54 protein-coding genes (1 of these 54 only partly in view) are annotated in these 56442 nt (G+C 63.9%); 24 read left to right on the top strand and 30 right to left on the bottom strand.

What is annotated here, in order from left to right; all coding sequences use genetic code 11:
- The 15 genes from leuD to F7R19_RS24035 all read right to left on the bottom strand — a co-directional run.
- Positions 1-381, bottom strand: partial view of a 3-isopropylmalate dehydratase small subunit gene (gene leuD / locus F7R19_RS24105; RefSeq protein WP_061959444.1) — the 5' portion only. It extends 270 nt beyond the left edge of the window; only the first 381 of its 651 coding nucleotides appear in the window; it begins with the start codon at positions 379-381; its stop codon lies off the left edge, out of view.
- A gap of 10 nt (positions 382-391) precedes the next feature.
- Positions 392-523, bottom strand: coding sequence for an entericidin A/B family lipoprotein (locus tag F7R19_RS24100; RefSeq protein WP_150982253.1), 132 nt, complete (start codon positions 521-523; stop codon positions 392-394).
- Positions 524-571: 48 nt separating this feature from the next.
- The gene (gene leuC, locus F7R19_RS24095) at positions 572-1981 is read right to left on the bottom strand and encodes a 3-isopropylmalate dehydratase large subunit (protein ID WP_061959446.1); all 1410 of its coding nucleotides are present in this window, start codon (positions 1979-1981) and stop codon (positions 572-574) included.
- A gap of 307 nt (positions 1982-2288) precedes the next feature.
- Entirely contained in the window at positions 2289-2990 is a 702-nt protein-coding gene (locus tag F7R19_RS24090; protein WP_061959447.1) for an ABC transporter ATP-binding protein, read from the bottom strand.
- Complete coding sequence (livG, locus tag F7R19_RS24085) at positions 2990-3757, bottom strand: high-affinity branched-chain amino acid ABC transporter ATP-binding protein LivG (RefSeq protein WP_150982252.1); 768 nt, start codon at positions 3755-3757, stop codon at positions 2990-2992. The genes F7R19_RS24090 and livG overlap by 1 nt, the downstream gene beginning before the upstream one ends.
- The gene (locus tag F7R19_RS24080; RefSeq protein WP_150982251.1) at positions 3754-5028 is read right to left on the bottom strand and encodes a high-affinity branched-chain amino acid ABC transporter permease LivM; all 1275 of its coding nucleotides are present in this window, start codon (positions 5026-5028) and stop codon (positions 3754-3756) included. The genes livG and F7R19_RS24080 overlap by 4 nt, the downstream gene beginning before the upstream one ends.
- 10 nt (positions 5029-5038) lie before the next feature.
- Positions 5039-5965: a high-affinity branched-chain amino acid ABC transporter permease LivH gene (gene livH, locus F7R19_RS24075; RefSeq protein ID WP_061959450.1), complete on the bottom strand. Its 927-nt coding sequence runs from the start codon at positions 5963-5965 to the stop codon at positions 5039-5041.
- Positions 5966-6104: 139 nt separating this feature from the next.
- Positions 6105-7232 carry a branched-chain amino acid ABC transporter substrate-binding protein gene (locus tag F7R19_RS24070; RefSeq protein ID WP_150982250.1) on the bottom strand — a complete coding sequence of 376 codons (1128 nt, stop codon included), beginning with the start codon at positions 7230-7232 and terminating at the stop codon, positions 6105-6107.
- 611 nt (positions 7233-7843) lie between these two features.
- A complete protein-coding gene (gene gltA, locus F7R19_RS24065; protein ID WP_061959452.1) occupies positions 7844-9145 on the bottom strand; it encodes a citrate synthase in 1302 nt (433 codons plus the stop codon).
- Between the two features lie 42 nt (positions 9146-9187).
- Positions 9188-9469 carry an FAD assembly factor SdhE gene (locus tag F7R19_RS24060; protein WP_084004222.1) on the bottom strand — a complete coding sequence of 94 codons (282 nt, stop codon included), beginning with the start codon at positions 9467-9469 and terminating at the stop codon, positions 9188-9190.
- 123 nt (positions 9470-9592) lie between these two features.
- Entirely contained in the window at positions 9593-10294 is a 702-nt protein-coding gene (locus F7R19_RS24055; protein ID WP_061959453.1) for a succinate dehydrogenase iron-sulfur subunit, read from the bottom strand.
- 33 nt (positions 10295-10327) lie between these two features.
- Positions 10328-12106, bottom strand: coding sequence for a succinate dehydrogenase flavoprotein subunit (gene sdhA, locus F7R19_RS24050; RefSeq protein ID WP_061959454.1), 1779 nt, complete (start codon positions 12104-12106; stop codon positions 10328-10330).
- A 3-nt stretch (positions 12107-12109) separates the two neighbouring features.
- A complete protein-coding gene (sdhD, locus tag F7R19_RS24045; RefSeq protein WP_061959455.1) occupies positions 12110-12475 on the bottom strand; it encodes a succinate dehydrogenase, hydrophobic membrane anchor protein in 366 nt (121 codons plus the stop codon).
- A gap of 11 nt (positions 12476-12486) precedes the next feature.
- Entirely contained in the window at positions 12487-12897 is a 411-nt protein-coding gene (gene sdhC / locus F7R19_RS24040) for a succinate dehydrogenase, cytochrome b556 subunit (RefSeq protein ID WP_061959456.1), read from the bottom strand.
- A 373-nt stretch (positions 12898-13270) separates the two neighbouring features.
- On the bottom strand, positions 13271-14116 hold the full coding sequence (locus tag F7R19_RS24035) for a GntR family transcriptional regulator (protein ID WP_061959457.1): 846 nt from the start codon (positions 14114-14116) through the stop codon (positions 13271-13273).
- A gap of 416 nt (positions 14117-14532) precedes the next feature.
- Between F7R19_RS24035 and F7R19_RS24030 the strand changes: the two genes are divergently transcribed.
- The 9 genes from F7R19_RS24030 (at position 14533) to F7R19_RS23995 (ending at position 25437) form a co-directional block, all read left to right on the top strand.
- Positions 14533-15516, top strand: coding sequence for a malate dehydrogenase (locus F7R19_RS24030; protein ID WP_061959458.1), 984 nt, complete (start codon positions 14533-14535; stop codon positions 15514-15516).
- A gap of 126 nt (positions 15517-15642) precedes the next feature.
- Complete coding sequence (locus F7R19_RS24025; RefSeq protein ID WP_150982249.1) at positions 15643-16623, top strand: HpcH/HpaI aldolase/citrate lyase family protein; 981 nt, start codon at positions 15643-15645, stop codon at positions 16621-16623.
- 241 nt (positions 16624-16864) lie between these two features.
- The gene (locus tag F7R19_RS24020; protein ID WP_150982248.1) at positions 16865-17419 is read left to right on the top strand and encodes a hypothetical protein; all 555 of its coding nucleotides are present in this window, start codon (positions 16865-16867) and stop codon (positions 17417-17419) included.
- Positions 17420-17607: 188 nt separating this feature from the next.
- Entirely contained in the window at positions 17608-20313 is a 2706-nt protein-coding gene (gene acnA, locus F7R19_RS24015; RefSeq protein WP_150982247.1) for an aconitate hydratase AcnA, read from the top strand.
- A 212-nt stretch (positions 20314-20525) separates the two neighbouring features.
- The gene (locus F7R19_RS30525) at positions 20526-20660 is read left to right on the top strand and encodes a hypothetical protein (protein WP_263289616.1); all 135 of its coding nucleotides are present in this window, start codon (positions 20526-20528) and stop codon (positions 20658-20660) included.
- A gap of 97 nt (positions 20661-20757) precedes the next feature.
- Positions 20758-21960 carry a DUF2863 family protein gene (locus tag F7R19_RS24010; RefSeq protein ID WP_061959462.1) on the top strand — a complete coding sequence of 401 codons (1203 nt, stop codon included), beginning with the start codon at positions 20758-20760 and terminating at the stop codon, positions 21958-21960.
- A 245-nt stretch (positions 21961-22205) separates the two neighbouring features.
- The gene (locus tag F7R19_RS24005; RefSeq protein ID WP_150982246.1) at positions 22206-23792 is read left to right on the top strand and encodes an ABC transporter substrate-binding protein; all 1587 of its coding nucleotides are present in this window, start codon (positions 22206-22208) and stop codon (positions 23790-23792) included.
- 145 nt (positions 23793-23937) lie between these two features.
- Positions 23938-24615 (top strand): DUF1120 domain-containing protein, encoded by a 678-nt coding sequence (locus F7R19_RS24000; protein WP_150982245.1) that lies wholly within the window; start codon positions 23938-23940, stop codon positions 24613-24615.
- Positions 24616-24759: 144 nt separating this feature from the next.
- A complete protein-coding gene (locus F7R19_RS23995; RefSeq protein WP_150982244.1) occupies positions 24760-25437 on the top strand; it encodes a DUF1120 domain-containing protein in 678 nt (225 codons plus the stop codon).
- A 31-nt stretch (positions 25438-25468) separates the two neighbouring features.
- Here F7R19_RS23995 and F7R19_RS23990 read toward each other — a convergent pair whose 3' ends face one another.
- Positions 25469-26350, bottom strand: a complete 882-nt coding sequence (locus tag F7R19_RS23990) for a class I SAM-dependent methyltransferase (protein WP_061960155.1) — start codon at positions 26348-26350, stop codon at positions 25469-25471.
- Positions 26351-26379: 29 nt separating this feature from the next.
- The gene (locus F7R19_RS23985; protein ID WP_150982243.1) at positions 26380-27141 is read right to left on the bottom strand and encodes a tetratricopeptide repeat protein; all 762 of its coding nucleotides are present in this window, start codon (positions 27139-27141) and stop codon (positions 26380-26382) included.
- Positions 27142-27314: 173 nt separating this feature from the next.
- Between F7R19_RS23985 and F7R19_RS23980 the strand changes: the two genes are divergently transcribed.
- The 3 genes from F7R19_RS23980 to F7R19_RS23970 all read left to right on the top strand — a co-directional run bounded on the left by F7R19_RS23980 (position 27315) and on the right by F7R19_RS23970 (position 29425).
- Complete coding sequence (locus F7R19_RS23980; RefSeq protein WP_150982242.1) at positions 27315-27830, top strand: hypothetical protein; 516 nt, start codon at positions 27315-27317, stop codon at positions 27828-27830.
- 147 nt (positions 27831-27977) lie between these two features.
- On the top strand, positions 27978-28343 hold the full coding sequence (locus tag F7R19_RS23975) for an ArsR/SmtB family transcription factor (protein ID WP_061960158.1): 366 nt from the start codon (positions 27978-27980) through the stop codon (positions 28341-28343).
- A complete protein-coding gene (locus F7R19_RS23970) occupies positions 28340-29425 on the top strand; it encodes an SRPBCC domain-containing protein (RefSeq protein WP_150982241.1) in 1086 nt (361 codons plus the stop codon). The genes F7R19_RS23975 and F7R19_RS23970 overlap by 4 nt, the downstream gene beginning before the upstream one ends.
- Before the next feature lie 27 nt (positions 29426-29452).
- On the opposite strand, the gene F7R19_RS23965 is transcribed toward F7R19_RS23970, so the two are convergent.
- From F7R19_RS23965 to F7R19_RS23955, 3 genes are all read right to left on the bottom strand, one after another.
- Positions 29453-29947: a DNA-deoxyinosine glycosylase gene (locus F7R19_RS23965; protein ID WP_061960160.1), complete on the bottom strand. Its 495-nt coding sequence runs from the start codon at positions 29945-29947 to the stop codon at positions 29453-29455.
- 59 nt (positions 29948-30006) lie between these two features.
- Positions 30007-31908 (bottom strand): molecular chaperone HtpG, encoded by a 1902-nt coding sequence (gene htpG, locus F7R19_RS23960; protein ID WP_150982240.1) that lies wholly within the window; start codon positions 31906-31908, stop codon positions 30007-30009.
- 105 nt (positions 31909-32013) lie between these two features.
- Positions 32014-33552, bottom strand: a complete 1539-nt coding sequence (locus F7R19_RS23955; RefSeq protein WP_061960162.1) for an aminotransferase-like domain-containing protein — start codon at positions 33550-33552, stop codon at positions 32014-32016.
- Positions 33553-33636: 84 nt separating this feature from the next.
- Here F7R19_RS23955 and F7R19_RS23950 point away from each other — a divergent pair, with 84 nt between their 5' ends.
- The 7 genes from F7R19_RS23950 (at position 33637) to F7R19_RS23920 (ending at position 39120) form a co-directional block, all read left to right on the top strand.
- Entirely contained in the window at positions 33637-34314 is a 678-nt protein-coding gene (locus F7R19_RS23950) for a VOC family protein (protein WP_150982239.1), read from the top strand.
- A gap of 47 nt (positions 34315-34361) precedes the next feature.
- On the top strand, positions 34362-35078 hold the full coding sequence (locus tag F7R19_RS23945) for an alanyl-tRNA editing protein (protein ID WP_150982238.1): 717 nt from the start codon (positions 34362-34364) through the stop codon (positions 35076-35078).
- Positions 35079-35083: 5 nt separating this feature from the next.
- Complete coding sequence (locus F7R19_RS23940; RefSeq protein WP_150982257.1) at positions 35084-35716, top strand: LysE family translocator; 633 nt, start codon at positions 35084-35086, stop codon at positions 35714-35716.
- Positions 35717-35720: 4 nt separating this feature from the next.
- Positions 35721-36692, top strand: a complete 972-nt coding sequence (locus tag F7R19_RS23935; RefSeq protein ID WP_223505790.1) for a DMT family transporter — start codon at positions 35721-35723, stop codon at positions 36690-36692.
- Positions 36693-36704: 12 nt separating this feature from the next.
- Positions 36705-37160 carry a RidA family protein gene (locus tag F7R19_RS23930; protein ID WP_061955921.1) on the top strand — a complete coding sequence of 152 codons (456 nt, stop codon included), beginning with the start codon at positions 36705-36707 and terminating at the stop codon, positions 37158-37160.
- A 69-nt stretch (positions 37161-37229) separates the two neighbouring features.
- The gene (locus tag F7R19_RS23925) at positions 37230-38417 is read left to right on the top strand and encodes an aminotransferase-like domain-containing protein (RefSeq protein ID WP_061955923.1); all 1188 of its coding nucleotides are present in this window, start codon (positions 37230-37232) and stop codon (positions 38415-38417) included.
- 58 nt (positions 38418-38475) lie between these two features.
- Positions 38476-39120: a glutathione S-transferase family protein gene (locus F7R19_RS23920; protein ID WP_150982255.1), complete on the top strand. Its 645-nt coding sequence runs from the start codon at positions 38476-38478 to the stop codon at positions 39118-39120.
- An 88-nt stretch (positions 39121-39208) separates the two neighbouring features.
- On the opposite strand, the gene F7R19_RS23915 is transcribed toward F7R19_RS23920, so the two are convergent.
- From F7R19_RS23915 to F7R19_RS23895, 5 genes are all read right to left on the bottom strand, one after another.
- Positions 39209-39739, bottom strand: a complete 531-nt coding sequence (locus F7R19_RS23915) for a chromate transporter (protein ID WP_061955925.1) — start codon at positions 39737-39739, stop codon at positions 39209-39211.
- Positions 39736-40320, bottom strand: coding sequence for a chromate transporter (locus tag F7R19_RS23910; RefSeq protein ID WP_150982237.1), 585 nt, complete (start codon positions 40318-40320; stop codon positions 39736-39738). Before F7R19_RS23910 ends, F7R19_RS23915 begins: the two co-directional genes overlap by 4 nt.
- Before the next feature lie 384 nt (positions 40321-40704).
- Positions 40705-43041: a DNA topoisomerase IV subunit A gene (parC, locus tag F7R19_RS23905; protein ID WP_150982236.1), complete on the bottom strand. Its 2337-nt coding sequence runs from the start codon at positions 43039-43041 to the stop codon at positions 40705-40707.
- 123 nt (positions 43042-43164) lie between these two features.
- Positions 43165-43965, bottom strand: a complete 801-nt coding sequence (locus F7R19_RS23900; RefSeq protein ID WP_150982235.1) for a lytic transglycosylase domain-containing protein — start codon at positions 43963-43965, stop codon at positions 43165-43167.
- A 29-nt stretch (positions 43966-43994) separates the two neighbouring features.
- Positions 43995-45989 (bottom strand): DNA topoisomerase IV subunit B, encoded by a 1995-nt coding sequence (locus F7R19_RS23895; RefSeq protein WP_150982234.1) that lies wholly within the window; start codon positions 45987-45989, stop codon positions 43995-43997.
- A 231-nt stretch (positions 45990-46220) separates the two neighbouring features.
- Between F7R19_RS23895 and F7R19_RS23890 the strand changes: the two genes are divergently transcribed.
- Positions 46221-47432, top strand: a complete 1212-nt coding sequence (locus tag F7R19_RS23890; RefSeq protein WP_150982233.1) for an MFS transporter — start codon at positions 46221-46223, stop codon at positions 47430-47432.
- A gap of 1 nt (position 47433) precedes the next feature.
- The gene (locus F7R19_RS30520) at positions 47434-47568 is read left to right on the top strand and encodes a hypothetical protein (protein WP_263289758.1); all 135 of its coding nucleotides are present in this window, start codon (positions 47434-47436) and stop codon (positions 47566-47568) included.
- Positions 47569-47713: 145 nt separating this feature from the next.
- On the opposite strand, the gene F7R19_RS23885 is transcribed toward F7R19_RS30520, so the two are convergent.
- Positions 47714-49639, bottom strand: coding sequence for an ATP-binding cassette domain-containing protein (locus F7R19_RS23885; protein ID WP_061955951.1), 1926 nt, complete (start codon positions 49637-49639; stop codon positions 47714-47716).
- Between the two features lie 508 nt (positions 49640-50147).
- On the opposite strand from F7R19_RS23885, the gene F7R19_RS23880 reads away from it, so the two are divergent.
- Both F7R19_RS23880 and F7R19_RS23875 read left to right on the top strand, forming a co-directional pair.
- Complete coding sequence (locus tag F7R19_RS23880; RefSeq protein WP_150982232.1) at positions 50148-51080, top strand: amino acid ABC transporter substrate-binding protein; 933 nt, start codon at positions 50148-50150, stop codon at positions 51078-51080.
- A 308-nt stretch (positions 51081-51388) separates the two neighbouring features.
- Complete coding sequence (locus F7R19_RS23875) at positions 51389-52579, top strand: benzoate/H(+) symporter BenE family transporter (RefSeq protein WP_150982231.1); 1191 nt, start codon at positions 51389-51391, stop codon at positions 52577-52579.
- A gap of 25 nt (positions 52580-52604) precedes the next feature.
- On the opposite strand, the gene F7R19_RS23870 is transcribed toward F7R19_RS23875, so the two are convergent.
- A complete protein-coding gene (locus tag F7R19_RS23870) occupies positions 52605-53084 on the bottom strand; it encodes a hypothetical protein (RefSeq protein WP_223505905.1) in 480 nt (159 codons plus the stop codon).
- 392 nt (positions 53085-53476) lie between these two features.
- Here F7R19_RS23870 and F7R19_RS23865 point away from each other — a divergent pair, with 392 nt between their 5' ends.
- A complete protein-coding gene (locus F7R19_RS23865) occupies positions 53477-53806 on the top strand; it encodes a DMT family transporter (RefSeq protein ID WP_061955940.1) in 330 nt (109 codons plus the stop codon).
- Positions 53807-53937: 131 nt separating this feature from the next.
- Here the strand turns inward: F7R19_RS23865 and F7R19_RS23860 are convergent, their stop codons facing one another.
- The 3 genes from F7R19_RS23860 to F7R19_RS29905 all read right to left on the bottom strand — a co-directional run.
- Positions 53938-54219, bottom strand: a complete 282-nt coding sequence (locus F7R19_RS23860) for a hypothetical protein (protein WP_150982229.1) — start codon at positions 54217-54219, stop codon at positions 53938-53940.
- Positions 54220-54484: 265 nt separating this feature from the next.
- The gene (locus tag F7R19_RS23855) at positions 54485-55366 is read right to left on the bottom strand and encodes a tetratricopeptide repeat protein (RefSeq protein ID WP_150982228.1); all 882 of its coding nucleotides are present in this window, start codon (positions 55364-55366) and stop codon (positions 54485-54487) included.
- 330 nt (positions 55367-55696) lie between these two features.
- A partial coding sequence (locus tag F7R19_RS29905) for a glycoside hydrolase family 19 protein (RefSeq protein WP_409364606.1) occupies positions 55697-56442 on the bottom strand: 746 nt, incomplete at its 5' end.

The following is a 56442-nucleotide window of genomic DNA, read 5'->3' as shown; positions in this document are numbered from 1 at the left end:
CGGCAGCAGACCGTTCTTGTAGCAGTTGTTGAAGAAGATATCGGCGAAACTCGGCGCGATCACGGCGCGGAAACCGTATTGCGTCAGCGCCCACGGGGCGTGCTCGCGCGAGCTGCCGCAGCCGAAATTGTTGCGCGCCAGCAGCACCGAAGCGCCCTGGTAGCGCGGCTGGTTCAGCACGAAATCGGGATTCAGCGGACGCTTGCTGTTGTCCTTGCCGGGCTCGCCCACATCCTTGTAACGCCACTCGTCGAACAGGTTCGGGCCGAACCCCGTGCGCTTGATCGACTTCAGAAACTGCTTCGGGATGATCGCGTCGGTATCGACGTTTTCGCGATCGAGCGGCGCCACAAGGCCGCTATGTACGGTGAATTTTTCCATGGTGGTGTCCTTACTTGCGGGCGGCGTTTTCCAGCGAACGCCCCGCAGCCTGCGTGTCCTTGCCCAATCCGGCCATCGTGTTGCAGCCAGCCAGGTGCAGCATGCCCAGGCATGCCAGCAGCGTGATCACGAACTTTTTCATGTTCTCTCTGTTCGAAAGTCGTGGTTGACCCGTTGCCCTGCCCGGCCCTCAGCCGAGCTTGCGGATATCGACGAAATGCCCCTCGATGGCCGCCGCCGCCGCCATGGCCGGGCTGACCAGGTGCGTACGGCCGCCGGCGCCCTGACGTCCCTCGAAATTGCGGTTCGAGGTGGACGCGCAGCGCTCGCCCGGCTCCAGTCGGTCGGCGTTCATGGCCAGACACATCGAGCAGCCCGGCTCACGCCATTCGAAACCGGCAGCCTTGAACACCTTGTCCAGGCCTTCGCGCTCGGCCTGCTCCTTGACCAGACCCGAACCCGGCACCACCATCGCCAGCTTCACGTTCGACGCAACCTTGCGGCCAAGTTTCTGCACCACCCACGCGGCGGCGCGCATGTCTTCGATGCGGCTGTTGGTGCATGAACCGATAAAAACCTTGTCGATGCTGATCGATTCCATCGGCACGTTGGGCTGCAGGTTCATGTACTCGAGCGCGCGCTCCATGGCGTTGCGCTTGTTCGGATCCTTTTCGCGCTCGGGATCGGGTACGCGATCCTCGATGCTGACCACCATCTCGGGCGAAGTGCCCCAGGTCACCTGCGGACGGATTTCCTCGGCGCGCAGCTGCACGACCTTGTCGAAATGGGCGCCGGCGTCGGAATGCAGCGTGCGCCAGTAGGCCACGGCCTGATCCCATTCCACGCCCTGCGGTGCAAACGGGCGATTCTTCACGTATTCGAGCGTCACGTCGTCCACGGCCACCAGACCGGCGCGCGCCCCGGCCTCGATCGCCATGTTGCACACGGTCATGCGGCCTTCCATGGTCAGATCGCGAATAGCCGAGCCGGCAAACTCCATGGTGTAGCCGGTGCCGCCCGCCGTGCCGATCTTGCCGATGATGGCCAGCACGATGTCCTTGGCGGTGCAGCCGCGCGGCAGCTTGCCTTCCACCGTGATCAGCATGTTCTTGGCCTTCTTGCCCAGCAGCGTCTGCGTGGCCAGCACGTGCTCCACTTCGGAGGTGCCGATGCCATGCGCCAGCGCGCCGAACGCGCCATGCGTGCTGGTGTGCGAGTCGCCGCAAACCACCGTCATGCCGGGCAGCGTCGCGCCCTGCTCCGGCCCGATCACATGCACGATGCCCTGGCGGTGATCGTTCATCTTGAACTGCGTGATGCCATAGGCGTCGCAGTTGGCGTCGAGCGTGTCCACCTGCAGCTTCGAGACCGGATCGGCAATGCCCTGCGTGCGGTCGGTGGTCGGCACGTTATGGTCGGACACGGCCAGGTTCGCGCTGATACGCCATACCGGACGCTCCGCCAGCTTCAGCCCCTCGAAGGCCTGCGGGCTGGTCACTTCATGCAGCAGATGACGGTCGATGTAGAGCAGCGTGGTGCCGTCTTCCTCGACGTGAACGGTGTGGTCATCCCAAAGTTTGTCGTAGAGCGTCTTGGCCATGATGCTGAGGCAGACCGTCCGCTCGCACGCCAGGGCGTCGAACGGCGCGAATCCGCGCGTTGGTTTGCAGGGGGTTGTTGTTCGGATAAAGCGCAGGAAAGCGGCTATTTTGCGCTTTTCCGGCCATGTCGGCGATTGCTTGACATGGCAAGCGATTATGCCATGTGCGCCAGCCGCCGACGGGGCGGGCAGACCACCCGGGCGGCGGTCATTGGCGAAAGGGGGATTTCGTGGATGGCGAAGGCGGCGGCGCGTCGCGCGCCGCCGCCCGTACCCGATGCCGTGAACCCGGCAGGCTGGACGGTCGTCAGCCGCCCAGGTAAGCCGAGCGGATGCGGTCGTTGGCCAGCAGGTTGGCGCCGGTATCGGCCAGTACCACACGGCCGGTTTCCAGCACATAGCCGCGGTCGGCCACCTGCAGCGCCTTGTTGGCGTTCTGCTCGACCAGAAACACCGTGACGCCTTCCTCGCGGATGGTACGGATGATGTCGAAGATCTGCGCGATGATCAACGGTGCCAGGCCGAGCGTCGGCTCGTCCAGCAGCAGCAGGCGCGGCTTGCTCATCAGCGCGCGGCCGATCGCGAGCATTTGCTGCTCGCCGCCGGACATCGTACCGGCGCGCTGGCTGGCACGCTGGTTCAGGCGCGGAAACAGCTTGAACACATGCTCGATGCCGTCCTCGATGTCATGACGGCTGGCGAAGAATGCGCCCATCTTGAGGTTTTCGAGCACGGTCAGGCTCGGAAACACGCGGCGGCCTTCCGGCGAAATCGCCATGCCCATGCGCATGATCTCGTGCGTGTTGCGCCGCGTGATGTCCTCGCCTTCAAACATCACGCGTCCGCTCGACGCACGCGGCGTGCCGCACACGGTCATCATCAGAGTCGTCTTGCCCGCGCCGTTGCTGCCGATCAGCGTGACGATCTCGCCCTTGTTGACTTCGATCGACACACCGGACAGCGCCTCCACGGCGCCGTAGTGGGTATGGACCTGTTCCAGCTTCAGCATCAGTCCTCTCCCAGGTAGGCCTTGATCACGCGCGGATCGTTGCGCACTTCGTCCGGCTTGCCGATCATGATCGGCTTGCCGTGTTCCATCACCAGGATGCGGTCGGACACTCCCATCACCAGGCTCATGTCGTGTTCGATCAGCAGTACCGAGATCTTGAATTCGCGGCGCAGCCGGTCGATCAACTGCTGAAGTTCGATCTTTTCCTGCGGATTGAGTCCGGCAGCCGGTTCATCGAGCATCAGCAGGCGCGGCCCGGTGATCATGCAGCGGGCGATTTCCAGGCGGCGCTGATGACCATACGACAGCGTGCCGGCCTCGCGGTTGGCCACCGCGCTAAGCCCCATGCGTTCGAGCCATTCGGCCGCGCGGCCCAGTGCCTCGCGCTCGGCGCGGCGATACGCTGGCGTGGCCAGCAGCCCGCGCAGCAGTCCGGCCTTGACCTGACGGTGCTGGGCGACGAGCAGGTTTTCCACCACCGTCAATTGCTTGAACAGGCGGATGTTCTGGAACGTCCGGACCAGCCCGTGGCGCGCTACCACGTGGCTGGGCTTGCGCGCGATCGAATGGCCGTCGAGCATTACCTCGCCGGCGGTGGGCTTGTAGAAGCCGCCCACGCAATTGAACACAGTGGTCTTGCCCGCGCCATTCGGCCCGATGATGGCGAAGACTTCGTCACGACGCACATCGAACTCGATGCCGTCCACGGCCAGCAGACCGCCAAAGCGCATCTGCAGGCCGGATACTTTCAGCATTTCAGCACTCATCGCGGCAACTCCACGTGCGGACGGCTTGCGGGCAGCAGGCCCTGCGGACGCCACATCATCATCAGCACCATCACCAGACCGAAGATCAGCATCCGGTACTCGGCAAAATCCCGCGCCACCTCGGGCAGGATCGTGAGCAGGATCGCAGCCAGGATCACGCCCAGTTGCGAACCCATGCCGCCCAGCACCACCACGGCCAAAATCAGTGCCGATTCGATGAAGGTGAACGATTCCGGATTGACCAGGCCCTGGCGCGCCGCGAAGAACGCGCCGGCCAGTCCTGCAAACGAGGCGCCCAGCGTGAACGCCGAAAGCTTGATGCGCGTGGGGTTCAAACCCAGCGAGCGGCACGCGATCTCGTCCTCGCGCAGCGCCTCCCAGGCGCGACCCATCGGCATGCGGATCAGGCGGCTGGTAACGAACAGCGTGAAGCCCACCAGCAACAGCGCCAGCAGGTACAGCCAGATCACCATGTGCTGGCCCGCGTAGGGCAAGCCGATCAGTTCGTGGAACGTCTTGGCGCCCTCCACGCTCGCGCTGCGCGCCATCTCGATGCCGAATACGGAAGGCTTCGGAATACCCGACACGCCGTCGGGGCCGCCGGTCAGGCTGGTCAGGTTGTTCAGCAGCAGGCGGATGATCTCGCCAAACCCCAGCGTCACGATGGCCAGGTAATCGCCGCGCAGCCGCAGCACCGGGAAACCGAGCACGAAGCCAAACGTGGCGGCCAGTCCGGCCGACAGCGGCAGGCATTCCCAGAACGTCAGGCCGAAGTACTGGTTCAGCAGCGCGTAGGTGTAGCCGCCCACCGCGTAGAAGCCCACGTAGCCCAGGTCCAGCAGGCCGGCAAAGCCGACCACGATATTCAGGCCCAGGCCAAGGATCACGTAGATCAGCGCCAGCGTCGCCACGTCCACGGCGCCGCGCGATCCGAAGAACGGAAACACGAGGCCCACGGCCAGCAACACCCAGACCGCAGCGCGCTGCCGCTGTGCACCCATGGCGGGCAGCGCGGGCAGCTTCACTGCCCCGCGCGCACGCGCGAGCAGCGGCTTGGCCAACTGGAACAGGAACACCGCTGCAACGGCGATCCAGACCGGACGCCAGTGCGGCTCCAGCACAACCTTGTAGCCGTCCAGCTTCAGTTGCAGGCCGAGCACGGGAATGGTCAGGATGGCGGTCAGCACGGACGCGGTAATCGCGTTCTTGAGCGTGTCCGAGACCGCCGTTTGCGGGGCCGACGCCCGCGAGATCGAAGTCGCTTGAGTCATGTCGTCCCCCTTAGACCTTTTCCACATCGGGCTTGCCCAGCAGGCCCGTGGGACGGAACAGCAGCACCAGCACCAGCAGGCCGAACGCCACGACGTCCTTGTATTCCGCGGGCATGTAGCCGGAGGCGAAGGTTTCGGCCAGGCCCAGCAGCACGCCGCCCAGCATCGCGCCGGGGATGCTGCCGATGCCGCCCAGCACCGCCGCGGTGAACGCCTTGATGCCGGCGATAAAACCGATGAAGGGATTGAGTTTGCCGATGGTCAGCCCGATCAGCACGCCGCCCACGGCGGCCAGCATCGCGCCGAGCACGAACGTGAACGAGATCACACGGTTCGTGTCGATGCCAAGCAGGTTGGCCATGCGCATGTCTTCGGCGCAGGCGCGGCACGCGCGTCCCATGCGCGAATGCCCGATGAACAGCGTCAGCGCGATCATCAGCACCAGCGTCACGCCGACGATCAACAGGCGCGAATACGGCACGGTCACCGTGAAATCGCCGCCCATCTGGAATTCGATCGCACCCGAGATCAGCAGCGGCACCGACACGTCGCGCGCGCCCTGCCCGATCTGGACATAGTTCTGCAGGAAAATCGACATGCCGATCGCCGAGATCAGCGGCACGAGCCGCGGCCCGCCACGCAGCGGGCGATACGCCACGCGCTCCACGGCAAAGCCATAACAGCCGGTGACGACGACCGAGACGACCAGCGCCGCGCCCAGCACCAGCGGCAGCGGATAACCGGCCTGCGCACCGATCGCGGTTAGTGTCACGAGTCCCACGTAGGCGCCGATCATGTAGATCTCACCGTGGGCAAAGTTGATCATGCCGATGATGCCGTAGACCATCGTGTAGCCGATGGCGATCAACGCATAGATCGCACCCAGCGTCAGGCCATTGACCAGTTGCTGGGTGAACTGTGGAAGAAATTCGTTCATGCGGGGACCTTGTGGATCGAAAAGTCCGATGTGCAATGCTGCGTCGCCGTTATGTGGAGATTAACCCACATCGAACCGATACCAAAACGCCCCGCTGGCCGGATCGGCAGCGGGGCGTTTCGCCAGGATGGCGCCGGTTTTAGTTGGCGGCAGTCTTGGTGGCGTCCTTGTGCCACGTGTAGACGACAAACTTGAACGACTTCAGGTCGCCCTTGGCGTCGTATTCGACCTTGCCGATCGGCGTGGTGAACGCGTTCTTGTGCATGTAGGCGGCAACCTTGGTCGGATCGGTGCTCTTGGCGCCGGCGATCGCATCGCCGATGATCTTGACCGCGGCGTACGCCGGCATCTGGAACGGACCGTTGGCGTCGCGCTTCTTGTCGGCAAACGCCTTCACCAGCGCGGCATTGGCCGGATCGGCCGAGAAGTCCGCCGGCAGCGTGACCAGCATGCCTTCCGAAGCCGGACCGGCAATCGCCGTCACGTCCTTGTTGCCCACGCCCTCAGGCCCCATGAACGTCGCCTTCACGCCCTGTTCGCGCGCCTGGCGCAGCAGCAGGCCCATTTCGGGGTGATAGCCGCCGAAATACACGAAATCCACGCCCTGCGACTTCAGCTTGGTGATGACCGCCGAGTAGTCGGAATCGCCAGCGTTGATGCCTTCGAACACGGCCACGGGAATCTTGGCGGCTTCGAGGTCCTTCTTCACCGAGCTGGCGATGCCCTGGCCGTACGACTGCTTGTCGTGCAGCACGGCCACCTTCTTCGGCTTGACCTTGCCGATGATGTACTGGGCGGCTGCCGGGCCCTGCTGGTCGTCGCGGCCGATGGTGCGGAAGATGAAGTTGCGCTTCTTCGTTTCGGTCAGCTGCGGCGCCGTGGCCGACGGCGTGACCATCACGATACCTTCGTTCTCGTAGATGTCGGAAGCCGGAATGGTCGAACCCGAGCACACGTGACCGATCACGTAGTGAATGCCCTGGCTGACGATCTTGTTGGCCACCGCTACGGCCTGCTTCGGTTCGCAGGCGTCGTCCATCATGACGGCTTCGAACTTGTTGCCATTGGCGCCGCCAGCAGCGTTGATCTGCTCGATCGCGGTCAGGGCGCCGGCCTTGACCATGTCGCCGTACTGGGCGACGGAGCCGCTCATCGGACCGGCAATGGCAATCTTGATGGTTTCGGCGTTGGCCGACGTGAAGGCAGCGAGACCGGCAGTGGCAAGCACCGCAGCCATGGCAGTGGACGTGAGACGGGACAGCGTCATCAGGAGCTCCTCGATTTATGTATGGGTCATTCCGGGCAGAGTCGGCATGACCGGCGCAATCGAACAACACCCGCGGGGAGAAGCGCCGCCTGACGTGGCGAACGAAAAAGGCCCAAAGCGGAAGTCGGGCCTGCGGTGAAGACAGTGAAGCGAATGCGGGGCCCGGCATGTGTCGGCGCACGCCTGGCGGCGCACACCAAAAGTTCGGAAAGACAACGTTGATGCGTTCTCTATTGCGCGCAAGCGCTTCGCCTGCCCCGCTTCTCCAACGTGGCGATGCCGGAAGGGTGGCCCGGCCGCCAGTCGGTAAAGCAGCACGCATTATAGGGGCAAAGTTGCACCCGAATAGAGTGAAGTTCTTCTGTTTTATAGAAAATCCGACAACTAATGCCGATGGTTGCAACCGGCCAACAGCAGGAATCGTCGCGAAAATCGACTTTCACAACAGTTGTGCATAGCCGCATTTGTGACGCCACCACAGCATGGCGCCACTTCGCGCAACCGCGCGGGACGGACGGCGCCGCGGCGAGCCCCCCATCGCCCGCGGCCAGCAAATAAAAAAACGCCCCGGGAATCCGGGGCGTTCTTCATGCTGCGGTACAGCAGGCGGATCAGCGCTTGCCCATGTCCGGCACGTCGCGAGCGGCGGCGCCATTGAACAGCTGGCGCGGACGACCGATCTTGTATTCCGGATCGGTGATCATCTCTTCCCACTGCGAGATCCAGCCCGGCGTGCGAGCCAGCGCGAAGATGCAGGTGAACAGCGACGTCGGGATGCCCAGCGCGCGTTGCACGATACCCGAGTAGAAGTCCACGTTCGGGTAAAGCTTGCGGCTGACGAAGTATTCGTCTTCCAGCGCGATCTTTTCCAGCTCCATGGCCAGCTTGAACAGCGGGTCGTTGTGCAGGCCCAGCTCTTCCAGCACTTCGTGGCAGGTTTCGCGCATCAGCTTGGCGCGCGGATCGTAGTTCTTGTACACGCGGTGGCCAAAGCCCATCAGGCGCACGCCCGAGTTCTTGTCCTTGACCTGCTTGATGAACTCGTTGATGTTGTCGACGCTGCCGATCTCTTCCAGCATCTTCAGTGCGGCTTCGTTCGCACCGCCGTGTGCCGGGCCCCACAGGCAGGCCACGCCGGCGGCGATGGCGGCGAACGGGTTGGTGCCCGACGAACCGGCCAGGCGCACGGTCGACGTCGACGCATTCTGCTCGTGATCGGCGTGCAGGATGAAGATGCGGTCCAGCGCGCGCTCCAGCACCGGGTTCACGGTGTAAGGCGCGCACGGCGTGCCGAACATCATGCGCATGAAGTTGCCCGAATAGGACAGGTCGTTCTGCGGATAGATGTACGGCTGGCCGATGTTGTACTTGTACGCCATGGCGACCAGCGTCGGCATCTTGGCGATCAGGCGGATGGCCGAGATCTCGCGCTGGTGCGGATCGTCGATGTCCATCGCATCGTGGTAGAACGCGCTCATTGCACCGACCAGGCCCGTCAGCACGGCCATCGGGTGGGCATCGCGGCGGAAGCCACGCAGGAAGAATTGCAGCTGCTCGTGAACCATGGTGTGGTTCATCACCGAGTTCACGAATTCTTCCTTCTGCTTGGCGTTGGGCAACTCGCCCTTGAGCAGCAGGTAGCAGGTTTCGAGGTGGTCGCACTTCTGCGCGAGTTGCTCGATCGGGTAGCCGCGATACAGAAGTTCGCCCTTGTCACCATCGATGTAGGTGATCTTGGAGTTGCACGAAGCGGTCGACATGAACCCCGGGTCATAGGTGAACTTGCCGGTTTGTCCGTACAGCTTGCGAATGTCGATCACGTCCGGGCCTACCGTGCCCTTGTAGATCGGCAGCTCAACGCTGGGGGAACCATCGGAAAACGATAGCGTGGCTTTCACATCGGACGGCGTCATGTCGGTTCCTTCAAATACTGTGAATAATAGTGTTGACCAAACTCAGACCGAACGCAGCAGGCTGAGTACCCGTTGCATCGGGGGCGTGTCGAGCTCACCGTCCAGCTCCTTGCGGACAAGCAGCAGGTCCATCAACTCGTTGTCGCTGAGCTCGAACAGCTCGCCCAGCGATGCCACGTCCTCATCGGACAGGCTCTCCTCGTAACGGTTGAAAAAACGTTCGACGATGATGTCGTTCTCCAGGAGGCCGCGGCGGGCGCGCCAGCGCAGACGGGCACGCTTGTGCGGATCGGCCTGATGGGAGAATGTGGTGGAAAGACTCATGGTCAGCCTTCTTTGAACGGCGCGGCCCGATTGATACCGCATCGGGCTGACGCGCCGCTTACATCAACTGCAGACTGTCTGTTGCGCCAGGGGCCGGCGCAACAGGCAGTTTATACCGGCCGATTAAACAGCGCGGCGAACCATCAATTCCTTGATCTTGCCAATCGCCTTGGTCGGATTGAGGCCCTTCGGGCACACATCGACGCAATTCATGATGCTGTGGCAACGGAACAGACGGTACGGGTCGTTCAGGTTATCCAGACGCTCGCCCGTGGCCTGATCGCGGGTGTCCGCGATGAAGCGATAGGCTTGCAGCAGGCCGGCCGGGCCGACGAACTTGTCCGGGTTCCACCAGAACGACGGGCACGACGTGGAGCAGCTGGCGCACAAGATGCACTCGTACAGGCCGTCCAGTTCCTCGCGCTCTTCCGGCGACTGCAGACGCTCCTTCTCGGGCGGCGGCTCGTCGTTGATCAGGAACGGCTTGATCGAGTTGTACTGCTTGAAGAAGTTCGTCATGTCGACGATCAGGTCGCGCACCACGGGCAGGCCGGGAAGCGGACGCAGCACGATGCGGTCCGGCAGCTCGCGCATGTTCGTCAGGCACGCCAGGCCGTTCTTGCCGTTGATGTTCATCGCGTCCGATCCGCACACGCCTTCGCGGCACGAACGACGGAACGAAATGGTTTCATCGAGCTTCTTCAGCTTGACCAAGGCGTCCAGCAGCATGCGTTCGTGACCGTCGAGTTCGACCTCGTAGGTCTGCATGCGGGGCGCGGCGTCCTTGTCCGGATCGTAGCGGTAGACTTCGAAAATACGCTTCATTTCTGTGGGTCCTGTTTTCTCTACGACGCGGGCTTAGAACGTACGGGCCTTGGGCGGAACGGATTCCACCGTCAGCGGTTGCATCTTTACCGGCTTGTAGTCGAGGCGGTTGCCTTCGCTGTAGAACAGCGTGTGCTTGAGCCAGTTCTCGTCGTCGCGGTTCGGGAAATCGCTGTGGGCGTGGGCGCCGCGCGATTCCTTGCGGGCTGCCGCCGAAATCATCGTCGCCTTGGCCACTTCCACCAGATTGGCCACTTCCAGGGCTTCCACCAGCGCGGTGTTGAAGACCTTGGACTTGTCCTTCAGATGGATGTTGTTGGCGCGCTCGGCTACTTCGAGGATGCGCTCGACGCCTTCGTCCATCAGCTTCTGGGTGCGGAACACGCCAGCGTGCGATTGCATGTTGCGGCGGATATCGTTGGCCACATCCTGCGTGTATTCGCCCGACGTCGTGCCCTGCAGCTTGGCCAGACGCGACATCGCGCGATCGGCGGCGTCGGCCGGCAGCGGCTTGTGTTCCTTCTGCTTCGCGGCGTTGGCGATGATGTGGTTGCCGGCGGCGCGGCCGAACACCACGAGATCCAGCAGCGAATTGGTGCCCAGGCGGTTGGCGCCATGCACCGATACGCACGAGCATTCGCCAATCGCGTAGAAGCCGTTGACCACTTCGTTCGGGTTGCCGTTCTTCGGCACCACGACCTGGCCGTGGAAGTTCGTCGGGATCCCGCCCATCTGGTAGTGGATGGTCGGCACCACGGGAATCGGTTCCTTGATCGCGTCGACGTTGGCAAACTTCAGGCCGATTTCGCGGATCGACGGCAGGCGCTTCATGATGGTCTCGGCGCCGACGTGCGTCAGGTCGAGCAGCACGTAGTCGCCGTTCGGGCCACAGCCGCGGCCTTCCTTGATTTCCTGGTCCATCGAGCGCGAGACGAAGTCGCGCGGCGCCAGATCCTTCAGCGTCGGGGCATAGCGCTCCATGAAGCGCTCGCCATCCTTGTTACGCAGGATGCCGCCCTCGCCGCGCACGCCTTCCGTGATCAGCACGCCCGCGCCGGCCACGCCGGTCGGGTGGAACTGCCAGAATTCCATGTCTTCCAGCGGCACGCCGGCGCGAGCCGCCATGCCCAGGCCATCGCCAGTGTTGATGAAGGCGTTGGTGGAAGCCGCATAGATACGGCCGGCGCCGCCGGTCGCAAACAGCGTGGTCTTGGCTTCGAGGATATAAACTTCGCCGGTTTCCATTTCCAGCGCGGTCACGCCCAGCACATCGCCTTCTTCGTCGCGAATCAGGTCCAGTGCCATCCATTCCACGAAGAAATGGGTCTTGGCGCGCACGTTGCGCTGGTACAGCGTGTGCAGCAGCGCGTGACCGGTACGGTCGGCTGCCGCGCAGGCGCGCTGCACCGGCTTCTCGCCGTAGTTGGCGGTGTGGCCGCCGAACGGACGCTGGTAAATCGTGCCATCGGCATTACGGTCGAACGGCATACCGAAATGTTCGAGCTCGTACACGACCTTCGGCGCTTCACGGCACATAAACTCGATGGCGTCCTGGTCGCCCAGCCAGTCGGAGCCCTTGATGGTGTCGTAGAAGTGGAAATGCCAGTTGTCCTCGCTCATGTTGCCGAGCGAGGCGCCGATGCCGCCCTGTGCCGCAACGGTGTGCGAACGGGTCGGGAAAACCTTCGACAGCACGGCCACGTTCAGGCCGGCTTCTGCGAGCTGGAGGGATGCGCGCATCCCAGCGCCGCCCGCCCCGACGATGACCACGTCAAATTTACGACGCGGCAATCCAGTCTTGACTGCGACCATTTATTACACCCTCCAGAGAATCTGAGCAGCGTAGCCCGCACAACCGACGAGCCACAGAATCGTAAGAACTTGCAGCAGAAGGCGCACGGCCATCGGCTTCACGTAGTCCATCCAGATATCGCGCACGCCAAACCAGGCGTGATAGAGCAGCGACAGGATGGTCAAGAACGTCAGGAGCTTCATCCATTGATTGGCGAAGAGACCCGACCAGCCTTCGTACGAAGGATTGCCGAAGGCGAGAAACGCCACGGCGAGCACCACGGTGAAGACCACCATGATGACGGCGGTAACGCGTTGCGCGAGCCAGTCTTTCAGGCCGTAATGGGCACCGACGACAAGACGCTTGGGACCGATATTGTTATTTGCCACCGTGATTCTCCTCAGAACAGGCCGAATAGCTTCAGCCCGAAAACCAGGGTGAGCAGCAGGCTGACGATCAGCACGGCCTTGGCCGAGGTGGCCGAGGCAGGCTTCGACACGCCGACGTGGACGTCGAGCAGCAGAAAGCGGATACCGGCGCAGAAGTGATGCAGATAACCCCAGATCAGCGCCAGGATTACCAGCTTGACAAAGCCGTTGGACAGCAGGGCCGAGAACTTCGCGTAGCTCAGTTCGGAAGTGACGCTCTGCTCGAACAGGTACAGAACGAAAGGAAGGAGGAGAAACATCAATGCGCCGCTTACGCGATGCAGGATGGATACCTTGCCGGCCCAGGGCAAACGGTAGCGCGAGATTTGCGCGATACCGATGTTCCGGAATTCCGGCCTGGCTTGTTTGGCGGCTTCAGCCATGCGAGACCCCATTTGCTGTGAAAAGAAAACTGCAAAAGAACGACACTGCCATTGCTCCCGATTGCACCGGTGCGTCACTACGGGTACCGTCTGTGCACCGTATTGCATCGGGCGCGTGGGTAACGCTGAATGCAAATGGATGCAGTGGAGCAAATCGACGTGATTTTAGCGCCTTTGTTGCGCAGCGCACCAATAATTTTCGCCTATCGCGCACCAGCGCGGCGTGCCCGACAATCGCACGCGACAATGCGCGCACCATGCCGGATGCGAAAAATCGCGCTATTCCATTCACTAACGACAATGGTTGGCGAATGTCCCATATACGCACGGCAATAATCAGCGAACGGGACTGCCCTGGCATTGCCATTACGCATCAACTCAAGTCGTTTTGATAATAGTGGCGCGTCGTGACATACAGGCCACGGCGGACTTCCACCGGGCGATCGCCATAGGTGAACGACACACGTTCGACCGACAGCAACGGCGAGCCGACCGCGACGGAAAGCAGTTCCGCGGCGGTATCGTCGGCGGCCACCGCACGAATCTTTTCCGTGGCGCGAATCATCCGCGTGCCGAACTCGGCTTCGAACAGCGCGTACATCGGACCCTTCCACTCGTTGAGCTTCTCGGCCGTCAGGCCCTTGAAATTGGCACCCAGCAGCCAGATTTCGTCGAGCACCGTCGCTTCATTGGAAAACGTCAGCACGCGGCGGATCTGCACGACGCTGTCGCCGGTGCGGATGTCCAGCAGGCGCGCGATCTCGGCCGGCGCGCGCAGGCGCTTGCATTCGAGCACGCGGCTGGCGCCATAGTGGGGCTCGCCCTCGTCCGGCACCAGACGCAGAAAACGGAACTTGACCACATCCTCGTGATGGGTGGTCACGAAGGTGCCCTTGCCCTGCCGGCGCGCCACGAGATTGTCGGCCGCCAACTCGTCGATGGCCTTGCGCACCGTGCCCTGGCTGACCTTGTAGCGGGCCGCCAGGTCCATCTCGCTCGGAATCATTTCGCCCGGCTTCCACTCGCCCGTCTGCAGGCTTTGCATGATCAGGGCCTTGATCTGCTGGTAGAGCGGACTGAAGGTGGGAGACGGCGTGGCGCCTGACGGCGCGGCCTGAGAACTGGGGGACGGCTGCGTCCCGGCGCCGCTCTGGGGGGCGACCGTTTCCGGCGAGCCATTGGCGTGCGCGGCGGACGGGGACGTAGGCAGGGATGACATAGGCCGGATTCAACCACAAAAGCCAGAATCGCGTCCAGCGCGCTATGAAATGTCTTATGTCTTATATAAGACATATGAATTGACATCAATCAGGGCTCACCCTACACTCGCGCAGTCCGCGCCGCCGCCGCCGGTTGGTCTGGCCCCGGGGCCATCGCCTCTGAATTTCCGACACCTCCCGGATGCGGCGCACCACATAGCAGTAGTAGACTTACGCCTTGTCGCCCTCGACGCCTGTTCATGGCCCGCGCGCTCCTCGTCGCCGGTCAGATGCAGCGCCGCGGGCTCGCGGCGGATGCCCGCCTGCCCGTGGCGACACGCGAACCAGCATCCGGTGAAGCGCCGGCCAGACACATGTCCGAATGGCCTGTTGCCACCGACCGGTTACCCCCCTCTTTTCGTTTGGAGACTTACTCATGGCTAAAGCCCCAATGCGCGTCGCAGTCACCGGCGCCGCTGGCCAGATCGGCTATTCCCTGCTGTTCCGCATCGCCAATGGCGACATGCTCGGCAAAGACCAGCCGGTCATCCTCCAACTGCTCGACCTCCCGCAAGCCCAGGCCGCCGTCAAGGGCGTGGTGATGGAACTGGAAGACTGCGCGTTCCCGCTGCTGGCCGGCGTGGTCATCACCGATGACCCCAAGGTCGCCTTCAAGGATGCCGACGTCGCCCTGCTGGTTGGCGCCCGTCCGCGCAGCAAGGGCATGGAGCGCAAGGACCTGCTCGAAGCCAACGCCCAGATCTTCACGGTGCAGGGCAAGGCACTGGACGAAGTCGCCAGCCGCGACGTCAAGGTGCTGGTGGTGGGCAACCCGGCCAACACCAACGCCTACATCGCCATGAAGAGCGCGCCGAACCTGAAGCGCGAGAACTTCACGGCCATGCTGCGCCTGGACCACAACCGCGCCCTGTCGCAGATCGCCGCCAAGACCGGCAAGCCGGTGTCGTCGATCGAGAAGATGTTCGTGTGGGGCAACCACAGCCCGACGATGTACGCCGACTACCGCTACGCCACCGTGGACGGCAAGAGCGTCAAGGACCTGATCAACGATCCGGTGTGGAACAACGACGTGTTCCTGCCGACCGTTGGCAAGCGCGGCGCCGCCATCATCGAGGCGCGCGGCCTGTCGTCGGCAGCTTCGGCAGCCAACGCTGCGATCGACCACGTGCATGACTGGGTGCTGGGCAGCAACGGCAAGGTCGTCACGATGGGCATCCCGTCGAACGGCGAATACGGCATTCCCAAGGACGTCATGTTCGGCTACCCGGTGACCACGGCCAACGGCAAGTACGAAATCGTGCAAGGCCTGGAAATCGACGCCTACAGCCAGGAAAAGATCAACATCACGCTCAAGGAACTGGAAGAAGAGCGTGCCGGCGTGCAACACCTGCTGGGCTGATTCTTTAGAGCCTTCCGCTCGATGAAACCGGGGTCCGCATCGATTGAAGAATCGGCGCGGACCCCGGTTTTTGTTTGGGCAACCGGAAATTCCTAGCCACCTCCTTCGCTTCATCGCTATATCAACGTGCATCCATCCGAGGTCTTGTTCCAGGGCGAAGCCATCCCGGTGCAACTGCCGGTCTGCGACCACTATGCGGGCAGCGAAAAGCTGATGCGCAAATCGCTGGCGCTGCAACGTTCGCTTGGCCCCATTTTCGACATCACGTTCGATTGCGAAGACGGCGCGGCCGTCGGACTCGAACGCGAGCACGCCCAACTGTGTGCGCAACTGATCAACGGTGCCGACAATGCGTACAACCGCGTCGGCGTGCGCATCCACGATCCCAGCCACGCCAGCTGGCGCGAGGACATCGACATCCTGGTGGCAGCCGCCGGCGCCCGTCTCGCCTATGTGGTGATCCCCAAGGTGACCGACGTGGTGGAAGTGGCGCGCGTGACCGATCACGTCAATCAGGTTGCTCGCACCGCAGGCATCGCACGTCACATTCCGATCCATGTCCTGATCGAAACGCATGCCGCGCTCGAGCAGGCATTCGATATCGCCGCGCTGGTCCAGGTGGAATGCCTGAGCTTCGGGCTGATGGATTTTGTTTCGGCACACCACGGCGCGATTCCGGGCGAGGCGATGCGCTCGCCCGAGCAGTTCGAGCACCCGCTGATCCGGCGCGCCATGCTGGAGATCTCGGCCGCGTGCCACCGCCACGGCAAGGTGCCGTCGCACAACGTCAGCACCGACATCGATACGCCGCAGCGCGCAGGCGACGACGCGCATCGAGCGCGCGCCGAATTCGGCTACCTGCGCAAATGGAGCATCCATCCGGGCCAGATCGAACCGATCGTGGCGGCGTTCCGGCCCAGCGACCGCGAGATCGGCGCCGCCAGTCAGATTCTTCTGGCCGCGCACGAAAACAGCTGGGCGCCGATCCGGCATGATGGACAACTGCACGACCGCGCCAGCTATCGGTACTACTGGTCGCTGCTGCAACGCGCCCACGCCACCGGCACCCCGCTGCCCCCGCCTGTCGCCGAGCTTTTCTTCGATTGACCCGCCTCCCCTGGCCGCCATGCATGCGCACACTGCTCATTTCTGGCGCCAAGTGGCCGATGACGAACCGACTGCCGGCGATTGTGTAACCAATGGAAGTCAGACTTCGCCCAGTCAGACAAATCGTAGAGAATAGCGGCGGAAAGTTGCCGGGGCGTGCACGTAACATCCCAGCTTTACCCCCGACGGTTTCACTATAACGAGCCCCCTTGATCATTTAGCAATCCGGAAGGAATCCACAATGAAACAACTCGTGCTGGCGGCCTGCCTTGGCGCCCTGACCCTGACCACTGCCGGCGCCGCGCTGGCCCAGGAACCTGCCAAGAAGCCTGCCGCCACCAAGACCAAGAAAGCGCCCGCCAAGAAGTCCACCGCCGCAGCCGCCGCCGCGCCCGTGGAGCCGTCGGGCGAAAAGTGGCAATGCGAGCTGGGCAACGCCATCTGGATCAACGGCAACATGCTCCGTGACGAGGTTCTGACCGTGCACTGGCAAGGCAAGAACTACCGCCTGCCGCGCCAATCCACCGTCACGGGCGCCGACCGTTACTTCGACGCCGCGTCGGGCCTGGACCTGGTCGTGATCCCGTCCAAGGCCATGCTGTTCAACCGCAACCTGGGCCAGCGCCTGGCCGACGAATGCCAGAACGCCGACATGCAGGCCGGCGGCTCCGCGCCGACGCAGGCCGGTGCGCTGCGCGCGCCGGTGGCCACGCCGCTGCTGGTGGCGCCGTCGCAGCCGGCCGCCCAGCCGACCGAAGGTCAGCAGCCCGGTGCACAACCCGCGCCGAAGCAGTAAAGTCGAAGTCTTGCCTTACCCGCGCGGCGCCTGACCGATGGCGCCGCGCGGCCTGAACCGAATGTTTGTCAACGGTGTGCGACCGGGCCGGTCGGCCGCGCCGCATGGTCAGCGGCGGAACCCTTTCGCGTACCGGGGTATCAAGAAGAAGAGCATCTCCCGCGTCATCCCTCGATTGGAGTCAGGCAATGCCCCACAACCTCAATAACACCCTCAAGGAATTCAAGCTCGCCACCGGCGGCTCCGGCCAGTACTATTCGCTGCCTCAACTGGGCAAGGCGCTTGGCGTGAAGATCGAGCGCCTGCCGGTGTCGATCCGGCTGGTACTGGAATCGGTGCTGCGCAACTGCGACGGCAAGAAGGTCACGGAAGAACACGTCAGGCAACTGGCCCACTGGAAGCCCGACGGCGACCGCGTGGATGAGATTCCTTTCGTGGTGGCGCGCGTGGTGCTGCAGGACTTCACCGGCGTACCGTTGCTGGCCGATCTGGCGGCCATGCGCAATGTGGCCGAGAAAATGGGCAAGAACCCCAAGCAGATCGAGCCGCTGGTGCCGGTCGACCTGGTGGTCGACCATTCCGTGCAGATCGACTATTTCCGCGAGAAGAACGCGCTGGATCTGAACATGAAACTGGAATTCCAGCGCAACAACGAGCGCTACCAGTTCATGAAGTGGGGCATGCAGGCATTCGACACCTTCGGCGTGGTGCAGCCGGGCTTCGGCATCGTCCACCAGGTGAATCTGGAATACCTGGCGCGCGGCGTGCACAAGAAGGACGGCGTCTACTATCCGGACACGCTGGTCGGCACCGATTCGCACACCACGATGATCAACGGCATCGGCGTGGTGGGCTGGGGCGTCGGCGGCATCGAGGCCGAAGCCGGCATGCTGGGCCAGCCGGTGTACTTCCTGACTCCCGACGTGGTCGGCGTGGAACTGAAGGGCCGCCTGCGCGAAGGCGTAACCGCCACCGACCTGGTGCTGACGATCACCGAAATGCTGCGCCGTGAGAAGGTGGTCGGCAAGTTCGTCGAATTCTTCGGCGAGGGCACCGCCAGCCTGACCACGCCGGACCGCGCCACCATCGGCAACATGGCTCCGGAATACGGCGCCACGATGGGCTTCTTCCCGGTCGACGAAAAGACTATCGAATACTTCCGCGGCACGGCACGCACGGACGAGGAAATCGCCGCATTTGAAGGCTACTTCCGCGCCCAGGGCCTGTTTGGCGTGCCGAAGGCCGGCGAGATCGACTACACCAAGACGCTGACGCTGGACCTGGGCACCGTGGCCCCGTCGCTGGCCGGCCCGAAGCGTCCGCAAGACCGTATCGAGATCGGCCACGTAAAAAGCACGTTCGCCTCGCTGTTCAGCAAGCCGGTGGCCGAGAACGGTTTCAACAAGGACGCTGCGGACCTGGACAAGGAATACACCAACGCCGACGGCGTGAAGGTCAAGAATGGCGACGTGCTGATAGCAGCCATCACGTCGTGCACCAATACGTCGAATCCGAGCGTGCTGCTGGCGGCCGGCCTGCTGGCCAAGAAGGCCGTCGAAGCGGGCCTCAACGTGGCGCCGCATATCAAGACTTCGCTGGCGCCTGGCAGCCGGGTCGTCACCGAATACCTGACCGCCGCGGGCCTGCTGCCGTATCTGGAAAAGCTCGGCTTCGGCGTCACCGCCTACGGCTGCACCACCTGCATCGGCAACGCCGGGGATCTCACGCCCGCGCTGAACGAAGCGATCGTGCAGAACGACATCGTGGCCGCCGCCGTGTTGTCGGGCAACCGCAATTTCGAAGCGCGGATCCACCCGAATATCCGCGCCAACTTCCTGGCGTCGCCGCCGCTGGTGGTGGCCTACGCCATCGCCGGCACGATCACGCGCGACCTGATGACCGAGCCGGTCGGCAAGGGCAAGGACGGGCGCGACATCTGGCTCGGCGATATCTGGCCGACTTCCGAGGAAATCCACGCGCTGCTGAAGTTTGCGATGGATGCCAAGACCTTCAAGGGCAACTACGAGCAGGTGAAGAAGCCCAGCAAGCTGTGGGCCAACATCAAGGGCACCAAGGGACAGGTCTACGACTGGCCGAAATCGACCTACATTGCGGAGCCGCCGTTTTTCCAGGACTTCACGATGACGCCGAGCACCGAATCGGTGACCATCCGCGGCGCGCGTGCGTTGGGCGTGTTCGGCGATTCCGTGACGACCGACCATATTTCCCCGGCCGGCTCGATCAAGGACACCTCGCCGGCCGGCAAGTACCTGCTGGCGCATGGCGTGCTCAAGGCGGACTTCAACAGCTATGGCTCGCGCCGCGGCAATCATGAGGTGATGATGCGCGGCACCTTCGCCAACGTGCGCATCAAGAATCTGATGATTCCGCCAAAGGCCGACGGATCGCGCGTCGAAGGTGGGCTTACGTTGCACCAGCCGACCGGCGAGGAAATGTCGATCTACGACGCGGCGATGAAGTACGTCGCCGAAGGCACGCCCACCGTCGTGTTTGGCGGCGAGGAATACGGCACGGGCTCGTCGCGCGACTGGGCGGCCAAGGGTACGCAGTTGCTCGGCGTCAAGGCCGTGATCGCGCGCAGCTTCGAGCGGATCCACCGCTCCAATCTGGTGGGCATGGGCGTGCTGCCGCTGCAGTTCAAGGGCAGCGACAGCGCGCAGTCGCTGGGCATCATCGGCAACGAAACCTTCGACGTGGAAGGCATCGAAGGCGATCTGAAGCCGCAGCAGGACGTGGTGCTGGTGATCCATCGCGCCAATGGCGACACTCAACGCGTGCCGGTGCTGCTGCGCATCGACACACCGATCGAGGTGGACTACTACAACCACGGCGGCATCCTGCCGTTCGTGCTGCGCCAGCTCCTGGCCGCTTAAGCGTCCGCCAGGCCGGCGCGTGCCGGCCCGACTGGCTCACAGGCCGCCGCGCCCGGGTAACCGGGGCGGCGGTTTTTTTCATGGGCGCGCGGCCGGATGGTCGGGCGGGCGCGGGTATTCCCCACCCCGACGCGTAAGTTCCGCGCAAGCCTGCGCTGCCAGACTCGTCTCCACGCATCCAGCGCCAAACCAATACCTACTGGAGACATCACATGGCCAAGATTCTGATCGCATTCGTCGTCGTCGCGGGCGCCTGCCTTTACCTGTTGACCAAGGGCGGCGGCGAGGTGTCGATGGCCGGCGAATCGCACGGCACGGAAACGCACGCCCCAGCCGCACAAAAATAAACTCGCCAGACTCGTCGATTCGAGGGTTACGGTGGACTGCGGCTGTCAACGCAGCGAGTAGAATACCGTTTTACGAAAAAACGGACGTCCTCTACTTATGGCAGGTTTTCGCCCAAAGTCTTCTCCCCGACTCTCGCCAGACGCCGAGCGACTGGTGGCCGATGCGCTCGCTCTCGACGCATCCGGCAGCCGCATGGAGGATGGGTATTGGGAGCGCCGGTTGTCTCAACGGCTCCATCGCCTGCTGAAGAACGGCAGCCAGACCGCGCTCGATGCGGCGCTCGAACACCTGTTCAAGCACAATGCCGATGCATCCGACGTGCTGGCTGAACAGGCCGAGACGTTGGCCGAATCGGCCGCCATTGAGATCGACGGCGTGCAGCATGACGTACTGCTGATTGCCGCGCCGATCCTGGCCCATACCCGCTATGCCATCCCGTCCGGCGCGCTCAAGCCCGAGCTGGCGCAGTCGCTGGCGGTGCACCTGCAAGCGCACGTGCTGGCCACCGACACCAAGGTCGCGCTGTCGCCCTACCTGTACAGCATCGACCAACTGCCGCGCAGCCACAGCGACACCTTTGCGCTGACGCACAAACTGGCGTCGGCCGCGCTGGCCGGCACGGTGCCCAAGGTAGACCTGCGCGATCTGCCCGAGACGGCGCCGATCCTGGCCGATCCACGCTATCTGCTGGCCGTCGTGGTGGCGCCGCATGAAGGCGCGCTGTTCCGCTGGCAGGAAGACGCCAAGGAACACCACGCCGAGCGATCGACCTGCCTCGAACAATGGCGCAACCAGGTGCAGCCGACCGTTGCGGTGCTGTTGCCCGGCTGCGAGTTCGAACTGCTGCTGCCGGACGCCTTCTTCCTGTCGTGCCGCGAATCGGACAAGAGCATCCGTCCGCTGACCGTGCGCGCGGCCGTCAACTACCTGTGCGGCACGCTCGATGTACCAGCGGGCCAGCTGGCCGCCGTGGTGGCTGGCTTTGGCGAGGAAGTGGTGGAGGAATACCGCGTGGGATTTACCATGCGCGGCGAAAAGGAAGTGATCTACGGCATCGTCTGGCCCGTGTACGGCCGCGAATCCGGTGAGATCGACGCCGAAGAGAAAGGCAATCCCGTGGAACAGATCTGCGAGGAACTGCGCAACGCCGGCGTGGAGGATATCTTCCGCCACGCCGCACTGTTCGATCCGGAATACTGCGAGGATTGCGGCACGCCGCTGTACGCGGACCGCTCAGGTGAAATCGTGCACGCCGAGCTGCCCGAGGACGCGCCGACGCAGCAGCCGCTGTTCCACTGAAGCGCTGCGCCAGACAGAAAACCCGCCACAGCCCGGCGGGTTTTTTTATGCCCGCCGCCGCCCCCGCATCGGGCAACGGTCGGATGGGCAGATCGACGGACACCTCCGTAGCGCAACGCGCCATTGCGCGGCGGCCCCTGACCTGTCAGAGTCTTCAAAGGTATCGGGCATTCAAGTACATTTGACGGCACAATAGCGCGCATATTGCGTACCACCGCGACCCACACCGTACGAGGAGCCCGCTTATGATCCGCCGCACGCTGCTGCAAGCCACCCTATCCATTACGCTGGGCGCCGCCGCGCTGATGCTCTTGCCGGCGCAGGCCGCGCATGCCGAAGACTTGCGCATCGGTCTGGCGGCCGACGTGACCTCGATGGATCCGCACTGGAACAACGCGGGTCCCAATAACGCCATCGCGCTTCACATCTTCGAGTCGCTGGTGTTCATGGACAAGAACGCGCGCTACATCCCCGGCCTGGCGTTGTCGTGGAAGCCCGTCAACGCGATCACCTGGGAAATCAAGCTGCGTCCCAATGTGAAATGGCACGACGGCTCGCCATTCACCAGCGAGGATGTCAAGGCATCGCTGGAACGCCCGGAGAAACTGACCAACGCGCCGGGATCGTTCACCAGCTATACCAAACCCATCGCCCGCATCGATACACCCGACGCGCTGACGCTACGTCTGACGATGAACGTGCCAAATTACGCCAATCTGGCCAATGATCTGAATAGCGTGCCGATCATGCCGAAGAAGATCGCCGCGGACCTCAACCAGGCTGACTTCGATTCCGGCAAAGCGATGATCGGCACGGGGCCGTACAAGTTTGTGCGCTTTGCGCGGGGCCAGGAAATTGTGATGACGCGCAATCCCGACTACTGGGGACCCAAGCCAGAATTCGACCGCGCAGTATTTCGCATTCTTACCGACAACGGCGCGCGGACCGCCGCACTGTTGGCTGGCGATGTCGACGTGATCGAAAGCGTGCCGGCCGCCGACGTCGCCAAGCTCAAGCAAAACAACAAATTCAAGATCGAGCAGACCGTGTCGTGGCGCACCATTTTCTGGCAGATGGATCAGTGGCGCGACAATTCGCCGTTCATCACGGACAAGGCCGGCAAGCCGCTCGGCAAGAATCCGTTCAAGGATGCACGAGTACGGGCGGCGATCAGCAAGGCGCTGAATCGCGATGCGATCGTCAAACGCATCATGGAAGGCCTGGCGGTACCGGCATCGTCAATCGTCTCGCCGCAGATTTTCGGTCATCCGGGCACCAAGCCGGACGCATTCGACGCGGAAGGCGCGAAGAAGCTGCTGGCCGCGGCCGGCTATCCCGACGGCTTCGGCCTGACGCTGCACGCCACCAACAATCGCTATCTGAACGATGCACAGGTCGCGCAAGCCACGGCAGGCTTGCTGACGCGCATCGGCATCCAGACCAAGGTGGAAACGCTGCCCGTCGCCAGCTACTTCACGCGCGCGCGTCAGGGCGAGTTCTCGTTCCAGATGCTGGGCTGGGGTTCGGCCGCAGCAGACGTTGCACTACGCTCGATCACCGGCACGCCAGACCCGAAGACCGGCTACGGCACATGGAACTGGGGGAAGTACAGCAATCCCAAGCTTGACCAGTTGATCGAGAAATCGCTGACCACGGTGTCGAGCGAAAAGGACCGCGAAGCCAACGCGCGCGCCGCCGCCAGGTTTGCGCTGGAAGATCACGCGATCATTCCGTCGCACAGCCAGTTGGCGATGTGGGCGATGCGGCGTGGGCTGCGCTATGAGGCGCGCACGGACGAATGGTCGCTCGCGCAGTTCTTCCACAAGGAGTGAGGGACGGGGCGGCAATCGGAGGAAATTGAGCGCACCTTGCGCGACGCATGGGTAACTTCGGCAATTGGCCGTACAGCGATGTCATGGCGACCAACCTGTGATTAATCTTCAGGAGCTTTCAACAACTCCTCAAAGGTTGTCACAAATGAAATCTGCATTCCGAATTGCCGCTCTTTCATCGCTGCTCGGCCTTGCCTCGCTTGGGGCTCATGCCGCGGAGACCGCAGACCTTACCGTCAAGGGGGTCATCCGCCCGTCCGCGTGTTCGATAACACTGTCCAACGACGGCAAGATCGACTTCGGCACCATTGCTGCCAGTTCGCTCAACGAGACGGGCGGCACAAACCTAGGCGAAAAGACCGGCACCGCCACCATTACCTGCGAGGCGCCCACGCTGATCGGGCTAATGGCCACGGATAATCGCGCGGGCACGGTCAATCCCAATGCCAATCCCATTTCTTTGGATAGCAGTTGGTCTGACACATTCTTTGGGGTAGGAAGCGTCGATGGCAAGAACGTCGGGGCCTATACGCTCGATCTGGTGCCGCCTACTGCGGATGGCGCCACGATCTCCCCATCCAGGTCGTCAGACCAAGGCGCCACGTGGGCCGAAGTAACGGCCTACGGTGGCAACTCTCTGGTCAGCCCACAGAGCACGCTAATCAGTTGGTCACCCAGCGGCCAAGCTACGCCAGAAGCCTATACCGTCATTTCGCAGCCGTTCAAGATCGGACTTGGCGTGGCCCCAAAATCCGAACTGCCCGACCTGACCACGGACATCCCCATCGACGGGCTGGCCACATTCACACTGGTCTATCTGTAATGTAAATCGCGAATTCGAGGCGCGTCAGCGCCCCGGATTCGCGATTGCCCGGAAGGCTTCTGCCATTCAAGAACCGGCCATGTTTCCATGCCGGTGCAGTGACTAACCTTCCGGAGACTCAACGCAAATAAGTAGGTAGTCAAAATGAAATCAACTCTTCGCATCGTCGCCCTCTCAACGCTGCTCGGCCTCGCCTCGCTTGGGGCTCACGCCGCCGAAACCGCAGACCTTACCGTCAAGGGCGTTATCCGCCCATCCGCCTGTTCGATAACACTGTCCGACGACGGCCAAATCGATTTCGGCAACATTCGCGCCAGTTCGCTCAATGCGACAGGCGGCACAGATATTGGCGAGAAAACCGGCACCGCCACCATTACCTGCGAGGCGCCAACACGGGTCGGGCTGACAGCCACCGATGATCGCGCCGGCACGGCCAATCCCGATGCCAATCCTATTCTTCTGGGTCGCGGTTGGTCTGGCAATTTCTTTGGAGTAGGGAGCGTCGATGGCAAGAAAGTCGGCGCCTATGTGCTCTACCTGACCGAGCCTACCGCGGACGGCGCCTCGGTCTCCCCCTCCAAGTCGCTGGACCAAGGGGCAACGTGGGCAGACGAATCGCGCTACGGAACCGATTCACTGATCACCCCACAGAGCATGCTCGTCAGTTGGTCACCGATTAGCCAGGCTGCGCCAGAGGCCTACACCACCATTTCGCAGCCCTTCAAGATCGGCCTTGGTGTGGCTCCCAAATCCGAACTTCCCGACCTGACCACGGACATCCCGATCGACGGATTGGCCACCTTCACGCTGGTCTATCTGTGACGTGACGCCACGCCCCTCCGGGGCGGAAGCGTCAGATCACCAGCCGCTCTTCCTGCCGTGCGTTTGCCGCGCGCAGCTTCTTCACCCAGTCCCTGGCGGGCAGCTTGGTCGATAGTTCGATCACATCTGCCCGCGCCTGCAGCGCTTCCCACGACACGTCGATGGCCGGCCCGTTAAAGGCCAGCGCGATGATATTGCCGTCGTGCACCTCGGGAAAGACCAGCACCCGATTGTCGAAGGCATCGCAAATGCGCTCGATGTTTTTCGGGAAGCTGTCGTGGTCGCCAAACAGGTTGATCGTCATGACGCCCGGCGATTTCAGCACGCGGCGGCAGGCACGATAGAACGCCGTCGTATCGAGCACCGGGCCCCGCGCGGTGGCGTCGTACAGATCCACCTGCAAGGCGTCGATCGATTCCGTGCTGGCGGCGTCCATCACGTAGTCCCACGCATCCTGCTCGCGCACCGTCAGGCGCGCATCGTCCTCGCGCAAGCCGAACATGCTGCGGCCCGCCACGATCACAGCCGGATTCAGTTCCACCGCGGTGACCTTTGCCTTCGCAAAATGGCGATAGCAGAATTTGGTCAACGCCGCGGCGCCCAGCCCCAACTGCGCGACGTGGAAACCGGCCTGAGCGGGCGACAGGAACAGCAGCCACGCCATCATCTGCTGTGCGTATTCGAGTTCGATGGACTCGGGCTTGCGCAGCCGCATCGCACCCTGCACCCATTCGGTACCGAAATGCAGATAACGCACGCCATCCATTTCGGAAAATGTCACCGGCGCGAAACGCGGCGTCATGCGCTTTTCTTCGGCGTTCTTGGAAATATTCTTACGCGAGGATTCACGGTCACCACGCGCGGGACGGCGCGAAGCCGCGGCCTCGATCGATTTGCGTTTCAGAAGCGTCATAGATGAAAGAAGTGCGCCAAGGGCGCGAATCATTGGCCCAACGCGGCTTGCGCGCGCTGCAGCCATTCAAGATTGTGTTCGCGTGCGTGGCGCGGCCAATGGCGCGCATCATGCACGATCTCGGTATAAAGCGCCGTGGCGCGCTCGCGATCGGCAGCGTCGGGCTGGCGGCTCAGCCAGTCGGCAAACAGACACCGCGCCGCGGCATCGCTGGCGCAGGTCAGCGCGCGCTCAAACGCTTCACGCGTGCCCGGCGCGCCGAGGGCGGACAGCGCGCGAGCATACAGTAACGACGGCTCGGCCTGATTGCGCGCTAGCGGATGGGCCGCAAACAGGCGCTCCAGCGTGGCTTGAGCATCGGCATGGCGGCCGGTGACCACCTGCGCGCGCGCCAGCCCTTCCAGCAGCGCCGGGTCCGAGGCAAAGGGGCCGTTGGCCGCTGCCTGATAGTGCTCCAGCGCCTCGGCCGCGTTGCCGGCATCGAGCAGCGCCGCGCCCAGGCGCATGCGGTGATCCACGGTAGGCGCCCGGTCAAAGGCCTCGCGCGCGTCGCGCACGGCGCGATGCGGGTCGACAATCTGCTGAATGGCCCGCGACGCCGCACGCGCACCGCGCGACTGGCGCAAGCCCGGCAAGTAGACCGCAAAGAAATAAACGATGCTGCCGAGGCCGGGAAACACGAACAGCAGCAGCAGCCAGTACATGTTCTGGTGCGTGCGCACTGCATGCACGGCGAAAAAGATCGCCACGATCACGTGCAGGCCAATGCCGCCGATACCAAGAGAAGACATAGCAGAACGATCCGATTGAATGGACGGGATGCAGGACGACGCCAACAACCTTTGGCAGCGCCGGCCTGGCCGCGATTGTGACAGAAGCCGGTAAGACCCCGGCTACAGCACTAAAGTTTTTGCGCGGCCGGCCGAAGAAGGGGGTGGGCTCTTTCTTCGAATGGACTAACAACATGACATCCATCAGCAGCGTGACGCCGCAGGTGACCGTAGCCAGTGACGCAGCAATCACCAGCACGCGCCGTTTCAGCGCAACCACGGACGCCGCGCAGGCCGCCGACGCGCAGGCCACCGGCGTAAACGCATCGTCGACCTCTTCCGACTCGTCCACCGCGTCGGTCGACGCAAGCGGCCGCATTGCCGCGCCGGCCGGTGCGGGCAAGGCCGGCGGCGCCGGCGGCACGGGCGCGGCCGATAGCAGCAGCGATGACAGCGAATCGGCCGTCATCAAGGCGCTGAAGCAGCAGATCGAGACGCTGCAGAAGCAACTGGCCGTGCAAATGCAGCAATTGCAGGCCGCACAGAGCGCCAAGACCGACGAGCAGACCAAGGCCGCCCGAGTCGCCACCGCGCAGGCCGCCGTCTCCACCACCCAGGCGGCCCTGTCCGACGCGATGGTCAAACTGTCCGAAGCGTATCAGCAGGAAACCGGCTCCAGCACCGGCAACATGGTCAACACCACGGCCTGACGATTCGGCGTTTTTTCCCTCGGGACCGGCCGTTTTGGTCGGTCCCTGCCCCGGCGCAATCCGCCCTCCGCGCCCCCGTCCGATTCCCCTCCGATCCAAGTTGTAACAGCGCTTGCGTGTCATTTAACCATTGCGTTAAATGACGGCATGCCCCTCGACGACGACTCACTATCGCCAATCTTCGCCGCCCTGGCGGACCCGACGCGCCGCGCGATTCTTGCGCGCCTGACGCAGGGCGAAGCGCCGGTCAGCGAACTGGCGCGGCCCTTCGACATGTCAGCGCCGGCCATTTCGCGCCACTTGCGGGTGCTGGCCGATGCCGGACTGATCGAGCGTGAAGTGAACGCCCGCTGGCGCATCTGCCATCTGCGTCCCGGCCCGCTGCGCGATGCGTACAGCTGGCTGGAAACCTACCGGCGGTACTGGGAGGACAACCTCGACAGGCTCGTTGCCTTTGTCGAGCAGGCGCAATCCGACACCGATGTCACATCGAAGCAAGGGAACAAGCCATGAGCGAAGCCGCGACCTTTCATCTGGAAATGACCCGTCAGATCCGCGCCCCGCGCGATCGCGTGTTCGATGCCTTCACCGATCAGGCCGCGCTGGCCACCTGGCATTGCCCACGCGGCATGAGCGTGCTGGAAGCCCGCGCCGACGCGCGGGTGGGCGGGACATACCGACTGGTAATCGGCGCGCGGGATGGCGAAAAGCACATCGTCAATGGCGAATACCAGACGCTCGACCGCGCCAATTTCCTGGCCTACACGTGGGAATGGGAAGGCGGCGCGGAGTTGCCGCCCGGCATGCGCACGCTGATCGAAGTGACCCTGACCGACAAGGACGGCGGCACCCACATGCACATGCGTCACAGCGGCTTCCCCGACGCGGCGATGCGCGACTCGCATGTCAGCGGCTGGCAGTCGGTGTTCAACAACCTTGTCGATTATCTGGACTCGGAAGGCAGCGCCGCCACGTTGACCGTCTACGGCGATGCGCGCAGCACCTATGTGCGCACCGTACGGCTGGCGCTGGAGGAAAAAGGGCTGCGCTACACGCTGGATCCGCTAACGCCGCGCGACGACGCCCTGCTCGCCCACAACCCGTTCGGCCGCATACCGGCCTTCGCCGATGGCCCGATCGAGTTCTACGAAACGCGGGCGATCCTGAGCTATATCAACGAGGTCTTCGGCGGCACCAACCTGATTCCGCAGACCGGCCCCACCGCCCGCGCACGCTGCGAGCAATGGATCAGCCTGATCAACTGCCACGCCTACGACACCATGGTGCGGCGCTATGTGCTGCAGTATGTGTTCCCGAAGGGGGAAAACGGCCAGCCCGACCGCCAAACCATCGACGCCGCCGTGCCAGAAATGGCCAAACAGCTAGACGTACTGGAGCAGGCGTACGGTGGCAGGGATTTCCTGGTGGGCAATGCGTTGTCGATGGCCGACCTGTTCTTCGCGCCGATTGTCGAGTATCTGGGGATGTTCCCGGAAAGCCAGGCCTTGCTGGAGACGCGGCCCAATATCCGGCGCGGCCACGCGGTCATGCGCGCACGGCCCAGCTACGCCGCCACGCAGCCGAAGGCCGATTGAACCTGCGACGGGCAGGTCGGCGCGCGCTCAGGCCAGCCACTCGCGCAGTGCCTGCCATGCCAACAGCTTGTCCGCATACGCGAGCGTGTAGGCGGGACTGCTCGAGGGCAGCTTCAGGATCGCATGCTGGTCGCCATGGTCGCCCAGCGCGCGCTCACCAATCTTCGCCGCCGTCCCGCCATTGAACGCGATGGCTCTCAGCTTGGGCAGCGTGGCGATCAGCCCAACCAGATCGTTGCCCTGGTGGTCGCGGATATTGCTGTCCAGGCTGCCATCGCGGCGCGCTTCGGCGACCACATCCCAAAGCCCCACGCGATGCCTGCGCAGCGCCGCCAGGCGCGCGTCGTAGGCGAGCCCGACCAAATCCACGCCCAGCACGTCGCCCATCAGATGCCAGAAACGGTTCTGCTTGTGCGCGTAATACTGCGAGTGCGCCAGCGAGACTTCTCCGGGCAAGCTACCCAGCACGAGCACGCGGGTGTGGCGGTCCACCACCGGGGGAAAGCAGCGTTTCGTGGACATCGGTGATTCCCAAAAAGCCACGAGGCGCCCGCAGGCGCCTCGTGGTGGCGTCACGGTCGTCAGGCAAGCAGACGATTCACGCGCTGCACATAAGCCGCCGGATCATCAAGCATGCCGCCTTCGGCCAGCAGCGCCTGATCGAACAGCACGCGCACGCGGTCGCCGAACGCCGCTTCGTCCGACACATCGCGCAGTTTCCTGACCAGCGCATGCTCCGGGTTCAGCTCCAGGATCGGTTGCGCATCGGGGCTTTTCTGACCGGCCTGCTTGAGCAGCCGCTGCAGGTAGCCGCTCATGTCGCCTTCGTCGGACACCAGGCACGAGGCCGATTCGGTCAGTCGCAGCGTCACGCGCACATCCTTGGCCTTGCCTTCCAGCACCGACTTGGCGCGCTCGACCACATCCTTCCATTCGGTGCTGGCCTTTTCCTGCTCGGCCTTTTCGGCCTCGTCGGCCAGTGCACCGAGGTCCAGATCGCCGCGCGCCACCGACACCAGTTCCTTGCCGTCGAATTCGCGCAGGTACGACAGCATCCATTCGTCGACGCGATCAGTCAGCAGCACCACCTCAATGCCCTTCTTGCGGAACACTTCCAGGTGCGGGCTCGACTTGGCCGCCGCCCAGGTGTCCGCCGTGACGTAGTAGATCTTGTCCTGGCCTTCCTTCATGCGCGCCACGTAGTCGGCCAGCGACACCGACTGCTCGGCCGTGTCGTGGTGCGTGGTGGCAAAGCGCAGCAGCTTGGCAATCCGCTCGGCGTTGGCGTGATCTTCGCCCATGCCTTCCTTGAGCACCTGGCCGAACTGTTCCCAGAACGTCTTGTACTTGGCGCGCTCGGCGTCGTCCTCGCTATCGGCCAGCGTCTCGAGCATCGACAGCACGCGCTTGGTACAGCCTTCGCGGATGGCCCTCACGTCGCGGCTTTCCTGCAACAGTTCGCGCGACACGTTCAGCGGCAGGTCGGCGGAATCGACCACGCCCTTGACCCAGCGCAGGTAGGCCGGCAGCAGTTGCTCGGCGTCGTCCATGATGAACACGCGCTTCACATAGAGCTTCAGCCCGGCCTTGTGATTGCGGTCCCACAGGTCAAACGGCGCATGCGCGGGGATGTAGAGCAGTTGCGTATATTCGCTGCGACCTTCCACGCGGTTGTGGGTCCACGCCAGCGGCGCGTCGTGATCGTGCGCGATGTGCTGGTAGAACGCCTGGTATTGCTCGTCGGTGATATCGGACTTGTTACGTGTCCACAGCGCGCTCGCCTGGTTCACGCTCTCCCACTCGCCGGTCTGCTTCTGCTTCTGGGCTTCGGCATCCCATTCCTCCTTGGGCATGCGGATTGGCAGCGAGATGTGGTCCGAATACTTGCGGATGATGTGCTGCAGGCGATACGACGACAGGAAATCGTCCTCGCCCTCGCGCAGATGCAGCGTGATCGTGGTGCCACGCTCGGCGCGCTCGATCGTGTCGACGGTGAATTCGCCGTCGCCGGTGCTTTCCCAGCGCACGGCCTCGTTGGCCGCCAGACCCGCGCGGCGCGTTTCCACGGTGACGCGGTCGGCCACGATGAAGGCCGAGTAGAAGCCCACGCCGAACTGGCCAATCAGCGCGGCGTCTTTCTGCTGGTCGCCCGACAGTTGCTGGAAGAATTCCTTGGTGCCCGAGCGCGCGATGGTGCCGAGATTGCGGATCGCTTCGTCGCGGCTCATGCCGATGCCGTTGTCGGTGATCTTCAGCGTGCGCGCGGCGGCATCGGGCTCGATGCGGATCGCCAGGTCGGCATCGTTTTCGAGCAGGGCAGGATTCGCAATCGCCTCGAAGCGCAGCTTGTCGGTGGCGTCCGAAGCGTTGGATACCAGCTCGCGCAGGAAGATTTCCTTGTTGCTGTACAGCGAGTGGATCATCAGGTGCAGCAACTGCTTCACTTCCGCCTGGAAGCTCATCGTCTCGTGCGGTACGGTCATGGTTCTCTCTCTTGAAACGGATCTATGGATCGATGCGCAACAGTGCCCGGCGCGCGTCCGGCGCCGCAGCGATGGCGCTAGAAATCGGGACGACCCGGGAGCTTTTCAAGCCCCCGCGTCGCCGGGACTGGCGGGCGCGCCGGACAGGCGGTCCATCTGTTCGGCCAGAAAGCGCAGCATGCCCGGATCGGCGCTGCTGGCCACGTTGAAGCGCGTCCAGGTGGACGGCATCTGCGACGGCGAAAACAGGCTGCCCGGCGCAAACAGATAGCCCTCCTCATGGCCGGCGGTGGCGATGACGTTGGTGTCCACGCCGGTATCGGCCCACAGATACATCCCCGCCAACTGGCCGGGAAAGATCCGTACGCCCAGCCGTTCCAGCCGCTCGCGCGTCTCGTCGCGGGCGCGGTCCAGGCGCACGCGCACGCGCTCGGTGTGCTTGCGATAGTGGCCTTCGGTCAGCACCTTGTAGACCACGCGCTCGTTGATTTCGGGCGTGGCCATGCCGGTGACCAGCTTGCTGTCGGTCAGCGTGACGGCCAGTTCGGGGCTGGCGGCGATAAAGCCGACGCGCAGATTGGCGGCCAGCGTCTTCGAAAAGCTGCCCAGGTAGATCACGCGCCTGAGCTGGTCCAGGCTGGCCAGGCGCGTGGCGGCGTGCGCCGGCGGGCACAGATCGCAGTAGATATCGTCCTCGATGATCGTGAATCCGTACTGCTCGGCCAGTTGCAACAGCCGGAACGCGCGCGCAGCCGACAGCGACGTGCCGGTCGGATTGTGCAGCACTGAATTGACCACCAGCAGCTTCGGGCGATGCGCCTGCGCGATACGCTCCAGCGCCTCCAGATCGGGGCCGTCCGCCGTGTAGGGCACGCCGATCACGTTGGCGCCCTGGGTGGCAAAGCGCGCGAACATCACGAACCACGCCGGATCGCCCACCACCACGGTGTCGCCGGGATGCAGAAACTCCCGGGCGATCAGGTCGAAGGCCTGGGTGATGCCCGACGTCATGACGATCTGCTCCGGCGTCACGCCGATTTCCAGTTCCTCCAGGCGGGTGCGCAACTGCTGGCGTAGCGGCAGGAATCCCATCGGCGTGCCGCTGGACAGGAAATGTCCGCCGGGCTGCCGCCCCAGGCCGCGCATCGCGGACGACAACAGCTCGCCGTCGAGCCAGTCGTTGGGCAGAAATCCCCAACCTGGCGCCTTGTGGCTTTCGGCGGAATGGAACATGCTGCGCAGCAGCCATGTGACGTCGACATTGCGCATGGACGGCGACGCGGGCGGCGTCACCACCGCAGGATGCGGCACGCGATCCCGTACGAAGAAGCCCGAGCCGCGCCGCGATTCCAGATAGCCCAGCGCCACCAGCCGCTCGTAGGCTTCCACCACGGTAAAGCGCGAGATGCCCTTTTCGGCGGCCAGTTGACGGATCGACGGCATGCGCATGCCGGCGCGAAACACCCGCTCATCGATCCGCAGGCGCGCCCATTCGGTCAACTGCTCGACCAGGGTCATCTGCGCCGATGGAATCGGGTCGGGCAGATGCGGATGGCCCGCTGCCGGCAATACCAGCCGCAGCGGCCTGGTCCCGCCGGCCGCGCCTTCCTTGGCGTCTCGATTATTCTTCTGGCTGCCTTCCATGTGGCGCTCCCGCAACTGTACTGAAGACGATCTGATCAACTGTATCGGTACTGTACCGACAAGCTTGACTACCATCAACCAACCATGACGCTTGCCATTGACCACCTCGTGATTGCCGCGCCCGACCTCGATACGGGCGCCGAGTATGTCGCCGACGCGCTCGGCATCGCGCCGCAGGGCGGCGGAGCGCATCCTGGCATGGGCACGCACAATCGCGTGCTGGGCATGTTTGGCCAGATGTACCTCGAAGTGATCGCGATCGATCCGTCGGCCCCCGCGCCACAGCGGCCGCGCTGGTTCGCCCTCGACACCGAGGCGATGCGGCAGCGGCTGCGCGACGGCCCGTTCCTGGCGCACTGGGCCGCGCGCGTCGAGCGTCCCACCGATCTGTCGCGCTGGCAGGCCCAGTATCCGGACCGCATCGCCCCGCCCGTGCCGATGACGCGCGGCGCGCTGCAATGGCGGCTGACCGTGCCGGACGACGGCAGCCTGCCCGCCTGGCGCGGCGAGGCGGCCAGTGCGGGCGATGGCGTGTTCCCCACGCTGATCCAGTGGGACGTGGCCGATCACCCCGGTGTCAGCCTGCCGCGCCACGACCTGGCGTTGCGCAAGCTGCGCGGCAAGCATCCGCAAGCCGAGCTGCTGCGACAGGGACTGGCCTGGATCGGCGCCACGGGCGCAATCGAGATCGAACACACCGATGGGCCGCCGCTGCTGGAGGCCGAGATCGAAACGCCAGCGGGGCTCAAGACCCTGCGTTGAAACCAGAAAACACCTACAAGCATCAAGCACACCGAAGGAGCTCCCCAATGTCCGCCATCACGCTCAAGCGTTTCGACGACGACGCTTACCTCGATCACTGCCACGCCACGGTGGTGGCCACAAGCGCGGCGGGCATCGAACTCGACCAGACCGTTTGCTACGCGCGCAGCGGCGGTCAGGCCGGCGACACCGGCACGCTGACCGCAGCCGACGGGCGCGTCGTCGTGCTGGCCGACACCATCTACGCCGACGACCGCACGCGCATCCTGCACGTGCCCGCCGAAGGATCGCCCGCGCTGCAGCCCGGCGACCGCGTGGAAGTGAAGATCGACTGGCAGCGCCGTCACAAACTCATGCGGCTGCACACCTGCCTGCATCTGCTGGGCTCGCTGATTCCCGTGCCGGTGACCGGTTGCAGCATCTCGCCCGATTCGGCGCGCATCGATTTCGATCTGCCCGAATCGACGCTGGACAAAGCCACGCTGACGCAGCAACTGAACGCGCTGATCGACGCCCGCACGCCGGTCGGCATCGACCGCATCACGCCGCAGCAGCTGGCCGCCCAGCCCGATCTGGTGCGCACCATCGGCGCCGCACCGCCAGCCGGCACATCGACGATCCGCATCGTCGACATTCCCGGCGTCGACCGGCAGCCTTGCGGCGGCACGCATGTGGCCAACACGGGCGAGATCGGCGCGGTGGTCGTCACCAAGATCGAAAAGAAGAGCCGCACCAACCGGCGCGTGGTCGTCAACTTCGCATGATGCCGATGCAAGAGGCGTGGCTCACCGGGCTGTCCACGGCACAGTTCCTTGCCCTGATCACGCTGCTCGCGGTCGGCGCTTTCACGCCGGGCCCGAACACCACCATCGCGGCGGTCACCGGCGCCAACTTCGGCCTGCGCGCCACGCTGCCGCACTGCACCGGCGTGTCGCTGGGATTTGCCAGCATCGTCGCGCTATGCGCCACTGGCGTGGGCGCGCTGATCCTGGCAAGCCCCATGCTGGCGGCGGCGATCCACGTAATCGGCGTGCTGTATCTGCTGTGGCTGGCGTTGCGCATCGCGCGCAGCACGTCGCTGGCCGAAAAGACCGTGCTCAGGCCGATGAACATCTGGCAATCGGTGGCGCTGCAGTACGCCAACGTCAAGGCGTGGATGCTGGCGCTGGCAGTGGCCGCGTCCTATATGTCGGGCGCGCCGTCGCCGGCGCAGCGCATCGTGCTGGTCAGCGTGCTGTTCGGCGCGTTCGGCTTCGTCAGCAACGGCGCATACGGCGTACTGGGCGCGTCGCTGCGCCAGTGGCTCATGCAGGGCAATCGCGTGCGCCGGTTCAACGGTGCGATGGGCCTGGCGCTGGCGCTCACGGCGGTCTGGATCGCCGTGGCCGGACAACCGCATTGAGACCATGACCCGCACCTCTCATCCCCAATCGGGCGGCATGCTGCTTGGCTTTATCGGCGTGGCAATCTTCAGCCAGACGCTGCCGTTCACGCGCATGGCCGTGATGGAACTTGACGCCACGTTTGTGGCGCTGGCGCGCGCGGTGATCGCGGCCGTGCTGGCGCTGGCGCTGCTGGCCGTGCGCGGCGCGATGTCTCCGGCGCGCCGCCCGCGGGGCCGGCAGTGGGCGCGCCTGGCCTTGACGGCGCTGGGCGTGGTGGTCGGTTTTCCGCTGTTTTCGTCGCTGGCGATGCGCGAAGTGCCCGCCGGCCATGGCGCGATCGTGATCGGCCTGCTGCCGCTGGCCACCGCGGTATTCGCCGCGTGGTTCGGCAACGAACGCCCTTCCCCGGCGTTCTGGCTGTCGGCGGTGGCCGGCAGTGCGCTGGTGGTCGCTTTCGCGCTCTGGCAGGGCGCGGGCGGACTGCAGCATGCCGACTGGTATCTGTTCCTGGCCGTGGTGCTCGGCGCGCTGGGCTACGCCGAAGGCGGCAAGCTGTCGCGCGAACTGGGCGGCCTGGAGACCATCAGCTGGGCGCTGGTGGTGTCGCTGCCCGTGCTGGCGCCGGTGGTCGCATGGCTGGCGCTGGCCAACGGCCCCGCGATTGCCGCCGCTTCGTCGCACGCGTGGGTCGGCATGGCGTACGTGTCGGTGTTCTCGATGTTCATCGGCTTCCTGTTCTGGTACGCCGGCCTTGCAAAAGGCGGCGTGGCGCGCGTAGGCCAGATACAATTGCTGCAGCCGTTCCTCACGCTGGCGGGCGGCGCCCTGATCCTGGCCGAGCCCCTCGATGCCGCCACCGTCGCTTTTGCAGTGGCGGTGATCGCCGTGGTAGCCGCCGGCCGGCGCGCCTCCGTGCGCAATACCGCACCCGCCACGCCACCAGTCCCCGCGACTGGAGAAACGCCCCCGATTCATCCAGGACGCATTCACTGACAGGAGTCACGCATGTCCGTCTACGACACCCTTGCCCGCCTCGGCGTGGAACTGCCGAGCGCCGGCGCCCCGGCTGCCGCCTATGTGATGGCCGCCACCACCGGCAACACCGTATTCCTGTCGGGCCACATCGCCCGCAAGGACGGCAAGCCCTGGGCCGGCAAGCTTGGCAAGGATATCGACACCGACACCGGCAAGCAGGCGGCGCGCAACATCGCCATCGACCTGCTGGCCACGCTGCACGGCCATATCGGCGATCTGAACCGCGTCAAGCGCATCGTCAAGGTGATGAGCCTGGTGAATTCCACCGAGACCTTCACCGAGCAGCATCTGGTCACCAACGGCTGCTCCGAATTCCTCGTCGAAGTGTTCGGCGAAAAGGGCAAGCACGCACGCAGCGCTTTTGGCGTGGCGCAGATTCCGCTGGGCGCCTGCGTGGAAATCGAAATGATCGTCGAGATCGCCTGAGACAGAATCCAGAAGAATTGCCGGGCCATGTCGGTCCGGCGCACGACTTACCCCACCACGAGACCAATCATGAAATGGGCCATCTCCCGCCGGGCGCAGCAACTGACCAGCTCGGCCATCCGCGAAATCCTCAAGGTCACCGAGCGTCCGGAAGTCATCTCGTTCGCCGGCGGCCTGCCGTCCCCGGCGTCGTTCCCGGTAGCGGCCATGGAAGCGGCGGTGGCCCGTGTATTTGCGGATAACCCCCAGGGCGCGCTGCAATACGCGGCCACCGAAGGCTATCTGCCGCTGCGCGAGTTCGTGGCAAAGCGCTACAACGTCGAGGTCGAGCGCGTGCTGATCACCACTGGCTCGCAACAGGCGCTGGACCTGATCGCCAAGGTGATGATCGATCCGGGCAGCCCGGTGCTGGTGGAAACACCGAGCTACCTCGGCGCACTGCAGGCGTTCTCGCTGTTCGAGCCCGAATTCGTGTCGATCCCGACCGACGAGCACGGCCTGATCCCCGCGGCGCTGACGCCCGAGCTGACCGCCGGCGCGCGCTTTCTCTACGCACTGCCGAACTTCCAGAACCCGACCGGCCGCCGCCTGCCGCTGGAGCGCCGCCAGGAGCTGGTCCAGCGCGCAAAGGACCTCGGCGTGCTGCTGGTCGAGGACGATCCGTATGGCGAACTGAGCTATTCGGGCAGCCAGTTGCCGACGCTGCTGTCGATGAATCCCGACGGCGTGATCTACATGGGATCGTTCTCGAAGATCCTGGCGCCCGGCATGCGCCTGGGCTTCGTGATCGCCCCGCCGGATCTGCACTTCAAGCTGTGCCAGGCCAAGCAGGCGTCCGACCTGCACACGCCGACGTTCACGCAGCGCATCGCTTACGAAACCGTCAAGGACGGCCTGCTCGAGCGCCATATCCCGACCATCCGCGAGTTGTACGGCAAGCAGTGCGCGTACATGCTGGACGCGCTGAAGCGCCACATGCCCGAAGGCGTGACGTGGAACGCGCCGGAAGGCGGCATGTTCATCTGGGTGGAATTGCCCGAGGGCCTGAACAGCATGACGATCCTCGAGGAAGCGGTGCGCCGCAACGTGGCCTACGTGCCGGGCGCGCCGTTCTACGCCACCAATCCGCGCATGAACACGCTGCGCCTGGCGTTTGTGACCGTGCCGGCCGAGCGCATCGAGCAAGGCGTATCGATCCTTGGCGCGCTGTTCCGCGAGGCCATCGCGCAGCACGCCCCGCAGGCCCGCGCCGCCTGAGCCTGCGACATTCCCACAGGAGACCCTGGACGTGATGGAAGCCGAGGAGCCGCAAACGATGCTGCGTATCTGGGGCCGACTGTCGTCGATCAACGTGCAGAAAGCGGTCTGGTGCGCGCGCGAGCTGCATCTGGACCACGAACGCATCGACATCGGCAATCAGAAGGGCGAGCTGGACACCGAAGCCTATGTCCGCCTGAATCCGAACCGGATGATTCCGGTGATCGAGGATTTTCGCGATACCGACGTGGCCGGCGAGCCTTTCGTACTGTGGGAATCGAACGCGATCGTGCGCTACCTGTGCGCGCGTTATGGCGAGTCCACGCTGTGGCCGTCCGACGTCAAGGCGCGCGCCTCGGCCGATCGCTGGATGGACTGGCAGACCACGGCGTTCAGCCCGGCGATGGTCCAGGCTTTCCTGCAATCGGTGCGCGTGCCGGCCGACCAGCGCGACGACGCAATCATCGCCCGTTCCTGCGAGCGCACCGAGCCGCTGGCGAAAATGCTCGACGACGCACTGGCCGACCGCGAATTCATCGGCGGCGACCGCTTCACGATGGCCGACATCTCGCTGGCCTGCGCGGCGCATCGCTGGATGGGCATGCCCGTTGCGCACACGCCGCGTCCCAACCTGCAACGTTGGCTCGACGCCATGCGCGCGCGGCCTGCGGCGATGGGTATTCTGGTATTGCCGTTGAAATAATCCGGTAGGCGCCCGCGGCCGCGGGCGCCGATCGGGCGCCGATCGGGCGCCATATTGTCGGCCATTCGCTGCGCCAACCCGGCGCAGCCTACATCAGCCCGAGCAGCCCTGCCCCCGCACCGAGCCCCACCAGCAGCAGCGGATGCACGCGCGTCTTCAGCATCAGGCCGATGGTGACCAGCGTGACCATGGCCGCGGTCCATCGATGATCGACGCTGCTTGCCAGCACCCATCCCGTCGACATCAGCAGGCCGATCGTCAGTGCGGACAAGCCGCGCCGGATCAGTCCGGGCCACACTGCATGCGGCGAGCGCCCCGCAAAGTACTCAAACCCCAGCGCGATTACGCTGGACGGGCCGCAGATGCCGACCATCGACGCAAACGCGCCGGCGGCGCCCGCTACCTGCCAGCCGAACAGCGCCACGAACAGGATATTGGGCCCCGGCGACGCCTGTGAAATCGCATAGAGCGCCGCAAACTGTTCGTCTGTCATCCAGTGACGGGTCTCTACCAAATAGCGATGCATATCGGGGATGACCGTGCCGCCGCCGCCCACGGCGAGCAGCGACAGCATGCCGAAATGCCCGAGCAGATCGCGCAGGATTTCGGGCGATGTCATGGCTTCTCCCGGCGCGTGGTGGCGCGATGTTCCAGCACCAGCGCAACCGGCACCAGCACCGCCATCACGGGCAGCAGCGGCCAGCGCAACAGCCCGATCGCCACGAACGCCGCCGCGCCGACCATCACAGCGCGCACCGTGCGCGGCTGGCTCTGCGCCAGCTTCACGCCGGTCGACAGCACCAGCCCGGCGGCCACCGCGGTCATGCCCGCCAGCGCCTGCTGGACCTGCGGCACGTCCTGGTAGCGCAGATACAGACCCATCACGCACAGCACCACCGCCATCGGCACGAATACCAGCCCGCAGAACGCCGCCAGCGCACCGCGCAACCCCGCGAAACGCAAGCCGAGCATCAAGGCCAGATTGATGACGTTGGGCCCCGGCAGCACCTGTCCCAGGCTGAGGATCTCCACGAAGTCGCGGTCGTCCAGCCAGCGATTGCGTTCCACCACCGAACGGCGCACAAATGGCAACACCCCGCCGAAACCGGAAAGGCCCATGCGGGCAAATTCAAAAAACAGCGTACGGGGCGTGGGCGGCGGCGCAAGCTCGGCCGCGTGTGACAGGGGCGTGGAGGACATGATCGTGATTGGGATCGCCTGCCTTGCGGATTGGGCAGGGTGCCGACATGGTAAGGCAGAACCGCACGCCGACGGACATGCGGGGCATCACGATTCGGCAAGAGGGGATCAGGGTTGACGATGTCCGCGCGGCATCGACATCGGCCGCGGGCGAAGTGGCGGTTGCCGCCGACGCTGCGGAAGGTGTGGGAATCGCCGAAGCTGCGCAAGCCGTCGCAGCGGCCCGGCCCCCGGGTGCGGGGTCGGCGGGCGGTGCAGCGGACCCGTGAGCATGCCCTGCACCGCACCACATCGCGCGACATGCCGGGATTCAGCCGCCGCCGATGCCAACGGCAGCGTCGCGCACCACATTGCACACGACGGCCGCCGCTCCGCGCGTCGACGTTACGTCGGCGATTCCACCTTCACCGGCTCGATCTTCACTTCCTTGAGGCGCGGCTCGATGGCTTTGCCCTTGCGCGCGCGCTTGCCGACGTATGGCAGCAGCGTCTTGCCCGCCAGCTTTTGCGGCGGCACCTTGCCGCCACGGATGCCCGTACCCGAGATCATCAGGCCCGGCGCGCCAACGGCCACGGCCTGCTCGAGCGTTTCCTTCGCCTCAAGCTCCATCAGGATCACGCCGCGGCCGCCCGCGGACAGCACCTTGACCTCGTCCAGGCCCACCAGCAGCAGACGCCCGTTGGCCGAGAAGCACGCCACATGCGTGGCTTCCGTGCCGATCGGCGCCGGCGGCAGGATGGTGTCGCCGTCATCGAGCGTGATAAACGCCTTGCCCGCCTTCTGGCGGCTGATCATGTCGCCAACCTTGGTAACAAAGCCGTTGCCGCCCGCCGTGGCGATCAGCATGCGCTGCTCGGCGCCGCCCGCGAAGGTATGCGCGATCTGCGTGCCCGCGGCCAGGTCGATCAGCGTCGTCACCGGCACGCCGTCGCCACGGCCGCCCGGCAGGCCCGCCACCGCCACCGAATAGACACGCCCATTGCTGCCGAACGCCAGCAGCGTATCGACGGTGCGGCATTCGAACGTGCCATAGAGGTTGTCGCCTGCCTTGAACGTGAACTGGGATGGATCGTGGCCGTGACCCTGGCGCGTGCGCACCCAGCCCTTGCCGGACACGATCACCGTCACCGGCTCGTCGATCACCTTTACCTCGGCAGCCGCGCGGCTGGCTTCCTGGATCAGCGTGCGGCGTGGATCCTTGTCCTCGGGGCTGTACTGCTTGGCGTCCTGCTCGATCTCCTTGATGATCTTGCGGCGCATCATCGTTTCGGACTTCAGCAGCACGTCCAGCTCGGCCTGTTCGTCGCGCAGCCGCGCCAGTTCCTGTTCGATCTTGATCGCTTCCAGCCGCGCCAGCTGACGCAGGCGGATTTCAAGGATGTCCTCGGCCTGCCGATCGCTCAGGCGGAACGCCTCGATCAGCGCGGGCTTGGGCTCGTCGCTTTCGCGGATGATGCGGATCACCTCGTCGATGTTCAGCAGCACCAGCATCCGCCCTTCCAGGATATGGATGCGGTCTTCCACCTTGTTCAGCTGGAAGCGCGTGCGGCGCGTCACCGTGGCGAAGCGGAACTCGATCCATTCGCGCAGGATGTCCTGCAGCCCCTTCTGGCGCGGACGCCCGTCGGTGCCGATCATCACCAGATTGATCGGCGCGCCCGATTCCAGGCTGGTATGTGCCAGCAGCGTCTGGATGAAGTCCTGCTGGTCGGTGTTCTTGCTCTTGGGCTCGAACACCAGCCGAACTGGCGCGTCCTTGCCCGATTCGTCGCGCACCGCATCGAGCACGGCCAGCATCGTGGTCTTGAGCTGGGTCTGCTCGGGCGTCAGCGCCTTCTTGCCGGTGCGGATCTTCGGATTGGTGATTTCCTCGATTTCCTCGAGCACCTTTTGCGACGACGTGTTCGGCGGCAGTTCGGTCACTACCATCTGCCACTGGCCGCGCGCCATTTCCTCGATGGTCCAGCGCGCGCGCACCTTCAGGCTGCCGCGGCCGTTCTCGTAGATCTGGGCGATTTCCGCGGCCGGCGAGATGATCTGGCCGCCGCCGGGATAGTCGGGCCCGGGCATGATCGACAGCAGCTCGGCCAGCGAAATATTGGGATTGCGGATCATCGCCACGGCGGCGCCTGCCACCTCGCGCAGATTGTGCGGCGGGATCTCGGTGGCCATACCGACCGCGATGCCGGACGCCCCGTTCAGCAGGACGAACGGCAGGCGTGCCGGCAGCAGCTTTGGCTCTTCTTCCGATCCGTCGTAGTTGGGCAGGAAATCCACGGTGCCCTGGTCGATTTCATCGAGCAGCAGCCGCGAGATGGGCGTGAGGCGCGCTTCGGTGTAGCGCATCGCCGCGGCGCCGTCGCCATCGCGCGAACCGAAGTTGCCCTGGCCGTCGATCAGCGGATAGCGCAGCGAAAAATCCTGCGCAAGACGCACCAGGGCGTCATAGGCGGATTGGTCGCCGTGCGGGTGAAATTTACCCAGGACTTCACCGACCACGCGCGCCGACTTCACGGGCTTGGCATCAGCGCGCAGTCCCATTGCCTGCATCGCGTAGAGAATGCGCCGCTGCACCGGCTTCTGGCCGTCGGCCACTTCGGGCAGCGCGCGGCCCTTGACCACGCTGACGGCGTAATCGAGATAGGCCCGCTCCGCATAGCGGGCGAGGGTCAGCGAATCGGCCGGTTCATCGGCCTGATACGAAATGTCTGGTTGATCCATGTTTGGCAAGTTTTCGGTGCGCACAGCGCCAGGCGTGCGCGCGTGCCGAGGTTGCGATCAGCGTGGGATTCTAAAGGAAGTGGATGACGACGCCGCCACGGCGCGCACGCCGCGTTGCCGCCGTCAGGGCATGGGCCGGCGTCCGCCGATCACCATCCGCACCCGCTCGGCGGCCACACCCGTGCGCAGCACGCGCCCGCCCGATGCGCCATCCGGCTGGTACAGGCGGTAGAACTCGAGCACTGTGCTGACATACTGGCGCGTCTCGGGGAACGGCGGAATCTGGTTGTTATAGCGTTGCACCGCACCTTCGCCAGCGTTGTACGCCGCCAGCACCAGTTCAAGATTGTTCGGGAACAGCTCCATCAGGAAGCGCAGGTAGCGCACGCCGGCCGAAATGTTCAGCTTCGGATCGGCCAGCTTCTGTTCGACGCTGCGGCGCTTGTCGGCAGCGACGCCGAAGCGCGCGCCGGTGTCCGGGATCACCTGCATCAGCCCGATGGCGCCCTTGGGCGACACCGCCGACGCATTGAAGCCGCTTTCCACGGCCATCACCGCCTTGACCAGCGCCGGGTCAACGTTCTGCGCGTCGGCCACCTGCTGGATGATCGGCTCGACCTGGCGGATGTTCGGGTGGTTCAGCATGTAGCGGAACAGCTTTTCGCGCTCGGGGCTCGACTTGCCCTGCAGCGTGATGGCGCCGCGATGGCCCAGGTCTGCCGAATCGAGGTGGCCGCCGTCGCGCATGAACAGCGTGTAGCGCGCATCGAGCCGGGTGTCGGCAAAATGCGCCACGCCGTCGCCATCGACATAGCCCCACAGCTCGGCATGCGCGGGCGCCACGATGCAGGCGGACAGGGCCAGCGCGCACGCCAGGCGGGCGGCCCGTGCGGTCCAGCGCGATTGCCCTGTCATTTGCTTCATCGTTCTCGCTCCGGTGCAGGTGTCGGCCGTCAGATGTCGGCTTCCACCTCGTTGCCCTTTTCCTCGAGCCAGGTGCGACGCTGCGACGCTTCGCCCTTGCCCATCAGCATGTTCATCATGCTGACCGTCTGCAGCACGTCGAATTCACCAAGCGCCACCGGCAGCAGCCGGCGCGTATCGGGATTCATGGTGGTTTCCCAGAGCTGCGCCGCGCTCATTTCGCCCAGGCCCTTGAAGCGCGAGATCTGCCACGCGCCTTCCTTGACGCCATCCTTGAGCAGCTTGTCCTGGATCGCCTCGAGTTCGCCCTCGTCCAGCGCATACAGCTTCTGCGCGGGCTTCTTGCCGCGCGCCGGCGCATCGACGCGGAACAACGGCGGACGCGCCACGCAGACGTGTCCCTTTTCGATCAGTTTCGGGAAATGGCGGAAGAACAGCGTCAGCAGCAGCACCTGGATGTGCGCGCCGTCCACGTCCGCGTCGGACAGGATGCAGATCTTGCCGTAGCGCAGGTTGGACAGGTCGGGCTCGTCGTCCGGGCCGTGCGGGTCCACGCCGATCGCCACGGCGATGTCGTGCACCTCGTTGTTGGCGAACAGGCGGTCGCGTTCGGTTTCCCAGGTGTTGAGCACCTTGCCGCGCAGCGGCAGGATGGCCTGGAATTCCTTGTCGCGGCCCATCTTGGCCGAACCGCCGGCCGAGTCGCCCTCCACCAGGAAGATCTCGTTGCGCTCGACATCGGTCGATTCGCAATCGGTCAGCTTGCCGGGAAGCACGGCCACGCCGGAGCCCTTTTTCTTTTCCACCTTCTGCGCGGCACGCGTGCGCGCCTGCGCCTGGCGGATCACCAGTTCGGCCAGCTTCTTGCCGAAGTCGACATGATGATTGAGCCAGAGCTCCAGCGCCGGACGGCTGAAGGTTGACACCAGCCGCACGGCGTCGCGGCTGTTCAGACGTTCCTTGATCTGGCCCTGGAACTGCGGATCGAGCACCTTGGCCGACAGCACGAACGAGGCGCGCGCGAACACGTCCTCGCTCATCAGCTTCACGCCCTTGGGCTGCAGCGAGTGCATTTCGATGAAACTCTTCACGGCCAGAAACAGCCCTTCGCGCAGGCCGGATTCATGCGTGCCGCCTGCCGGCGTGGGAATCAGGTTGACATACGATTCGCGCACCGGCGCACCGTCTTCGGTCCACGCCACCACCCACGAAGCGCCTTCACCTTCGGCAAACCCTTCCTCGCCGGGGTTCTTGTCCGGATCGGCAAAATGCTCGCCCTCGAACATCGGGATCACCAGTTCCGCGCCGCTGCCTTGCGCCAGCGCCTCGACCAGATAGCCCTTCAGGCCCTGCTCGTATTGCCAGACGGTCTGTTCGCCGGTTTTCTCGACCACCAGCGTGACCTTCACGCCGGGCAGAAGCACCGCCTTGGAACGCAGCAGCCGCTGCAGTTCGGCCATCGGGATGGCGGCCGAATCGAAGTATTTGGCGTCGGGCCATACCTGCACGCGCGTGCCGCTCTTCTTCTGGCCGCGGTCGAGCTTGCGGCTTTCCAGTGCGCGCGTGACTTCGCCGCCATGTTCGAAGGTCAGCGTCGATTCCATGCCGTCGCGCCATACCGTGACATCGAGCCGCGTGGCCAGCGCATTGGTGACCGACACGCCCACACCATGCAAGCCGCCCGAAAACGCGTAGGCGCCGCCCTTGCCCTTGTCGAACTTGCCGCCCGCATGGAGCCGCGTGAAGACGATCTCGACCACCGGCACGCCCTCATCGGGATGGATGCCCACGGGAATGCCGCGGCCGTCGTCTTCCACGCTGATGCTGCCGTCGCGATGCAGGGTCACCAGGATGGTGGTGCCGTGGCCGCCCAACGCCTCGTCGGACGCGTTGTCGATCACCTCTTGCACGATGTGCAGGGGGTTGTCGGTACGGGTGTACATGCCGGGCCGTTGCTTGACCGGCTCCAGGCCTTTCAGGACCCGGATGGAAGATTCGCTGTACTGACTGGTTTTGCTCGCCATGGAGTCGATACGGATAGTAGGTCTCGCGGCCGTCGTCGGCCGGTTTGCGCTGCATTGTAATGGATGGCCGCGGCCGGCAATCCTTTTGGAAAACCACGAAAATCCGCGGCCGGCAGGAATCCGGCACGGGAGGTAAACTCGGCAGCCAGCGGGCGGCAGGCCGCGCGCCGCGCCGGCCACGCCTCGTCAGCGCCACAAAACAATAGAAACAATACCGAGCCCGACACCGACATGAACGACCGCAAACTGACCCTGACTTCCGTACTGGTGTGCGGCGGCCTGCTCGTCACCCTTTCCATGGGCATCCGGCACGGCTTCGGCCTGTTCAACCTGCCGATCACGCAGACGCATGGCTGGAACCGCGAGACCTTCGCCTTTGCGCTGGCGCTGCAGAACCTGATGTGGGGCGCCAGCCAGCCGATCACCGGCGCGCTGGCCGACAAGTTTGGCGCGATGCGCATCATGCTGATCGGCGTGGCGCTCTATGTGGCCGGACTGATCGTGATGGCGCTGGCCACCAGCGGCACGGCGTTTGCCACCGGCGCGGGCGTGCTGATCGGCATCGCGCAATCGGGCACCACCTACAGCGTGGTGTACGGCGTGATCGGCCGCGTGGCCAGCCCGGACAAGCGCGTGTGGGCCATGGGCATCGCCGCGGCGGCCGGTTCGTTCGGGCAGTTCCTGATGATCCCGGTGGAACAGACGCTGATTTCCACCGCCGGCTGGCAGAACGCGCTGTATATCCTGGCGTTCCTGGCTTGCTTCATGCTGCCGCTGGCGCTGATGTTGCGCGAGCCGAAGATCGAAGCGAACACCAGCGGCCCCCACCAGAGCATCGGCGAGGCCACGCGCGAAGCATTCTCCAACCGCAACTTCCAGCTGCTGACGCTCGGCTACTTCGTGTGCGGTTTCCAGGTCGTGTTCATCGGCGTCCACCTGACGCCCTATCTGAAGGATCGCGGCTTTGCCGACGTCAAGATCGCCACCGTGGCGCTGGCGCTGATCGGCCTGTTCAATGTCTTCGGCACCTACACGGCAGGCGCGATGGGCCAGCGCATGCCCAAGCGCTACCTGCTGTCGGCGATCTACCTTGCGCGCTCGTTCGTGATCGCCGGCTACCTGATGCTGCCGCTGTCCGCGTGGAGCACGTGGATCTTTGCCGCGCTGATGGGTTTCCTGTGGCTGTCCACGGTGCCGCTGACCAACGGCATCATCGCGCAAGTGTTCGGCGTGAAATACCTGTCGATGCTGTCGGGCGTGGTGTTCTTCTCGCACCAGATCGGCAGCTTTCTGGGCGCCTGGCTGGGCGGCTACCTGTTCGACAAGACCGGCAGCTACGACATGGTGTGGATGATCGCAATCGGCCTTGGCGTGCTGGCCGCGCTGGTCAACCTGCCGATCCGCGAGCACGCACTGGTGCGCACCCAGCCGGCGGGCGCCTGACATGTCCGCCATCCACTGGACCCGGGGATTGGCCTACGTGGCACTGGCGGCGGTGCTGACGCTGGGCTTCCTGGCCTACCTGCGCCCGGCGTTCATGGTCGACCTGACGAACATGGTGTTGGCGTGGTGCGGCTAGCGGGCAGCTAGCGGGCGAAGGTGCTCGCTGTGCGGGCGCGTGACGCGAATGTGCTGCCGCGTCGCTGACAAGCGCCCGGCGCGGCCTGGCGACAGCGAAAGAGGACGAGGGCCGGCCGGCGGACGATCGTCCACGCGCCGGATCTTCAGGCGCCCTCGCCGCTGGTTTTCTTCTCCAGCACTTCCCAGCGCTCGAGCGCTTCCAGCAGTTCCATCTCGATCTCGTCGTGGCGCGTCGCCAGTTCCGCAGCGCGCGCGGGATCGCTGGCATAGAGCGATCCGTCTTCGAGCTGCGCGCCGATGGTCTTCTGTTCGGCTTCCAGCGCCGCAATCCGCTCGGGCAGGCCGTCGAGTTCGCGCTGCTCTTTGTACGAGAGCTTGACGGTCCGGTTGGCACCGCGTGCGTCGCGGCTGCTTGCCTTGGGCGCCTCGACGGGCTTCGCTTCGGCCTGCCGGGTGGCCTGCAGCGCCTGCGCGCGCGCCGACTGCTCGACCCAATCCGAATAGCCGCCCACCGATTCGCGCCACTGGCCATCGCCTTCGGCGGCGATCGTCGACGTCACCACGTTGTCCAGGAATGCCCGATCGTGGGACACCAGGAACACCGTGCCGCTATAGTCCTGCAGCAGTTCTTCCAGCAATTCGAGCGTGTCGATATCGAGATCGTTGGTCGGCTCGTCGAGCACCAGCACGTTGGCGGGACGCGCAAACAGGCGCGCCAGCAACAGCCGATTGCGCTCGCCGCCGGAGAGCGATTTCACCGGCGAGCGCGCACGTTCCGGCGCGAACAGGAAATCGCCCAGATAGCTCATCACGTGCTTGCGTTGCCCGTTGACTTCGACCCAGTCGCTGCCGGGGCTGATGGTGTCGGCCAGCGATTTCTCCAGATCGAGCGAGGTGCGCATCTGGTCGAAATAGGCCACCTGCAGGTTGCTGCCATTGCGCACGGTGCCGCGATCGGGCGCCAGCTCGCCAAGGATCAGGCGCAGCAGCGTGGTCTTGCCAACGCCGTTCGGGCCGATCAGGCCGACCTTGTCGCCACGCATGATCGTCGCCGTGAAATCGCGCACGACCACCTTGTCGCCATACGACTTGGACACATCGACCAGTTCGGCGACGATCTTGCCGGAGCGCTCGGCCTGGGACACTTCGAGCTTGACGTTGCCCTGTACTTCGCGCCGCGCCTGGCGTTCGGCGCGCATCGTCACCAGCCGCTGCACGCGCGCCACGCTGCGCGTACGGCGCGCTTCGACGCCCTTGCGGATCCACACTTCTTCCTGCGCCAGCAGCTTGTCGAACTTGGCCTGCTCGACGGCTTCGTTGGCCAGCAGTTCGGCCTTGCGCGCCTGGTATGCGGCGAAGTTGCCGGGGAACGACACCAGCCGGCCGCGATCGAGTTCGACGATGCGCGTGGCCACGCGGTCCAGGAATGCGCGGTCATGGGTGATCAGCAGCACGCTGCCGCGAAAACCCAGCAGCAGGTCTTCGAGCCAGCGGATGGCCTGCACGTCGAGATGGTTGGTCGGCTCGTCGAGCAGCAAGATGTCCGGATCGGCCACCAGCCCCTGCGCCAGCGCCACGCGCTTCTGCAGGCCGCCAGACAGCGCGTCGACGCGCACATGCGGATCGAGATCGAGTTTGGCCAGCGTGGTCTCCACGCGCGTGCGCAACTGCCATGCATCGGCCGCATCGAGTTCGGCCTGCACGCGATGCAGTTCGGCCAGCGTGGCCTCGTCGTTGTGCGTCTCAAGCCGGGCCAGCGCGGCGTCGTAGCGCAGCAGCAGATCGTGCGCGGCACCCATGCCCTGGCTGACCGCATCGAACACGGTCAGCCCGGGCTCGAACTGTGGCTCCTGCGCCACATAGGTAGACGTCACGCCGCTCTGGCGCGCGATCAGCCCGTCGTCGGGCGCGGAAAGTCCTGCAACGATACGCAGCAGCGACGATTTGCCGGAGCCGTTGCGGCCGATCAGGCCGACGCGTTCGCCTGCTTCGATCGAAAAATCGGTGTGGTCGAGCAAGGCCACATGGCCAAAGGCCAGTTGGGCATCGGAAATGGAAAACAGGGCCATGGTGTCGGACGGGGTAAGCGGCGCCGGCAGCGAGGAAACCGGAAGGAAACTTCGCCGGCGCGCAGGCAGGCCCGAATTGTAGACGACTGTGCTGCGCGCCATGCTTCGCCAGTGTCGGCCGCGGCGCGCACCGCCCGAAAAAAAAGATGGGCCCGTTCAGCCGAACGGGCCCAAGAGTCTCTCCTCGGTGCCCTGCTCGCAAGGCACGTCTGAAGCATAGCCACGCGCGACCTGCGCCAGAAGTCGGACAAATCCGTAAGGGAAAGTCCCCGTCAACCCGCAAGCCGCACGAGCGTTGCTCGCCGTGGACGTCGAAGCGGTCTTCCAGGACTTCGGGTTGTGCCGCGACGCCCCGCCGTGGAACAATCTGCGAACAACAATCTGCACCGGCAGATTGCTCCGAACGCACAACGACAGCAGCACCGCAGTACGAGAGCCGGATCGATCCGGCCATCGGCGGCCAACGCGCCGCCTGGGTTTTTCCTGACAATTTTCGACGGGTGTCTACATGATCAATTCGGGCCTGCCGCGCCGTGCCTTGTTCCAGGGCATGGCGCCTGTCGTATTCTCGCTTGCCGTCCTGCTCTGCCTGCCGCCTGCGCCGGCGCGCGCGGCCACGCCAAATCCGGTGGTCGCGCGCATCCAGCAGAGCGGCGTCATCCGCATCGCGCACCGCGAAAGCTCGGTGCCGTTCTCGTTCGTGGCGGACGGCAAGCCGATGGGCTATGCCGTCGACCTGTGCCTGAAAGTGGCCGACGCGGTGCGCAGCCAGCTCAAGCTGCCGCAGTTGCGCGTGGAATGGGTGCCGGTGACGCCGGCCTCGCGCATTCCCGCCATCGTCGATGGCAAGGCCGATCTCGAATGCGGATCGACCACCAACAATCGCGAACGGCGCGAACAGGTAGCCTTCACCATTCCGCACTACATTGCCGGCAGCCGCATGCTGGTGAAAAGCGATGCGGGCATTCGCAAATGGAGCGACCTGCGCGGCAAGACCGTGGTATCGACCACCAAGACCACGCCGCTGGAAATGCTGCGCAAGATGGACGAATCCGGCGCGATGGGCTGGAAGGTGGTGGAGGCCAAGGACCACGCCGAGGCGTTCGCGATGGTGGAATCGGGCAAGGCCGACGCCTTCGTGATGGACGACGTGCTGCTGTTCGGGCTGCGCGCCAACGCCAAAAATCCGGCCGCGCTGGCGGTAACCGGGGACCTACTGACGATCGAACCGTACGCGATCATGCTGTCCAGACAAGACGCAGAGTTCAAGAAGATCGTCGACCGCGCGCTGATCGCATCGATCTACGACCAGGAAACGCAAAAGCTGTATCGAAAGTGGTTCCTGCAGCCGATTCCGCCCAATGGGATCACGCTCGACATCCCGATGAGCTATCTGCTACGCGACTCGTTCAAGTTCCCGAGCGACAAGGTGGCGGACTGAGGCTTCGTACCGCGCGTGGCGGCGCCGGCCACGCGCGTTGCGCTGGCGGCATTTCCAGAACGCGCCGCCGTAACTTGCCGCCGGCGGTTTGGGCCAGCGGTGCGCTCGCCGTCGGCGCCGTAAAACTTGCCATGGCCTGCTGCGCCGTGCGCGCCGCCATCGCCATCTCCCCCAACGTTGCCGCCATCGCGCGGCCCTTGTCCGTCGCCATACGCCACGGCCGCCGGAACAAAACCGGCACCTGCGCCGCCGTCCCGTGCGAAGATACCGGCCGTGCCGCAACGGCCGCCCATCCTTGCCCGACGATAATGACTGCCGCCGCCTCCCTGAAGCTGTCCGACCTGTCTGTTTCCACCACCGTGGCCGGGTTGATCGCCATGCTGACCGGCTACACCAGTTCGCTGGTGCTGATGATCCAGGCCGGCCAGGCCGCGCATCTGTCCGATGCCCAAATCGCGTCGTGGATCTGGGCGTTATCGATTGGCATGGGCGTGACCACGTTGGGACTGTCCCTGGTCATGCGCGTGCCGATCGTCGTGGCGTGGTCCACGCCGGGCGCCGCGCTGCTGATCGCCAGTCTGCCGGGCGTGCTCTACCCCGAAGCCATCGGCGCGTTCCTGCTGGCCGCGCTGATGATGACGGCCGCCGGGCTGACCGGCTGGTTCGACAAACTGATGAAGGCGTTGCCGGCCAGTATCGCGTCGGCGCTGCTGGCCGGCATCCTGTTCCGCATCAGCATCGATGTGTTCGTGCAAGCGCAGCATCACACCGTACTGCTGCTGACGATGTTTGCCGCCTATCTGCTGGGCCGCCGCTGGTGGCCGCGCTATGCGGTGCCGGGCGTGCTGGCGATCGGCATTGCGCTGGCCGCCGCGCTGGGCCAGTTGCACTTCGACCAGTTCCACTTCGCCGTGGCGCGGCCGGTGTGGACCACGCCGGCATTTTCGCTGTCGGCGTTCATCAGCATCGGCCTGCCGCTGTTCATCGTGGCGCTGGCCTCGCAGAACATTCCCGGACTGGCGGTGCTGCGCGCGGACGGCTATCACGTGCCGGCCAGCCCGCTGATCGCCGTGACGGGGCTGGCGTCCGCCATCCTCGCGCCGTTCGGATCCCATGGCATCAACCTCGCCGCGATTACCGCCGCCATCTGCACCGGTCCCCAGGCCGACGCCGATCCGCGCCGCCGCTACATGGCCGCCGTGGTTTGCGGGCTCGGCTATCTGGCGATGGGCGTGATGGCGGCCAGCATCGCCGCACTGTTCGCGGCGTTTCCCAAGGCGCTGGTGGTGGCCGTGGCGGCGTTTGCCCTGTTCGGTTCGATCGCCAATGGCCTGACCGTGGCCATGCAGACGCCGGCAGAGCGCGAATCGGCACTGCTGACATTCATGATCACGGCCTCCGGCATGACGCTGGCCGGCGTCGGCTCTGCATTTTGGGGCGTGGTGGGCGGCATGCTTGCGCTACTGGTCCTCAGGCCGCGCACCGCACGCGCCGCCTGACCTGTGCCGCAGTGCCAGGCCGCCGTCAGAGCAGCAGGAAGGCAACCTCCGCCGCCGTGATCGACGAGAGCGATACGCCCTTGCGACGCTTGTAGAGTACGTGCTCCAGCACGCGATCGCGATGCTGGGCAAACACTTCACGGTCGAACCGCAATGCAGCGACGCCATAGTGTTCGGCCAGCAGCTTGTAGACACGATGCCGCACCAGCAACATCTCGTTCTCGGCCTGCAGGCGCGACATTTCCGCGGCGTGCTCTTCCTCGAGCTGGCGCATGCCGACCACCACACGCGCATGCATGCCGCGATAGCGGTCGATTTCAGTGTGGGCACGGCGTAATTCCTCGCGCAGTGCCCGCGCTTCCTGCATCAGCTTGAAATGTTGCTGGACGCCGCGCTGGATGCGGGACGCTTCTTCCAGCGCGTGATCGGCGGAGGCAATCGTGTTCTGCCAGACGCCTTCACCAAATTCGGCGGCGGCCTCGGTTGCCACCGCTGCTTCGGCCATTTGCGTGACCGGCCAGGCTGCGGCCGGATCCGGATCGTTGTTCATACCGCTCCCCTTATCCCGTCAGTCAACCTATTGCCGCGGCATTTTTTTCGATGCGAGCCGGGTCAGGTCGATGCGATCACCGCGACATTCTGATATGGCCACCTCGTTGACTATCCCGGGTGACTATGGCGCCATGCGCCTTCCTTCATTCAAAGCCGGTATCGACTGCGGCACAACCACCCGGAGGGAGGGCTGTTCAACCGCCGGAAACCCGCATGACGACTGGATTCTGAGGTATTTTCACGCGGTTTGGCAGACCCGTTTGGGGGGCGGCCTGCATAATAATGGGCTCGAATCCGCCCAAGGCGCCGCAAGCGCCGCTTTTTTCACCGGGGAATATCGCCAACATGAACGGATACCTGCTGCTCGCCCTCGCCATCGTCGCGGAAGTCATCGCCACCAGCAGCCTGAAGGCAGCGGAAAACTTCACGCGCCTGGGGCCCAGCGTCCTCGTGGTGACTGGCTACGTTGCCGCCTTCTGGCTGTTGATGCAGGTGATGAAGACCGTGCCCGTGGGAGTGGCGTATGCGATCTGGTGCGGCGCCGGCATTGTGCTGGTCACCCTGATCGCCGCCGTGCTGTACCGCCAGGTGCCGGACCTGGCCGCCTGGATCGGCATCGCGCTGATCATCGGCGGCGTGGCAGTGATCCAGCTGTTTTCGAGGATGAGCCACTGACGGACGCGACCGCTTCACCGCGTCGCCCGTCATCCCGATACCGCCCTCCTCAGGGCTGATCCGGCCCGGTAGCGCCCCGGTAGCGCCCCAAAACCTGCACCGGCCAAGCACCCCTTGCCAGCGCTGCCGCCTCAGCTTTTGGGCGGCAGCAAGCGCAGCAGCCGATTGATCTGCGCCAGCGTGTCGCATTCGTCGGCATTGCGCTTGCGGCGCTGATCGATGATGTCCAGCAACGTCCGGATCTCCGCGTTCTTGACCTCGCAGCTCGCCTTCGGCTCATTGGTACACGCCACATTGATCTCGCCTCGCAAGCTCTCCTGCGCAATATCGATCAGCGCCGTACATCCAGATGTATCCGCCAGCGCCGGATCGGATGCCGGCTGCACCGCGATAGCGCGCGACGTGGCAAGCACGGCAAGAACAGACAGACAGCGCAAAAGCGTCCGGGCAAAGGGCATGGATAAACAGGATGAAAGAGGACGGGCTCACGCCTGCGGCGTGCAGGCGACATCATAGCCGTTTGCAATATCTGACTAGCGGAAATCGGAGGGCGGGGGATGGCGGGGGCGGGGGCGGCAAGTGCCGAACCACGCGCTTGGGAGGGGAGGGGTTTGGCGATGATGGCCGACTTGCAGACGCGGTCCGGATCACAACTTCGGGCGCCTTACCGGCCAATGGTCAATTATCACAACCTATAATTCGATCTCCTACTCGACTTGGAATTTTCGATTTAAGCCCATTTGAGATCATATCATCACGATATTCTTTATAAAAACAAGATGCTTTTTGCGAGAAATTGTTGAGCCAATATGCATCTGCCAAGTTCAGCTTGGCAACTATTCTGCGAGGATACCTCTTGACTATCGCTTCCAAGACAGGAATAGCCTCATACGATCTTCCGTTTTCCGAAAGATAGAATGAAAGATTGTTGATATCCTGTACATTATTCGCGTTTATGTGTGAAATTAGCTCAGAAACGCTATAAGATGGAAGCGAATCCAGATATTCCATTAAGGTAGATTCGCCACTCTCCGCGGCACGAAATCTCAAAATTTCATCGTCTATTTTTTTATCCACCAATGCAGATGACTCATACTCATAGGTATCACTCGCCCCAATTCTTGAGCAATTTATAACTCTCGCGACACTCTCGACAGATGCGACAATCCCCACTGTCAAATCTGCCATTTCGCCGGTTATTTCCCTAACCATGCACCAGCTGGAATAATCATCCTTCCACTCATAAATTTTTCTGTATATTCGCCCACCCTGCCCTTGACAAGTCCCATCAATCGCGATATTTCGAGTACGCGGAACTGAATATAGCGCCATGACGCTACATTCATCGAACTTCGCAACTAGAAAGTAAGTCGTATTATTCAATGATGGCGAATAATAGCTTATCGACAATCCATACGAGTTATTTTCATAAATAAATTCTCCAACCTTATTTTTACCCTCGAAATCCCCCGCCAAGCTCAATTGCGCCGCCTCGGATCTATTTACAAACAGGATGGCGGTAGCCACCAATGCAATAGCAAAAACGCGAATTCTTTCCATAGGTTTAGCTATCCCCGAGCGCACTTAGTCTAGACTCCGCATAGGTTCTAACTGGGTTGCGAGACCCAATTCCGTACCAGCCTTGGTCTTTTGGATTTCCGCGACTATCAAGAGGCCCGCCCGCAGCGTCATCAAGCTCTAAATAACGGCGGTAACCCTTAATTGATTCGGTGTTAGATTTGGTGTCTATACCGGACTTAACTATCCCTCCTGTGTCATGCCACATCCCCCAAGCGAAAGATGCTCGTTTTTCATTGTAGGCCTTGCTTTCTTCAAATATATACGATCCGTTTTTATTAAGTTTCAAACATCCTTGAAGTCCAAGGGCTTCTACCGCGCTATTAAAATATGACAGCCTATGATCGTAGCCATTGAATCCCCATTGATTTTTCTGACGATCCAAATGAAATCATCCGCATCGCTAGCGGCCATCAGCGATGCTTGTTTTGTGTAAAACCAAGCTGCCGATAAAATCGCGTGTGGCGCTCTTTCCAGCTTGCTCATTGAGGCCGAGTTTGATGTCACGTCCTCGCCGGAATATGCCTCGTAGTCTCGATAATTTGCTTCGAATGTGACTTGGATGAGCCCCCGGCCCCGCCACGGGTCATAGGCCAATTTTTCTCCAAGTTCACGGGTATGTTTAAACTCACCGCTTTCCGCCAGTACTTGAGCAATAAAGTGCGCACGCCCGAGACACGTATCAAAAGAGTAGTCCGAGAAAGCCTGATTTAGAGCATCGATGTACTCTTGGATTTTTTGATCCGTCGCATAGGTAGCTATACGCTTCAGACTTGCGGCACTAAGTTCGCGGCCCTGGCATGAGCATGCGTCGACAGAAAAATTCCCCACCAACCCAATCGGGTGAATATGAAAAACATCCGACCCCGGCAGATCACTGACTCCTGCCTTCACGTCATCCCACCAAACAAGCCTCTCGACCCGCTTCTGTTCCTCGACGTGCTGCGGCTGCGGACCTGTGTGCTCTTCAATCTCGCGAATTAATTGCTGCCACTTATTTGGATTGGCCCATTCACTTTCGTGCTTGATGATGAGACGCGACACCCGCAATGCGCGCC

This window comes from Cupriavidus pauculus (assembly GCF_008801835.1).
GTDB lineage: Bacteria > Pseudomonadota > Gammaproteobacteria > Burkholderiales > Burkholderiaceae > Cupriavidus > Cupriavidus pauculus.
Note: the sequence above shows the minus strand (reverse complement) of the source record. Positions and strands in the feature narration are given on the sequence as shown.

Excerpts from the sequence above, each read along its gene's own strand:
- F7R19_RS24060 (WP_084004222.1), bottom strand. The coding sequence starts at position 9,469 with ATGAGTCTTTCCACCACATTCTCCCATCAGGCCGATCCGCACAAGCGT.
- F7R19_RS24080 (WP_150982251.1), bottom strand. The coding sequence starts at position 5,028 with ATGACTCAAGCGACTTCGATCTCGCGGGCGTCGGCCCCGCAAACGGCG.
- F7R19_RS30525 (WP_263289616.1), top strand. The coding sequence starts at position 20,526 with ATGGCCAAGATTCTGATCGCATTCGTCGTCGTCGCGGGCGCCTGCCTT.
- F7R19_RS23900 (WP_150982235.1), bottom strand. The coding sequence starts at position 43,965 with ATGAAGCAAATGACAGGGCAATCGCGCTGGACCGCACGGGCCGCCCGC.
- F7R19_RS23870 (WP_223505905.1), bottom strand. The coding sequence starts at position 53,084 with ATGGCCGAAGCAGCGGTGGCAACCGAGGCCGCCGCCGAATTTGGTGAA.
- F7R19_RS24035 (WP_061959457.1), bottom strand. The coding sequence starts at position 14,116 with ATGTCATCCCTGCCTACGTCCCCGTCCGCCGCGCACGCCAATGGCTCG.
- F7R19_RS24030 (WP_061959458.1), top strand. The coding sequence starts at position 14,533 with ATGGCTAAAGCCCCAATGCGCGTCGCAGTCACCGGCGCCGCTGGCCAG.
- F7R19_RS24010 (WP_061959462.1), top strand. The coding sequence starts at position 20,758 with ATGGCAGGTTTTCGCCCAAAGTCTTCTCCCCGACTCTCGCCAGACGCC.
- F7R19_RS23940 (WP_150982257.1), top strand. The coding sequence starts at position 35,084 with ATGCAAGAGGCGTGGCTCACCGGGCTGTCCACGGCACAGTTCCTTGCC.
- F7R19_RS23990 (WP_061960155.1), bottom strand. The coding sequence starts at position 26,350 with ATGACGCTTCTGAAACGCAAATCGATCGAGGCCGCGGCTTCGCGCCGT.
- F7R19_RS23970 (WP_150982241.1), top strand. The coding sequence starts at position 28,340 with ATGAGCGAAGCCGCGACCTTTCATCTGGAAATGACCCGTCAGATCCGC.
- F7R19_RS23945 (WP_150982238.1), top strand. The coding sequence starts at position 34,362 with ATGTCCGCCATCACGCTCAAGCGTTTCGACGACGACGCTTACCTCGAT.
- acnA (WP_150982247.1), top strand. The coding sequence starts at position 17,608 with ATGCCCCACAACCTCAATAACACCCTCAAGGAATTCAAGCTCGCCACC.
- F7R19_RS23965 (WP_061960160.1), bottom strand. The coding sequence starts at position 29,947 with ATGTCCACGAAACGCTGCTTTCCCCCGGTGGTGGACCGCCACACCCGC.
- livH (WP_061959450.1), bottom strand. The coding sequence starts at position 5,965 with ATGAACGAATTTCTTCCACAGTTCACCCAGCAACTGGTCAATGGCCTG.
- F7R19_RS24055 (WP_061959453.1), bottom strand. The coding sequence starts at position 10,294 with ATGAAGCGTATTTTCGAAGTCTACCGCTACGATCCGGACAAGGACGCC.
- F7R19_RS23935 (WP_223505790.1), top strand. The coding sequence starts at position 35,721 with ATGACCCGCACCTCTCATCCCCAATCGGGCGGCATGCTGCTTGGCTTT.
- livG (WP_150982252.1), bottom strand. The coding sequence starts at position 3,757 with ATGAGTGCTGAAATGCTGAAAGTATCCGGCCTGCAGATGCGCTTTGGC.
- gltA (WP_061959452.1), bottom strand. The coding sequence starts at position 9,145 with ATGACGCCGTCCGATGTGAAAGCCACGCTATCGTTTTCCGATGGTTCC.
- F7R19_RS24000 (WP_150982245.1), top strand. The coding sequence starts at position 23,938 with ATGAAATCTGCATTCCGAATTGCCGCTCTTTCATCGCTGCTCGGCCTT.
- F7R19_RS23910 (WP_150982237.1), bottom strand. The coding sequence starts at position 40,320 with ATGTCCTCCACGCCCCTGTCACACGCGGCCGAGCTTGCGCCGCCGCCC.
- F7R19_RS24100 (WP_150982253.1), bottom strand. The coding sequence starts at position 523 with ATGAAAAAGTTCGTGATCACGCTGCTGGCATGCCTGGGCATGCTGCAC.
- sdhA (WP_061959454.1), bottom strand. The coding sequence starts at position 12,106 with ATGGTCGCAGTCAAGACTGGATTGCCGCGTCGTAAATTTGACGTGGTC.
- F7R19_RS23890 (WP_150982233.1), top strand. The coding sequence starts at position 46,221 with ATGAACGACCGCAAACTGACCCTGACTTCCGTACTGGTGTGCGGCGGC.
- F7R19_RS23895 (WP_150982234.1), bottom strand. The coding sequence starts at position 45,989 with ATGGCGAGCAAAACCAGTCAGTACAGCGAATCTTCCATCCGGGTCCTG.
- F7R19_RS23875 (WP_150982231.1), top strand. The coding sequence starts at position 51,389 with ATGACTGCCGCCGCCTCCCTGAAGCTGTCCGACCTGTCTGTTTCCACC.
- F7R19_RS23995 (WP_150982244.1), top strand. The coding sequence starts at position 24,760 with ATGAAATCAACTCTTCGCATCGTCGCCCTCTCAACGCTGCTCGGCCTC.
- F7R19_RS23880 (WP_150982232.1), top strand. The coding sequence starts at position 50,148 with ATGATCAATTCGGGCCTGCCGCGCCGTGCCTTGTTCCAGGGCATGGCG.
- F7R19_RS23955 (WP_061960162.1), bottom strand. The coding sequence starts at position 33,552 with ATGGAAGGCAGCCAGAAGAATAATCGAGACGCCAAGGAAGGCGCGGCC.
- F7R19_RS23975 (WP_061960158.1), top strand. The coding sequence starts at position 27,978 with ATGCCCCTCGACGACGACTCACTATCGCCAATCTTCGCCGCCCTGGCG.
- F7R19_RS23985 (WP_150982243.1), bottom strand. The coding sequence starts at position 27,141 with ATGTCTTCTCTTGGTATCGGCGGCATTGGCCTGCACGTGATCGTGGCG.
- F7R19_RS23920 (WP_150982255.1), top strand. The coding sequence starts at position 38,476 with ATGCTGCGTATCTGGGGCCGACTGTCGTCGATCAACGTGCAGAAAGCG.
- F7R19_RS23950 (WP_150982239.1), top strand. The coding sequence starts at position 33,637 with ATGACGCTTGCCATTGACCACCTCGTGATTGCCGCGCCCGACCTCGAT.
- F7R19_RS24020 (WP_150982248.1), top strand. The coding sequence starts at position 16,865 with ATGAAACAACTCGTGCTGGCGGCCTGCCTTGGCGCCCTGACCCTGACC.
- F7R19_RS30520 (WP_263289758.1), top strand. The coding sequence starts at position 47,434 with ATGTCCGCCATCCACTGGACCCGGGGATTGGCCTACGTGGCACTGGCG.
- F7R19_RS23885 (WP_061955951.1), bottom strand. The coding sequence starts at position 49,639 with ATGGCCCTGTTTTCCATTTCCGATGCCCAACTGGCCTTTGGCCATGTG.
- F7R19_RS23915 (WP_061955925.1), bottom strand. The coding sequence starts at position 39,739 with ATGACATCGCCCGAAATCCTGCGCGATCTGCTCGGGCATTTCGGCATG.
- F7R19_RS23930 (WP_061955921.1), top strand. The coding sequence starts at position 36,705 with ATGTCCGTCTACGACACCCTTGCCCGCCTCGGCGTGGAACTGCCGAGC.
- parC (WP_150982236.1), bottom strand. The coding sequence starts at position 43,041 with ATGGATCAACCAGACATTTCGTATCAGGCCGATGAACCGGCCGATTCG.
- htpG (WP_150982240.1), bottom strand. The coding sequence starts at position 31,908 with ATGACCGTACCGCACGAGACGATGAGCTTCCAGGCGGAAGTGAAGCAG.
- F7R19_RS23855 (WP_150982228.1), bottom strand. The coding sequence starts at position 55,366 with ATGGAAAGAATTCGCGTTTTTGCTATTGCATTGGTGGCTACCGCCATC.
- F7R19_RS24090 (WP_061959447.1), bottom strand. The coding sequence starts at position 2,990 with ATGCTGAAGCTGGAACAGGTCCATACCCACTACGGCGCCGTGGAGGCG.
- F7R19_RS24005 (WP_150982246.1), top strand. The coding sequence starts at position 22,206 with ATGATCCGCCGCACGCTGCTGCAAGCCACCCTATCCATTACGCTGGGC.
- sdhC (WP_061959456.1), bottom strand. The coding sequence starts at position 12,897 with ATGGCTGAAGCCGCCAAACAAGCCAGGCCGGAATTCCGGAACATCGGT.
- F7R19_RS23865 (WP_061955940.1), top strand. The coding sequence starts at position 53,477 with ATGAACGGATACCTGCTGCTCGCCCTCGCCATCGTCGCGGAAGTCATC.
- F7R19_RS23925 (WP_061955923.1), top strand. The coding sequence starts at position 37,230 with ATGAAATGGGCCATCTCCCGCCGGGCGCAGCAACTGACCAGCTCGGCC.
- F7R19_RS24070 (WP_150982250.1), bottom strand. The coding sequence starts at position 7,232 with ATGACGCTGTCCCGTCTCACGTCCACTGCCATGGCTGCGGTGCTTGCC.
- F7R19_RS23980 (WP_150982242.1), top strand. The coding sequence starts at position 27,315 with ATGACATCCATCAGCAGCGTGACGCCGCAGGTGACCGTAGCCAGTGAC.
- leuC (WP_061959446.1), bottom strand. The coding sequence starts at position 1,981 with ATGGCCAAGACGCTCTACGACAAACTTTGGGATGACCACACCGTTCAC.